General features: G+C 35.5%; 56 protein-coding genes, 2 tRNA genes, 2 rRNA genes, 1 other RNA gene, 2 pseudogenes and 1 riboswitch (2 of these 64 only partly in view). Of the genes and pseudogenes, 8 read left to right on the top strand and 55 right to left on the bottom strand.

Going from position 1 to position 57,671, the window contains the following annotated elements; translation table 11 throughout:
- Positions 1 to 65: the 3' portion of a helix-turn-helix domain-containing protein gene (locus K412_RS0116000; protein WP_024834033.1), read on the top strand. The gene continues 277 nt to the left of window position 1, outside the view; the window shows 65 of its 342 coding nt (coding positions 278-342); the start codon falls outside the window, past its left edge; its stop codon occupies positions 63 to 65.
- Between the two features lie 96 nt (positions 66 to 161).
- On the opposite strand, the gene K412_RS0115995 is transcribed toward K412_RS0116000, so the two are convergent.
- The 29 genes and pseudogenes from K412_RS0115995 to K412_RS0115850 form a co-directional block, all read right to left on the bottom strand.
- Positions 162 to 563 carry a hypothetical protein gene (locus tag K412_RS0115995; RefSeq protein WP_024834032.1) on the bottom strand — a complete coding sequence of 134 codons (402 nt, stop codon included), beginning with the start codon at positions 561 to 563 and terminating at the stop codon, positions 162 to 164.
- 422 nt (positions 564 to 985) lie between these two features.
- Positions 986 to 1,645, bottom strand: a complete 660-nt coding sequence (locus tag K412_RS0115990) for a hypothetical protein (protein WP_024834031.1) — start codon at positions 1,643 to 1,645, stop codon at positions 986 to 988.
- 28 nt (positions 1,646 to 1,673) lie between these two features.
- Positions 1,674 to 1,838 carry a hypothetical protein gene (locus K412_RS20960; RefSeq protein WP_157833836.1) on the bottom strand — a complete coding sequence of 55 codons (165 nt, stop codon included), beginning with the start codon at positions 1,836 to 1,838 and terminating at the stop codon, positions 1,674 to 1,676.
- Positions 1,839 to 1,999: 161 nt separating this feature from the next.
- Positions 2,000 to 2,695 carry a hypothetical protein gene (locus tag K412_RS0115980; protein ID WP_024834030.1) on the bottom strand — a complete coding sequence of 232 codons (696 nt, stop codon included), beginning with the start codon at positions 2,693 to 2,695 and terminating at the stop codon, positions 2,000 to 2,002.
- Between the two features lie 23 nt (positions 2,696 to 2,718).
- Positions 2,719 to 3,132, bottom strand: a complete 414-nt coding sequence (locus tag K412_RS0115975; protein WP_024834029.1) for a hypothetical protein — start codon at positions 3,130 to 3,132, stop codon at positions 2,719 to 2,721.
- Between the two features lie 21 nt (positions 3,133 to 3,153).
- Positions 3,154 to 3,426 carry a hypothetical protein gene (locus K412_RS0115970; RefSeq protein WP_024834028.1) on the bottom strand — a complete coding sequence of 91 codons (273 nt, stop codon included), beginning with the start codon at positions 3,424 to 3,426 and terminating at the stop codon, positions 3,154 to 3,156.
- Complete coding sequence (locus K412_RS0115965) at positions 3,419 to 3,661, bottom strand: DUF4314 domain-containing protein (protein ID WP_051461056.1); 243 nt, start codon at positions 3,659 to 3,661, stop codon at positions 3,419 to 3,421. Before K412_RS0115965 ends, K412_RS0115970 begins: the two co-directional genes overlap by 8 nt.
- 417 nt (positions 3,662 to 4,078) lie before the next feature.
- Positions 4,079 to 4,687: a hypothetical protein gene (locus K412_RS0115960; RefSeq protein ID WP_024834026.1), complete on the bottom strand. Its 609-nt coding sequence runs from the start codon at positions 4,685 to 4,687 to the stop codon at positions 4,079 to 4,081.
- On the bottom strand, positions 4,684 to 5,262 hold the full coding sequence (locus tag K412_RS0115955) for a hypothetical protein (protein ID WP_024834025.1): 579 nt from the start codon (positions 5,260 to 5,262) through the stop codon (positions 4,684 to 4,686). The genes K412_RS0115960 and K412_RS0115955 overlap by 4 nt, the downstream gene beginning before the upstream one ends.
- A gap of 772 nt (positions 5,263 to 6,034) precedes the next feature.
- Positions 6,035 to 6,103, bottom strand: a pseudogene (locus K412_RS23075) (SEC-C metal-binding domain-containing protein); the annotation flags it as partial.
- 136 nt (positions 6,104 to 6,239) lie between these two features.
- Positions 6,240 to 8,222 (bottom strand): AIPR family protein, encoded by a 1,983-nt coding sequence (locus K412_RS20955; protein ID WP_051461033.1) that lies wholly within the window; start codon positions 8,220 to 8,222, stop codon positions 6,240 to 6,242.
- A gap of 222 nt (positions 8,223 to 8,444) precedes the next feature.
- Positions 8,445 to 8,687, bottom strand: a complete 243-nt coding sequence (locus tag K412_RS0115940; RefSeq protein ID WP_024834023.1) for an AbrB/MazE/SpoVT family DNA-binding domain-containing protein — start codon at positions 8,685 to 8,687, stop codon at positions 8,445 to 8,447.
- A gap of 162 nt (positions 8,688 to 8,849) precedes the next feature.
- Positions 8,850 to 11,144, bottom strand: a complete 2,295-nt coding sequence (locus tag K412_RS0115935; RefSeq protein ID WP_024834022.1) for a DEAD/DEAH box helicase — start codon at positions 11,142 to 11,144, stop codon at positions 8,850 to 8,852.
- Positions 11,145 to 11,146: 2 nt separating this feature from the next.
- A pseudogene (locus K412_RS0115930) lies at positions 11,147 to 11,887 on the bottom strand (DNA methyltransferase); the annotation flags it as partial.
- 131 nt (positions 11,888 to 12,018) lie between these two features.
- Positions 12,019 to 13,163 (bottom strand): IS3 family transposase gene (locus tag K412_RS0115925; protein ID WP_278244529.1). Its coding sequence is split into 2 segments (ribosomal slippage): positions 12,019 to 12,899 and positions 12,899 to 13,163, totalling 1,146 coding nucleotides; the frame shifts between segments, so codons are not numbered across the junction.
- The gene (locus K412_RS21460) at positions 13,079 to 14,425 is read right to left on the bottom strand and encodes a site-specific DNA-methyltransferase (RefSeq protein ID WP_024834020.1); all 1,347 of its coding nucleotides are present in this window, start codon (positions 14,423 to 14,425) and stop codon (positions 13,079 to 13,081) included. Before K412_RS21460 ends, K412_RS0115925 begins: the two co-directional genes overlap by 85 nt.
- 21 nt (positions 14,426 to 14,446) lie before the next feature.
- Positions 14,447 to 14,650: a helix-turn-helix domain-containing protein gene (locus K412_RS0115910; protein WP_024834019.1), complete on the bottom strand. Its 204-nt coding sequence runs from the start codon at positions 14,648 to 14,650 to the stop codon at positions 14,447 to 14,449.
- Between the two features lie 163 nt (positions 14,651 to 14,813).
- Positions 14,814 to 15,818, bottom strand: coding sequence for a PDDEXK-like family protein (locus K412_RS0115905; protein ID WP_024834018.1), 1,005 nt, complete (start codon positions 15,816 to 15,818; stop codon positions 14,814 to 14,816).
- A gap of 60 nt (positions 15,819 to 15,878) precedes the next feature.
- A complete protein-coding gene (locus K412_RS0115900; RefSeq protein WP_024834017.1) occupies positions 15,879 to 16,601 on the bottom strand; it encodes a hypothetical protein in 723 nt (240 codons plus the stop codon).
- Between the two features lie 32 nt (positions 16,602 to 16,633).
- Positions 16,634 to 16,927 (bottom strand): hypothetical protein, encoded by a 294-nt coding sequence (locus tag K412_RS0115895; RefSeq protein WP_024834016.1) that lies wholly within the window; start codon positions 16,925 to 16,927, stop codon positions 16,634 to 16,636.
- A 30-nt stretch (positions 16,928 to 16,957) separates the two neighbouring features.
- On the bottom strand, positions 16,958 to 17,812 hold the full coding sequence (locus tag K412_RS21455; protein ID WP_024834015.1) for a hypothetical protein: 855 nt from the start codon (positions 17,810 to 17,812) through the stop codon (positions 16,958 to 16,960).
- On the bottom strand, positions 17,809 to 18,597 hold the full coding sequence (locus K412_RS0115885; protein WP_024834014.1) for a hypothetical protein: 789 nt from the start codon (positions 18,595 to 18,597) through the stop codon (positions 17,809 to 17,811). The genes K412_RS21455 and K412_RS0115885 overlap by 4 nt, the downstream gene beginning before the upstream one ends.
- On the bottom strand, positions 18,584 to 19,129 hold the full coding sequence (locus tag K412_RS0115880; RefSeq protein WP_024834013.1) for a hypothetical protein: 546 nt from the start codon (positions 19,127 to 19,129) through the stop codon (positions 18,584 to 18,586). The genes K412_RS0115885 and K412_RS0115880 overlap by 14 nt, the downstream gene beginning before the upstream one ends.
- 21 nt (positions 19,130 to 19,150) lie before the next feature.
- The gene (locus tag K412_RS0115875; RefSeq protein ID WP_024834012.1) at positions 19,151 to 20,002 is read right to left on the bottom strand and encodes a hypothetical protein; all 852 of its coding nucleotides are present in this window, start codon (positions 20,000 to 20,002) and stop codon (positions 19,151 to 19,153) included.
- A gap of 59 nt (positions 20,003 to 20,061) precedes the next feature.
- Positions 20,062 to 20,301 carry an AbrB/MazE/SpoVT family DNA-binding domain-containing protein gene (locus tag K412_RS0115870; protein ID WP_024834011.1) on the bottom strand — a complete coding sequence of 80 codons (240 nt, stop codon included), beginning with the start codon at positions 20,299 to 20,301 and terminating at the stop codon, positions 20,062 to 20,064.
- 1,050 nt (positions 20,302 to 21,351) lie between these two features.
- Complete coding sequence (locus tag K412_RS0115865) at positions 21,352 to 22,122, bottom strand: hypothetical protein (protein WP_157833835.1); 771 nt, start codon at positions 22,120 to 22,122, stop codon at positions 21,352 to 21,354.
- Positions 22,123 to 22,282: 160 nt separating this feature from the next.
- Positions 22,283 to 24,445: a hypothetical protein gene (locus K412_RS0115860; protein ID WP_024834009.1), complete on the bottom strand. Its 2,163-nt coding sequence runs from the start codon at positions 24,443 to 24,445 to the stop codon at positions 22,283 to 22,285.
- Between the two features lie 108 nt (positions 24,446 to 24,553).
- On the bottom strand, positions 24,554 to 25,147 hold the full coding sequence (locus tag K412_RS0115855) for a recombinase family protein (protein ID WP_024834008.1): 594 nt from the start codon (positions 25,145 to 25,147) through the stop codon (positions 24,554 to 24,556).
- A gap of 121 nt (positions 25,148 to 25,268) precedes the next feature.
- Positions 25,269 to 25,487, bottom strand: coding sequence for a hypothetical protein (locus tag K412_RS0115850; RefSeq protein WP_024834007.1), 219 nt, complete (start codon positions 25,485 to 25,487; stop codon positions 25,269 to 25,271).
- A 515-nt stretch (positions 25,488 to 26,002) separates the two neighbouring features.
- On the opposite strand from K412_RS0115850, the gene K412_RS0115845 reads away from it, so the two are divergent.
- The gene (locus K412_RS0115845) at positions 26,003 to 27,292 is read left to right on the top strand and encodes an IS110 family RNA-guided transposase (RefSeq protein ID WP_024832178.1); all 1,290 of its coding nucleotides are present in this window, start codon (positions 26,003 to 26,005) and stop codon (positions 27,290 to 27,292) included.
- A 461-nt stretch (positions 27,293 to 27,753) separates the two neighbouring features.
- Here K412_RS0115845 and K412_RS0115840 read toward each other — a convergent pair whose 3' ends face one another.
- From K412_RS0115840 to K412_RS0115805, 9 genes are all read right to left on the bottom strand, one after another.
- Entirely contained in the window at positions 27,754 to 28,296 is a 543-nt protein-coding gene (locus K412_RS0115840; protein ID WP_024834006.1) for a recombinase family protein, read from the bottom strand.
- A gap of 333 nt (positions 28,297 to 28,629) precedes the next feature.
- Complete coding sequence (locus K412_RS0115835) at positions 28,630 to 29,205, bottom strand: recombinase family protein (RefSeq protein ID WP_024834005.1); 576 nt, start codon at positions 29,203 to 29,205, stop codon at positions 28,630 to 28,632.
- A 193-nt stretch (positions 29,206 to 29,398) separates the two neighbouring features.
- Positions 29,399 to 29,593: a hypothetical protein gene (locus K412_RS0115830; RefSeq protein ID WP_024834004.1), complete on the bottom strand. Its 195-nt coding sequence runs from the start codon at positions 29,591 to 29,593 to the stop codon at positions 29,399 to 29,401.
- A gap of 195 nt (positions 29,594 to 29,788) precedes the next feature.
- Positions 29,789 to 30,724: a DNA adenine methylase gene (locus K412_RS0115825; RefSeq protein WP_024834003.1), complete on the bottom strand. Its 936-nt coding sequence runs from the start codon at positions 30,722 to 30,724 to the stop codon at positions 29,789 to 29,791.
- The gene (locus K412_RS0115820) at positions 30,721 to 32,346 is read right to left on the bottom strand and encodes a DUF927 domain-containing protein (RefSeq protein ID WP_024834002.1); all 1,626 of its coding nucleotides are present in this window, start codon (positions 32,344 to 32,346) and stop codon (positions 30,721 to 30,723) included. The genes K412_RS0115825 and K412_RS0115820 overlap by 4 nt, the downstream gene beginning before the upstream one ends.
- A 171-nt stretch (positions 32,347 to 32,517) precedes the next feature.
- Positions 32,518 to 33,366, bottom strand: coding sequence for a hypothetical protein (locus tag K412_RS0115815; RefSeq protein ID WP_024834001.1), 849 nt, complete (start codon positions 33,364 to 33,366; stop codon positions 32,518 to 32,520).
- Between the two features lie 323 nt (positions 33,367 to 33,689).
- Positions 33,690 to 34,043, bottom strand: an RNA gene (gene rnpB / locus K412_RS21475) — RNase P RNA component class A.
- 61 nt (positions 34,044 to 34,104) lie between these two features.
- Entirely contained in the window at positions 34,105 to 34,899 is a 795-nt protein-coding gene (locus K412_RS0115810; RefSeq protein ID WP_024834000.1) for a Nif3-like dinuclear metal center hexameric protein, read from the bottom strand.
- Between the two features lie 25 nt (positions 34,900 to 34,924).
- Complete coding sequence (locus tag K412_RS0115805) at positions 34,925 to 35,617, bottom strand: tRNA (adenine(22)-N(1))-methyltransferase (RefSeq protein ID WP_024833999.1); 693 nt, start codon at positions 35,615 to 35,617, stop codon at positions 34,925 to 34,927.
- Between the two features lie 131 nt (positions 35,618 to 35,748).
- On the opposite strand from K412_RS0115805, the gene K412_RS22585 reads away from it, so the two are divergent.
- Positions 35,749 to 35,922: a hypothetical protein gene (locus tag K412_RS22585; protein WP_173585618.1), complete on the top strand. Its 174-nt coding sequence runs from the start codon at positions 35,749 to 35,751 to the stop codon at positions 35,920 to 35,922.
- 36 nt (positions 35,923 to 35,958) lie between these two features.
- Here the strand turns inward: K412_RS22585 and K412_RS0115795 are convergent.
- The 5 genes from K412_RS0115795 to K412_RS0115775 form a co-directional block, all read right to left on the bottom strand.
- Positions 35,959 to 36,035 (bottom strand) — tRNA-Ile (locus K412_RS0115795).
- Positions 36,036 to 36,039: 4 nt separating this feature from the next.
- Positions 36,040 to 36,115: transfer RNA gene (locus K412_RS0115790), tRNA-Asn, on the bottom strand.
- Between the two features lie 244 nt (positions 36,116 to 36,359).
- Complete coding sequence (gene rpoD / locus K412_RS0115785) at positions 36,360 to 37,439, bottom strand: RNA polymerase sigma factor RpoD (RefSeq protein ID WP_014313173.1); 1,080 nt, start codon at positions 37,437 to 37,439, stop codon at positions 36,360 to 36,362.
- A gap of 25 nt (positions 37,440 to 37,464) precedes the next feature.
- Complete coding sequence (gene dnaG, locus K412_RS0115780; protein ID WP_024833998.1) at positions 37,465 to 39,285, bottom strand: DNA primase; 1,821 nt, start codon at positions 39,283 to 39,285, stop codon at positions 37,465 to 37,467.
- Positions 39,286 to 39,522: 237 nt separating this feature from the next.
- Complete coding sequence (locus K412_RS0115775) at positions 39,523 to 39,813, bottom strand: DUF6514 family protein (protein WP_024833997.1); 291 nt, start codon at positions 39,811 to 39,813, stop codon at positions 39,523 to 39,525.
- A gap of 283 nt (positions 39,814 to 40,096) precedes the next feature.
- Here K412_RS0115775 and K412_RS0115770 point away from each other — a divergent pair, with 283 nt between their 5' ends.
- Positions 40,097 to 40,381: a hypothetical protein gene (locus K412_RS0115770; RefSeq protein WP_024833996.1), complete on the top strand. Its 285-nt coding sequence runs from the start codon at positions 40,097 to 40,099 to the stop codon at positions 40,379 to 40,381.
- Between the two features lie 117 nt (positions 40,382 to 40,498).
- Here K412_RS0115770 and secF read toward each other — a convergent pair whose 3' ends face one another.
- From secF to queA, 9 genes are all read right to left on the bottom strand, one after another.
- The gene (secF, locus tag K412_RS0115765) at positions 40,499 to 41,479 is read right to left on the bottom strand and encodes a protein translocase subunit SecF (RefSeq protein WP_024833995.1); all 981 of its coding nucleotides are present in this window, start codon (positions 41,477 to 41,479) and stop codon (positions 40,499 to 40,501) included.
- Positions 41,472 to 42,800: a protein translocase subunit SecD gene (secD, locus tag K412_RS0115760; RefSeq protein ID WP_024833994.1), complete on the bottom strand. Its 1,329-nt coding sequence runs from the start codon at positions 42,798 to 42,800 to the stop codon at positions 41,472 to 41,474. The genes secF and secD overlap by 8 nt, the downstream gene beginning before the upstream one ends.
- A 197-nt stretch (positions 42,801 to 42,997) precedes the next feature.
- A complete protein-coding gene (locus K412_RS0115755; protein ID WP_024833993.1) occupies positions 42,998 to 43,498 on the bottom strand; it encodes a gamma carbonic anhydrase family protein in 501 nt (166 codons plus the stop codon).
- A gap of 11 nt (positions 43,499 to 43,509) precedes the next feature.
- Positions 43,510 to 44,853, bottom strand: a complete 1,344-nt coding sequence (scfB, locus tag K412_RS0115750; protein WP_024833992.1) for a thioether cross-link-forming SCIFF peptide maturase — start codon at positions 44,851 to 44,853, stop codon at positions 43,510 to 43,512.
- Between the two features lie 138 nt (positions 44,854 to 44,991).
- The gene (gene scfA / locus K412_RS21945) at positions 44,992 to 45,132 is read right to left on the bottom strand and encodes a six-cysteine ranthipeptide SCIFF (protein WP_004621760.1); all 141 of its coding nucleotides are present in this window, start codon (positions 45,130 to 45,132) and stop codon (positions 44,992 to 44,994) included.
- Between the two features lie 81 nt (positions 45,133 to 45,213).
- Positions 45,214 to 45,618, bottom strand: coding sequence for a TIGR04086 family membrane protein (locus K412_RS0115740; RefSeq protein WP_024833991.1), 405 nt, complete (start codon positions 45,616 to 45,618; stop codon positions 45,214 to 45,216).
- Between the two features lie 100 nt (positions 45,619 to 45,718).
- On the bottom strand, positions 45,719 to 46,000 hold the full coding sequence (gene yajC / locus K412_RS0115735; protein WP_024833990.1) for a preprotein translocase subunit YajC: 282 nt from the start codon (positions 45,998 to 46,000) through the stop codon (positions 45,719 to 45,721).
- 59 nt (positions 46,001 to 46,059) lie between these two features.
- Entirely contained in the window at positions 46,060 to 47,181 is a 1,122-nt protein-coding gene (tgt, locus tag K412_RS0115730; RefSeq protein WP_024833989.1) for a tRNA guanosine(34) transglycosylase Tgt, read from the bottom strand.
- A gap of 29 nt (positions 47,182 to 47,210) precedes the next feature.
- Entirely contained in the window at positions 47,211 to 48,233 is a 1,023-nt protein-coding gene (gene queA / locus K412_RS0115725; protein ID WP_024833988.1) for a tRNA preQ1(34) S-adenosylmethionine ribosyltransferase-isomerase QueA, read from the bottom strand.
- A gap of 264 nt (positions 48,234 to 48,497) precedes the next feature.
- Between queA and K412_RS0115720 the strand changes: the two genes are divergently transcribed.
- Entirely contained in the window at positions 48,498 to 49,862 is a 1,365-nt protein-coding gene (locus K412_RS0115720) for an aspartate kinase (RefSeq protein WP_024833987.1), read from the top strand.
- Positions 49,863 to 49,917: 55 nt separating this feature from the next.
- Here K412_RS0115720 and K412_RS0115715 read toward each other — a convergent pair whose 3' ends face one another.
- Positions 49,918 to 51,558, bottom strand: coding sequence for a SpoIID/LytB domain-containing protein (locus K412_RS0115715; protein ID WP_024833986.1), 1,641 nt, complete (start codon positions 51,556 to 51,558; stop codon positions 49,918 to 49,920).
- A 175-nt stretch (positions 51,559 to 51,733) separates the two neighbouring features.
- A riboswitch (Lysine riboswitch) is annotated at positions 51,734 to 51,915 on the top strand.
- A 99-nt stretch (positions 51,916 to 52,014) separates the two neighbouring features.
- Here K412_RS0115715 and dapA point away from each other — a divergent pair.
- The 3 genes from dapA to K412_RS0115700 are packed head-to-tail and all read left to right on the top strand — an operon-like array spanning position 52,015 to position 54,195.
- Positions 52,015 to 52,896 (top strand): 4-hydroxy-tetrahydrodipicolinate synthase, encoded by an 882-nt coding sequence (gene dapA / locus K412_RS0115710; RefSeq protein WP_024833985.1) that lies wholly within the window; start codon positions 52,015 to 52,017, stop codon positions 52,894 to 52,896.
- 33 nt (positions 52,897 to 52,929) lie between these two features.
- Entirely contained in the window at positions 52,930 to 53,694 is a 765-nt protein-coding gene (gene dapB, locus K412_RS0115705) for a 4-hydroxy-tetrahydrodipicolinate reductase (protein ID WP_024833984.1), read from the top strand.
- Between the two features lie 30 nt (positions 53,695 to 53,724).
- Positions 53,725 to 54,195 (top strand): ACT domain-containing protein, encoded by a 471-nt coding sequence (locus K412_RS0115700; protein WP_024833983.1) that lies wholly within the window; start codon positions 53,725 to 53,727, stop codon positions 54,193 to 54,195.
- Between the two features lie 123 nt (positions 54,196 to 54,318).
- Here the strand turns inward: K412_RS0115700 and rrf are convergent.
- Positions 54,319 to 54,435, bottom strand: a 5S ribosomal RNA gene (gene rrf / locus K412_RS0115695).
- 257 nt (positions 54,436 to 54,692) lie between these two features.
- Positions 54,693 to 57,671, bottom strand: a 23S ribosomal RNA gene (locus K412_RS0115690) (it continues 76 nt past the right edge of the window).

Raw genomic sequence — 57,671 nt, 5'->3', positions numbered from 1 at the left:
ATAAAAATGTCCGCCTGATTTCTAAATTTATTGAACTTCTGATTAGTGAACAAGAACCAAAATAGTATTATCCTCAAATTAACTGCCTCCTGTGAGTGTTAAACCACTCACAGAGCCAATCTTTTACCTATCTACCAATCGAGGTTGCTGGTTATACTATATTAAAGTTCTTTGTCAGGTTCAAACACTTCCACATTTCCGTATTTATCTACAAATAACCAGTATAAATTTAATTCATTACGTATCCATCGTTTTACCATTCTGCATTGATTGATATATTGAGTAAGATTTGGTACTGCAATTCCATAATGGGTATCTCTAGAATCCATTCTTTGAATTAGCTGACCTAAACATGTTCTAAAATCTAGGCCTATTGCTTTTGTCTTTCCCTTTGCTTCTATAATCCATTTTTCTTCAGTGTTTGAATTGACACATGCAAAGTCAGAAAACTTTTCATTTAGCTGCTTATACCCCAATTTAATGAAATATTTTTCAATAGAATCTTGTATAAACCCTTCATTGGGGAAATCTAAACCCCTTTTATATGATCTTATATTATCCATGCTCCCTCCTTTAACTATAAGAACTATTTTATTACAAGTCCTCCACATACTTATATCGGTATATAAACCATTTATTTCAATCCCATCATACTATTTTTTATTTTGAAATTAAAAATCCATATTAACTGCTATAGCTTTTTTAATCAACTGCTACCCCTATTTTTCATATATGTAGTTAGAAAAATAGCTTACATTCATTAACTTATCAACTTTAGCCTTCAAATAGTTCAACATGATGGTAACTTATCTCTGCTTAATAACTGCTTTTATCTTTTGAACACCTGCTAAATTACTAAAATAAATAATGCTGCTAATACAATGATATTAAAAGATTAATTCCTGTAAATTCCCTAATTAATATGGGTTTCCCCATAAGAAAAAGGCTCCGGTAAACAAAGAGCCTTTTTCAATGAATGCAAGCCTTATTTCTTTGTTGATCGGTTTTTTCCTGTTGATTTCTTGGCTGACTTAGAGTCCTTAGGTATTTCGCTTGATTCAGCTTCTTCCGATGCTCCACAATTTTCAACAGCTGTCTTACTTTCATCAATAACAGTTTCATCAACTTGAACATTTTCAGCCTGAGGCTCACTTGAGGTTACTTCTCCTTCAGGAACGTCATTTACCAACATATCATCAGGTATTTGTATCTTTGATATTGCCTCGGCAAACTCTTCTACCATTTCATCAATAGTTTGTACTGTTTCCGCTGGCTCTTGCTGGTGCATTCCATAAAATTCATTGAGTAACTCTACAATTTCATTTCCATCATCAATATCATTCATGTCCGCAATCATGCTTAATATGGTGTCCTTTTCCTCGTTGCTGATATTTGTAATCTTCATTGTGTCAAATAGTAAATTGTATGCTTTTAAAATAACTGCATTATACTTTATCATATCCTGTAGTAAATAAATATTACAGTCATTATAAGCCTTACTCTCAAGCATATCTGCCGCTGCATCCAACATTACCTTTTGCACCTTTACAACCGCCTTGAGCATAGAAATATTATCTGAATCCTCAGCATGAATGTGATATATTAGTTCTTTCATCAACGGTACAACTTTATTTGTCTGTATCATAGATACGACCTCCCTAACGCTTATTTTTTTACTTACCTGTAATTGCCTCACAACTCTTACAATAAATTGAGTCCGGTTCTCCTGTTACTTGATTTAACCCTTCACAATCGGGTGAACAGGGTATTGATTCGTCAAGTAAACAGCTGCTTGTACATTCGCCACATGCTTTACCGCACCATTGCGGATGGCTCAACCACACCTCCTCCTTTCTTCCTAACATTTTACAATTGCTGCTTATATCACCTCCATATCTCGATATCAACCTCACAATAGGATGCTTATTTTATTACAGTTGAATATCTATGACCTTAAAAATATAGCTGAATCACAAGTTTTCGCTTGTGGTTCAGCTATTTATATGTCATCAATTTTGTAAATCTTATGTTTCTTAACCGCTCCATTCCCTTTTGTATATGGCTTAACCCATACTACTTTGCCATCCCTTAAATGTCTTTGATGTCCACGAACTCCCCAACTATCTGTATGCTTTTGTCTTGGAAGTTTATCAGGATTGGTATGCCTGGCACCATCAGGAATCTTATATATTGTTCGTTGAAGCTTTATAAGCTTAGCTACATTATTTTGCTTATTATGCCATATGGCCTTTCGTCTCTGAGTATTAGTCATAGAAATTGGTTGTTGCCTGATTATGACTTCACTTTTGAAATGCTCCAAATAGGTCATCACTGAGGAGATTGTTGTACAGGTATCAGCTATAAGATCCAATTCATCAAAGCTAGTATCAAAAATTTTGAAAGCCGTAACCATCTCTTGATTAATCCAGCTCTCTAAGACCCTATAGTGCCCGCCTAAACGCTCTGTTTTAAGCTTACAAACAGTTTGCCCCTCAGTGTATGCTTCATAAACAGTTATAGTTTCATTAAGGAACTTAAAATAAATGGTCATGCCACCTTTAACTTCAACTATGCCCTCTGGAATGACCTGTTTATAGTTATTTACCAGTGCTTTATTTTTATCACGCCAGTCAAAGAGCCTGAACAGCTCATTTATGGAAAGCTCAATCCTATCAAGTTCCTTGAAATTTACCATATCTGACCGATACCTCCCTTCTTCTATGTTTTTGTGGGAAATGCGCTTAATAACCATTCATTAACCTTGAATACATATATAGAATTTAAAGTTGTCAAATATAATCTATTGTTTATGGCGTTAAACTCAATGTCTTGTAAGGTGGAAGTAGTAATACTTGAATGATTTCCGGTAAAACATGCCTGAATATTACATATAATTTCATTAAGTAACTGTACTGTATCTACATCATTTACAATGCTTTTAATAATGTAGATATCAATCTCTGCCTCACAATCAAGCTCTTCTTCAAAAGACTTGTTTTCAATACGTGATTCCTCACAAACTAGAGTTCCTTTACATAATAATTCTTCTTCAACTCTAATGATGTTGACAATTTCTTTTGAACCTTCTAGCTCCTCAAATAGAATATCTTCAGCGTCCTTATTGTCGTTCACTTAATGTTCACCTGCCTTTAGCTAATACTCCTGAGGTAGCAACACTGTTGTAATGCTTCTATCCCATTCAGTAATTACATAGAGCTTTATGCCGTTTATAATGTACGATGAAAAAATCCTTTCATTATGTTTCACAGCATAACTATTGGTATCTTTATCTTCCTGACATAGATTACCCCAGTCACCGGATTTGTGCCTGAATATTAATTGCAGCAAATCAAGTTTTGTTAGTGTCTGATCTTCTATCTTAGCAGCTACCCCCTGCGTATAAACAATTCTGCCTAAACTAAACATGATTCTCTACCTTTCTTATCTTATCTTCACCATAGACAACACCTAAAGTACTGCCATTATTCCAAGCTACAAAGATTGTCCCAATATCATCTATACCTGTCACTGTTCCTTGTAACCCCACAGGCATTTTCCTATAGGGATAAGGGTCATCCATTTTTATAAGTTCTACTCGAGTTCCTATAGGATATTCCCGTTTCAATTTATCAATAATTGCAGCTCGAGATTGTGAATCCATTCTTAACATATCAACTCCCATCCTGTTATCCCTCCTTCACCTAACGCTTTTTACCCGGTACTCTAAACATTCCATAAAAATACAGGAGGGCTGCTTAAATTAATAAGCAACCCTCATTTTTCACTATATGACTTTTCAATCTTTAATGCTTAGATTATTGATTTGCTATACTGCCCCAGTGACTTCAATTTTCTTCAAACGTCTCTGAAATCCACTATTTCCAACACTTTCACATCAAAATTATATCGGAATTTTTCAAAATTGACAACAAAAATTTCTATCAATAAACTTTACTCAAACCCAGCAATACTGTCATTTGTATAGGTTGTATTCTCAATAAATTGATTTACCTTAACATAATAAGAAACCAGCCACAAGGTGCAGCTGGAAACTGATTCACTTATAAACGTTCGTATTTTATTTAGAAAGTATCATACTTAAAAGCTGAGCCACTAATGATAAACCTTCTATTGTATGATCTTTAAAGAACGACCTGATAGAATTACCGTTTTTATCTGTTTCTAATAGAACTCTTAATTCCCCAAGGAGTCTCCCATTTTCAATTAATTCCTCCTGAGTCTTTTGTGCGTTTGCGCCTAATGAATTTAATAATAAGTCTAAAGTATGGTTTGCTGCATCTATTCTAGTCTTTAAAATATCTATCATTTCTTTTTGTTGCTTAACTAGTTCTTCTTGTAATGAAACGGATTTTGAAGAGTTTTCAGTCCTAATTATCTCTCTTTCCTCTCGCTCCTGATTCTTTTTATGAATGCTTGCAAGAGCTGAACTGAAATCCGGTGTTTTTATTTCCGGCATATATACATACTCATGATTCTTTGATGCTATATCTTGTAATTGATCCTGTAAACTTGGGCTATTTGCCTTTAACATCTCCGCAGCAGACTTAAGACTTGAATCATTCAGCATATCCTGTATTCTACACCCTCCAGCACTTGAATCCTTTAACATGTCCTGTATTCTACCTTCTCCAGTACCTAAACCCTTTAATATGTCCTCATTACTCATATAGCAGCCTCCTTATTTTCATTGTATGCTATTACCTTAGTGGTGAAGCTGTCAGTTGCTTCATCCCAGTACCCCAGCATTTCTGCAACTCTACCTTTTGCCCATTTACTGGTTTGTCTGCCATCAAACCATGAACAGTTTGCATCATTGTAACGTTCTTCATGAATAAACCCTGCATATAGTTGACTGTCAGGGAACAACTTGGAGTAGTCATGCAGTTTTTTAACATCTGCATAGAAATCATCAGCTACATCAGCTGATTTATATTTAAGCTCTATGATTGCCGACACTTTTTCTACACAATTCGACAAATGTTTGTCTGCTCTTTGTGCTGCAGGAATTAATTGAACTATAGCTATATCCGCTCTCTTTCCCGGTGTTAGAATAAACTCTGGATATATTCTTATTCTGTGCCGGTTCAGCCAGGCATCACTTAAATGTGTCCTCAGGTGATAGTACATGAGGCACTTTAAGGAATCCTCTTTCAAAAGATTATCGTTGTTATATTCTTTTGGTAAGACGTTGATCCAGAAGTCCTTCAACACCCTATCTATTTTAAACTGAATGTTTTCCATCTCAGAAACACCTTCATTATACTTTTAAACTTGTTATATCTATGACTTTTTCATTAATGACTGATATCTTAAGTCCCTCACCCTGAACCTTTAAAATGAATATTGGTTTCCCAATTACAACATCGAAGCAAACGTTATATTCTGTTGGAGATTGACTAAACATGTCATCAATGCTTAGAGAATCTTTATCATAAAGGGATAACACTGCAAATACCTGATTATCCTCAAAGAATAACTTTCCATCCTTACTGGTAAAATCAAGTTTGCTCGTTTGGGTATATATTGAAAATCCAGTCTGTATAAAATCATCAACAGATTTGTACTCAGCTTTTGGAGGAAACAGGTTTACATTCAATATGTAATTACCAAGAGCTTGACGTATAAACAGCTTACTTATTTTCCCTCTTGAACTTGTATCCCCATCTGCTCTCTCCCAACCGAAATGCCCACCCTCAACAATTCCAGCAAAATAATTGTGCCTTCCAATATCTATTTGCTCGTAGTTTGGGTTATGCTTCAATAGCTTTTGACGCTGAATATCATTAAACTCAATCGTTTTATAGTCCTTAGCCAACATAGTATTAACTGGCGGAATTATATCTTTAACAATGTATCCATCGACAACTTTTCTTACTTCAAACTTTTCATCTGCCGTGGTTTCAATATAGAACCTGCTGAATTTATCCAATTCAGATTTTTCATAAACTTCCGACCCGTAACCACTTATATTAAAGAGGTCTGTATTATCAGCCTCATTAAACTCCGGTAGTTCTTTCCCTATACAACAATGCTTATATTTCTTACCACTGCCGCATGGGCAAGGATCATTCCTTCCTATCTTACTCATTCCTAACCCCCATCATCCGTTATAATTTTAATATTAAGCCTTAATATCATAGACTAGATACTAAGGCTTTATAATAAAAATAATATCGTATTCCAGTAATATTCATTTACAGATAGCCTCTTCTTTTTCGCTACCCTGCTAACTCAACATCAACAGCTAAAAGTCTACCATCTTTTGGATTTACATTGACTTTATATGTAACACGTTTCCCTTTTAATTGGTTGAAGTTTAAACCCCTGTTTGAATTAGCATGAAAGAATATATTATTTGGCAACCTACTAATAAAACCACAGTCATTTCCAAACCGGTCTTTTATCGTATTTAATACATATCCAGTATATCTATAGTTTTCGTCTTCTTTTAATTCTGTATAATTAGTATTACTCCTGCTTCCAATATATTTTAACAAGAGTTTTGTAAAGTCTGCATTATCTTTAATACCGAATTGGCTTCTTTGATATTCATTTATCCATACTTTTCTGCAATCACTAAATATCTCTACTGCTTTTATAAAATTGATTTCTGTTTTATATTCAGACTTTAATGTTTCCTGAATTACACTACAATAATCATCAATAGCTTTAGTTGCATTAATATCGGGACATTGTCCAGCTACTACCTCTCTAAATATCATAGCCAAATGATGTTTGTATGCATAAAATAGCTTTTTGTCCAATTTATTCTTCAAATATAAATCTTCAAGGTTATAATATGTAAGTGCTGTAATGTAATATGGTAATTTTGAATGATTATCCAAGAACACCTTATTCTGGTACTCGGTAATGAGCCTAGATTCATGTCTATGTGCAACTTCTGGATTACATAAAAACATACCTACAAATCCTTGGATTATTGCTCGCATATTAGTTTTTTGGTTTTGCTTAATCATTGGATTATGTTGATATTGCCTTGCTCGGCGTTCATAATATAATTTGACATTGCTAATACTATAATCGTTAAAGAATTCTTCAAGATCCTTATGGAATTGTTTTGTTGTCTCAAAAGCCACATCGTAAACTATGTTTTGTCTGTTAGTGCCCCTAACTATTTGATTTGTTATATCAAGCTTTTTAGTTGCTATAAACTTTATTGTTAGTGCTACATTATCTATATTATAACCTTTTCGATTTGCGTCAAATAATACATGGCTTGTTTGACAACCATTTACTACCTGTGGGTTTTTTACAATAATTTTTCTGTTACTAGTTGTATATTCATCACAAACTATTGTTAATCCATTGTTTAACAAAACAAATTTATTCGGATCTGCAAAAATTGTAGATTCCATCTCATTATTTATTCCTGTATCTCCTTGATAATCTCTGACATTATCATCAAACAATGTTTTTCTTATGAGCCCATCATCAGATGTAAGAAGTTTTAAATATTCACTACCATTACATAATGCGATACATGAATTATCAACATCTTCTACAAAAGGTAGTGGCATAGTATCAATTGTGTTTAATGCTATCTCAAACTTATTTTCATTTGAATCGCATATCTTTTTTAGAAGTTCGCTATCAATAAAGTGAATTCCCAATAGCTCAAACGTATTCCTTTCCATAATATCATTTTCAAATTGCTTGGCTAAACCTAGTTGGTGAGGACTTTCATTCCACTTCCCCATGGTTACATAATATAACCTTATAGCCGGATTTTTTTCCCACATTATGATAATGTCATCACTAAGTATATAATCCTTTATTTCTAGCATACTTTTAATCTTTTCATTCATTGGCTGCAATTGAATATCATTAAGAAAGTCACGTACCCCCGCAATAAAATTATTAAACTCACCTTTGTCGAAGAAAGCTTTATACTTTGATTGTATAAATATGATTTCTATATTTGCCTTTCTAAACCTTTTTACTATGTCCTCAACATCATCAATATTCTTAACAAATAGCCCATTTACTTTAATTGCTAACCCATCAATCCCCATATCGTTATGTCCACCAACTGTAATGATATCTAGCATTTCTGCATCCCCAGTAAAAATGTCAGGTTGATGCGACATTAAAATATTGCTGTTTACAAACTTCTCAAAAGCTACTCCATCTGCTGATTCAATAATATTAAAGTTGTTTACGAATTTTTTTAAACCTTGCATTTATTATTGGCTCATAATTCATGCTGACCCCTCCACATTTTCAATGTTTCTATAAATGCCCACTGGTATTCTAGTTAAATTATACCACCTATTTTCCGTCAATTTTACTATATGCGAAAAATCTCTTTATTGCACTGCTGCCTTCTTTTTGTTTCATTCCGATATTGTATCGCAGGTAAACTATGTGTCCCTGTTTTTACTTTCTCTCTTAGTGTAAATCAATTACAAGGTATTGATGTCCTTTAGACAGCTTGCACAAATGTTTTTACCTAATTGTTCCTTAACATTATCTGACTCTTGGCAAAATACGCATCGTGGTACATACTTTTTCAGAATAATCTCATTAGCATTAACACCTATTTCTAAAGCGTCACCATGATCTACAGCAATTCCACGCCTTAGTTCAATTGGTAATACAACCCTGCCTAGCTCATCTACTTTTCTAACAATGCCTGTAGCTTTCATTTTAGAAACTATCCCTAAAATATACTTTGTTTAAATTGTATATTATTTTCCTAAATATGACAACTGTTTTTGCAGGAATTTATTTAATGATATAAAAAAGAGTCGAATATTAGTCAATAAAACTAACACTCGACTCTGAACTATTAACACTAGCACCGTTCCTTAGTTTGATACGCATATATTTACTGCTTCTTTAATAGTTGAACATGTCATTGGTGATATTTGTCCTTGTTTTAGCTGCCATACAGTATATCCATTTTGGTCTATTACTTGACCATGAACATTATATTTTTTCTCACTTATAAGCTTAATGACTAAATCCTTCCCATCACATGCCTTTTCAAGATAGAATAGCTTCCGAACACTGTCTGTATGAATTAAGTGGTCTCCTTTTGTATCAAGAGCGTAAACTGTGTTGTCTGTCCAAACTATAAAGTCAGGGTTAAAATTATCAGTACCTTTTCCATCTAATAATTTTATTTTCAATATGCCATTTTTAGGATTCCTCATCCATACTAAACCTGTTTTATCTAGCTCCTTTGCAAAATCTAATTCAAAGGCGTTGAAGTCGCTATACCGTGCATGAACAGAGTTTTTAAATTCTACGCTTTCATCACTAATGATGATTTCCCCCACCGGAACTGTATCAAGTGGATTTTGCATAATAATTGAATTCTGTCTATATATTTCAGCAATTTTTGCAGCTTCTTCTTTAACATAAGATGCCGCATTGCTGCTATATTCAACAAGTGCATCAAATTTAGGTGCAGATATATCACAGATAGTTATTGCATTTTTGGCTAACTTATCAAGCTCTCTTTTAAAAATCCATCTCACTGTAACCTTATTACTATGCGTTGTTACTGTTGTAACCTCCCGTCCATCTTCATTAGATCCAATGTCAGTAATAACTTTAATAGTGCTGCCTTCACCAACAGTATTTGTATCATCCTTTGAATAATCAATCATCTTATCAATGACATTCTTAATCTCTGCCATAGCCCTATCTGATACAATAGCGATATCAGGCACCTCAACTTCATGTCTTGCCACTTCAGTTGGTTTCACCTTATTTTTACCGCCGCCAATATGATAAGATATTGAAATTTCAGGAATATCTATAGATAATGTTCTCCTAACTTCATCTAATATTGATTTAAAAACGTCTTTTTCATCAGTTTTTATGTAAAAGCTAGCCATATTCAACTTATCATCAGGATAGTGAGTTACATTGGGCTGCCTTAAAACCCTACCAATGACCTGAGTCACCTGGGTACTTGAACCCATGTCCTTATCAATATAAGCAAAATAACAGGCAGGGTCATCCCAACCTTCTTGAAGTGATTGGTTAAATATTATGTGCCTATAGTTACCTTTTGTGAACTCTTCATAATCGTTGTCTCCACCACTAAACAAATTAAAGTTGTCTGGCTTAGGAAATCTCTTGTCAAACTTCAAATTACAGTATACTGCAATTTCTTCCGGAGGAACACCTTGTTCAACAAGGTGTTTCCATATCTTAATTGGTCTTGCTCGTCTTTCATTAAAAGGCACTAATGGATTATCAACCTCAGAAGTAGCAAGCAACATGTTTGTATCACTCACATATATAGCCTTTGGTAAAAACCTGCAATCATATTTTTTAGTTGCTTCTTCAGTTTCCCTCATGTCATCTAGCAGGTTATTTATTGCCAATTCCATAGGAGTTAAATAACCACCTAAAGATATATGCTTTTTAATAAGACCACTATCAACAACTTCTTTATTACTTACAGCAACAACCAGATCCTTATCCTTAAAACCCTTTTCATTCTTTAATCGAGCAATATACCACTCTAATGCTTTTGGCACCTTAGTTGTGGCGCTTGCTGCAATTAAGGCTGTAGGAGATAAATCAAGTAAAATCTGTGTTTGCTGGTCAGATAAATTATGTCCTTCATCATAAACTATTATTAAGTCTCTTTTTACACCTGTGAATGATTTTCTCTTTTTTAGCATATCCCATAACGAGCTGTCGGCATTATCAAAACCCGTTTGAAAAACTCGCCTGTCGCCTTCCTCTTTATCCTTCTGATTTATCTTTCCTACAGTAGCTATTAGTATTAGGCCCCTCTTATCATCCTGCAAGTCTCTTTCCTTACAATCCAGTAGTGGCTTAACATCGTAATTAGGAATATTCTCCGCATACTTTCCGCTAGAAAGGTTCTCCAAAGTTTGACTAACAACAACTTTGCCTTTTGATAACCAAAGCACTACAGGCTGTGTGCTCAAATACGCACGTATCTGTTCAATACAGTCTGCAAGAATAAGTGTTTTCCCGGAACCCGTTATTGATGATAGGTTTTGATAAAAAGGTATTATTTCATCTTTCGTCCTCATTAAAGGTTCTTTTAAATAATCAGCAAGTCTAGTCGCAATCATCTCTGATGCATTTATCTGAAATTTTATAAGCTCCACTGTTAGTCCTCCTCATTATTATATCTATCACTATTTTCATTGAGGCCAAGATGCATAAGTACTTTATCAGGTATTTGATAAAATCTTACTTTAGGTGTCTGGTAAACTTGGTATCTAGCATACACATGGAATGGTGTATTGACACCCTCTTTCTTTGCCTCCGCTAATAGGTCCATATAGGTACCTTGGTTTAATTCACCAACTGAATCTTTACCGTTCCAAATAATGAAGAAGCCTTCATTCAGAATGTTTTTACCAACTAAATACTTGTAATCTTTGTTTATCCTTTCAATAACACTAGTAGCCTTCCTCTTATCATCTTCCCAGTGCGATGTTGTAATGACATCTATAAGTTCCTCGCGTTTCATTTCAAGAATAGCTTTAGCGTCAACTTTTTTATCCAAGACCCAATATGCAAAACCGCCAGGTAGCCCATCTTCTAGTTTCTCGACTGCTCCATCTTTATTGACTCTTTCACCTGTGATGGCCCTTTTAACACGTTCTCTTGTCAAAGTCCGAGCATATTTATCTTCTTCTTCGCCTTTTTCAATGAGAATAAAGGTTCTTTCGGCTCCCAGTTCGTCGTTCAATTCAAGTACAGCATGCCCAGTTGTTCCTGATCCAGCAAATGGGTCTAGTACAATACCGCTTGGAGGACACCATAGTTGTATAATTTTTTTAATCAATTTTAGAGGCTTAACAGTTTCAAAATTATGTCCTTTCCCTAATATTGAGTCTAATTCGGTAAGTCCTGTCTGGCTATGTCCTGACTCTTCGTGATCCCATGATTGTGACTCAAGGACAAATGGTTTGACCTTGCCTCAATAAAATAGACAGCAAGAATCACTATTTATCTCATTAATTCTTACAATATCTATGATATTTCCTTCAGCACGAATGGGGGAATATATCCATTTGCTGAATGAGTCCTTTTACGGTTATAAAACAGTTCTATGTATTCAAAAACAGCCTTTTTAGCCTCAGCTCTGGTCTCAAAATTATAATCATTTAGCCATTCCATTTTAAGTTTGCCCCAAAAAGATTCCATAGGGGCATTATCATAACAATTGCCCTTTCTGCTCATACTGCATACAAATCCATATCTTTTTAGCAGATTTTGATAGTCATTACTGGCGTATTGAATTCCCCGGTCAGAATGAATTATTAATCCTTCTTTAGCACCGGTTCTTCCAATTGCTTGATTCAGAGCAGCAGATACCAACTCCGTTCTCATATGGTTCGCCATAGCCCATCCTACAAGCCTACGTCCATAGAGGTCCATTACACCAGCAAGATAAAGCCAACCTTCTTTTGTAGGAATATACGTAATATCTGATACCCACTTCTGGTTAGGTCTACTGGCAGTAAATTCTCTATTAAGAATGTTATCTGCCACAGGAAGACTATGATTTGAGTACGTAGTCGCTTTATATTTCTTTGACACTTTGGAACGTATACCATTTGCCTTCATTAACCTTGCAACACGGCCTTTACTGGCTTTCTGATTTTCCGGAAGATTCTTTGTTATCTGAGGAGCACCATAAATTCCATGACTCTTTTTATGGATTTCTTTAATAGTTTCAAGGAGCTCTCTATTTGACTTGCTCCGATTACTTTCGCTACGTGAAAAATATGCATAATAACCGCTTCTTGATACTTGAAGGGCCTGACACATCTTTGCAATCCGAAATATGAAGCGGTGTTTATAGATAAAATTAAACTTGTTTATTTCTGATTTTTCGCAAAATAGGCCGCGGCTTTTTTTAATATTTCATTTTCCTCTTTAAGGTTAGCTAATTCCCTGCGTAATTTTCTTATTTCATCATCGTCAGGCTTAAGGTTACCACTGCCTGGAAAGGCACTTGAACCATCCTTTTCATAAGCGATTAACCAGTCTCTTACTGTTGAGTAGTGCACTCCAATTTCTTTTGCCATTAAGCTTGCTGTTGTTTCACCTGCCAATATTTTTTCAACGGTCTGTTCCTTGAATGCTTTATCAAACTTTTTTCTCTCAGCCATTTGAATCCCTCCATGTTTTTATTATATAGGGATTCCTTGTGTCCATCAAACTGGATTAAGGTCAGTTCATCATAATCCTCATCAGCCCAGTAAGTCATTGCTACTTTGCCTTGTTTTACAAACTTTAAATGATTTTTGATTCGAGGCCTACCAAAACCAACCCCACGAGAATTATCATCGAGAAAAATTAGCTTTGGCCAAGACGAGTTTTCCTTAATGTATAAAGCCTTCTTATTAGCTTCCGCTACAACAGGGTCTTTAGATGGGTCATAGTCATGTAATCTTACTGATGAGCCCTTTAGCACCAACGCCTGTCCGCGCCCATCACCTATATTTTTTAGAACATATGGTGAGCCCCAACCTTCTAAAGCCAATTGCATTTCTGTTTTGCTCATACCAGTCCAATGTTTGGTTGCTTCAGGAACATTTCCATTAAAACTATATTCTCCTTCAGGATAATGTATATATCCACTAAAAGGAGATTGAATGCCATAAACTGTATTTTTTCTAAATTGTTTTGCTGTAGGGTCTTTTCCTGCCCATCTTCCTAGATTATCGTTATCAGGGTTCGTGAAACGTTCATTCATCTTTTCATCACGTGGCAGCAATGCTGTTTTGGCTATGTTCTTGTCTTTCGCATAAACTAGCACATATTCAGTCGCCGTTGACACATGTTTGCTATCATTCTTTGGGGAGTATGATTTCTGCCAATTGATTATGCCTATTCTGTTTTCTTCTCCAAAAACTTCATTTAATAACATGCCAAGATGGAAAAATTCACGCTCATCAATACAAATTGCTAAGACTCCATTAGGTTTTAGCATTGCTTTCATCATTTGAATTCTAGGCAACATAAATTTCATCCATTTTGTATGCCTAGAACCATCTTCCAGGGTTACAAGTTCTCCTAAATCCGGGTCATTCGGATCTGTATCCCATTTATCATTATATCTAAAGTCTTTTCCGGTATTATAGGGCGGATCTGTAACGATTAAATCTATTTGTCCTTTATATTTATAAAGTGTTACCATCGCTTGAAGATTTTCACCATCTATAATAATGTTGTTTCCTTCAGCACTATTGTCATTGAAGCTAAGCTTTTTATCAATCTTAACAATACGTGGCATTACCTTACGTTCAATTACTTGCGCTGTGCGTTTTCCATTAAACGATAATGTAATACCACCGTTTAACATTTTCTTTACAAATTCTAAAAGTTCTTCTTTGCTCATCATCTCTAAGCTGTTTAAATTATTATCCATCGTATAAGCGCCCCATTCTATCTAATCTTTAACATAATCCACGATATCGCCAATGTTGCAGTCCAATTCCTTGCAGATTTTTTCAAGCACTTCCATGCTTACCCTTTTATTTCTCGTTAACTTTGAAAGAGTGGATGGTCCGATACCTGTTTGGTCTCTTAAAGCCACCTTGTTCATGTTCTTATCAATTAATAATTTCCATAATTTATTATAGCTTAATGCCATTAAGCTCCCTCCTGATTATAAGGTTTAGACTAACCTTAATGCCTTAATGCTATCATATACGAACCGTAAATTCAATTATATAATACATATTTTAATACCATAAGTATTACTTCTAATACTTACTGTACTAAATATGTGTTACCTCTATGCAATTTTCCAACTCTCAGATTTTGCTCCCAATTAACTGCTGCCTTCTTTTTGTTTCATCACGAGCATCCGATATTGTATCGCAGGTAAACAATGTATCTAGCATACACCAAACTCTGCCATTCCGATAAATGTTACCTGTTTTTACTTCCTTGCTTGGTGCAAAGCCCTTTCCCAACTTGTATAGAAAGTGAGGTGTTTCCATCCATGATGCATATGGTATCTCTGGAATTCTACTACTCAAATCTGTTAAAACTTTATATCCTTCTATATGATGAATTGACTGTAATTTGCCGTGATACCTGAAAGCAATATAATTAGGAGGAGTTTTAGGCCACCCATTTTGTCCCATTGGGTGAAAGTATCTTTCCTTCTTTTCAACTACATCTATCCAAGTAAGATCCGAACCTTCAATTTTACTACTGCCCAAGGATACAACAAATACTAGGTTTGAATCTTTATTCTGCATGGTCATCAATCCCCCTAAGTATGTTTGTAGTTCTATTAAAAGGTGCTTTTCAGCATGGTTACTTCTTCTGTAAGCTGCTTCTGAATACTTATAAACGTCTTTCCATGAAACCGGAATTATATCTATACCTTTTATATTTTTCACCTGTAGGTTATGCTCTGCATAGGATTTACTACACTCTGACATTGCAATGAGTTTCTTTACTTTGGCTGAACTATCAAAAAAGTTCTGTCTGCTGGCATACTTTTCAAGCTGCTCTTTACCCGGAAGTACCCAACCTCGCTTTGCTTCAATTATTATATAAAAATAAGGCTCACAGATAATCTCAATATCAGTAAACCCACCATCATCAGAGTTATATTCCTGCAAACGTATTTCTACATTCTCAGAATCGTATTTGGTAACTTGTATTGTTTGGTTAATGAATTCCTTTAAGAGCTCAGGGCACTTAGATAATGCCCATGCAACGCTGTAGCAGATATCGTTCTCTTTATCACCCAACAACTGAAATACACTATTTATTTGCTTATTATGTAATAATAGATCAGGCATGCATCAAACTCCTTAATATAAAACATAGCACCTTGTACTTACTCTGCTATCAATTATATGTCAATTATCATCTTGTATCAAATCATTAAAATGGATAACCTTGTCAAAATTCATTATTAAACCTATCTGCTCTGCTCTATCTTTAAATCTGTCATTAATAAATAACAGCTTTGTATATTCACATATAGGTGAATGCTCTTTACGTTTTACAACTATAACTCCTGCTACCTTTTTGTTAAATTGAATGTCCTCAAAGAAACCATTATTTGCTCTATGCCACCTTTGTTCTCTGTTTATACCGTAAATAAATTCTTCAGTTCCAAACACAGCTTCACCAATATCTATATTGTGATGGCTGGCATTACCCATTTCCATAGCAATAAGATTTATATTTTTATTATCTGTATCCCACTCAAATGCTCCAGCCGCATTATTTAAGCTATTTCTTATTTGGGTACTGCTTTCTCCAGTAACATCTATGAACTCATTATCACCAGAACCCCCTAATGTTAGATGCTCAAATACCGTTTTATTGGGTTTCCAAAAGGTAATCTCAGCTTTGATGTGATCCGGTGATGGGTACCAATATTTTTCATTATCAATACTATCTACTGCGATAGTGGATATGTAGTCAACCAATGGATTAACATCAGAAGAGTTAAAGTCCTCCGACAAACTGCACCAGAAGAATTTATTTACTTTAATGTCTTGAGCGAGTTTCTTTATCTGCATAATATCCTTTGATCTTCTATTTTCCCGCTCTGTTTCTGACAGATTCTTCATTTGTATCCAAAATGTAATGCCTTCTTTCTGTATTACGAAGTCGGGAGGTCTATTGAGAGTTTTGCCTTCCAACTCATTTGTTCATACAGAATTGGAGTAGTGGAAAGGTTATGTTGTATAAGCTCATTACAAAAGTTATGCTCAGCAAATGTATCCCATATTTTCTTTCCACCTTCCATAAGCCGTTTATTTAATTTTGAAAGCCCCCTATCTTCTAAAACAAGCAATCTTTGGGCGAGAAGCTTTATTTCATCATCCGAAGCATCCCACTTTGTACCTTCAAATATCATTGTAGCAATATTGATCCAATTGGTTTCTTCATGCATATCTATTGCTCCTATCTATATCACTAGAGTCTACTTTCCTTTCATGCCCTCATGTATCTTTTGTATTGACTTTTTAGCTTCTTCAATTTTCCTGTTCCTCTCAATGAGTTCTTTCCTTTCATCAAGAATGAGTTCAATCCCTAGTTTCAAAGGTTCAAAGTTATCTAAGCACTCTTTTTCGCTTAACTCATGAATACCTTTACTTAAAACCGAGTATATTATCCTGTTTTCCACCAGGAATGCCGGTAAATGCTCTTTGATAATATTTATCTTTTGGTCTACCGTACTTTTTTGATAAGTATCTTCCTGCCAGTTATCTGCTTCAGCTGCTTTAATATGCGCTTCTTCTATAAGACTTTCAAATATCCTTCTCAAATAAACAAAGGATCCAATACCTATACCACTTGAAGCTAGACTTATTGCCTTATTAAATTCATCAATGTAATTAGGAGATAATATTTTTTCATACTGCCTTATACTTGATTTATTTAAATCATAAAGTGAAGGATATTGGCCGACTTTTGAGAGTTTATCATTATAAATTTGTATATAGAAATCAACCAATTGGCCGCACTCCCTAGTACAGGAGAAACTAACTCTATAGTATCTAGTTTTGTTTAATGTTTCAAATTCTGAATCCACTTTTGAGAAGCTTGATAAACTTCCTGTACTACTTTTAGCATTTATATAATTTGCATATGCTACTGTAGATTTGACCAGACTTTTAAACGTTCCTATATTCTTACAGCCTGAACAGTACATATCTAGTGTTCCGGTATAAAAAATTATGTTGCATACTTCATTCAAATCCACTTCATTTACTTGATACGTCCTATACAATGGTACTTGAAGATAAAATTCCTCAGGACTTGGTATTAAATTCATTTGTAACCCTCCATATCAAAAAAGTCTTTCATCCATGCATCTGCGCCCTCTCTGCCTTTAAATATATACTCGTATTTGTTCTTTTTGTCCCAGAATAGGTGCTTGTCAAAATAGTTGTAATAAACCAACTCAGTAATTACATAAAGCATCCATACGGCATTTTTAATAATGCCAAGGTTAAGATCTAGTGGCTCTGTCATTTCATCATAAACAGTAATAATATTATATTCTGAATGAAGATGGCTAATATGAACAAAGTTATTACTTAATAGCCCTTGAAATTCTCCCAATGGCGGTAATACTTTTTTCCCGTATTTAATGGTACTGTTTATATCTATTCTTCCGCCCTTAAACTCATTGAAAGCATTTGGTTCAAGCAAGATATATGATATTAAGCTGAATGTCTCAATTATTGACCTTAGCAACATACCTGGCTGGAGAATATAGCCATTTCTCAATAGTTCTACGCTTGCAGTGATTGTTTGCATTGCATTCATCAATAGCTTTCCGCATTCAACTCCGACATCATCTGAATTCTTAGCTGCCCTTACAAACCCATCACCTATGTAATAAATAGATCTACTGTATAACTCACTAATTTTCTTCATTTGAGCCCCGCACAGTTTATCAAATGATTTTGCCACATTCACCGAGTCACGCGAGTATCTATTTATAAGCATATCATTGGTGTAAACCCTGAACTGTTTGCTTTCATGGTCAATTACTGCACCTAAAAAATTCTCCTTCTTAACTCTACCGCTTTTAATTGGGTCATCTATACTCAATAAAACTCACGCCCCCCTGTTTTCCCATTTCATCCTTTGCATTCATTAAAATCTGTATCATTAACAGCTCGTATTCTTTATCTAGCTTTATGGTATCTAAACTCATAACCCCAGTATCAAATAGCTTAGCCCTATAACCTAAAGCCTTTATAAACCTTGATCCTTCTGGGACTATAAAATGACACTGGATATCACTTATAATGCTAATATCGTAATATTTTCTTAGTCTTTGAAGTACCCCTTCTTTATCAAGTCGGAGTAAATAAAACTTGGAGAAAGCTTCAAATATTTTCTTTACTGCCCCAACATGGAAGTCTTTACCTTTCTGACCCATAAACCCCGATCTAGTTATTTCACCAATATGCAGTATACCTTTCTCATAACTAACAGCTACCAGGTCCGGCTCCATATCGTTAAATATGCATTGAAGCTGCTTATTTGATAATGACAAAGTCTCAGCACAATATGTATCACAAAAAATCCGTTTCATTTCCGGTTCAATAATATATTTCAGTTGATTAGTATTTGCCATCTTTTACTCCCTAAAAGTATACTATCTGTCTATTTTATAATAGCCAAAGATATTTTCCTTACTTACAGATTTATTGTCTTTCAATCTGATTATTGGGTTATCCAACCTTGCTGACCACTCATTATGGTATATCTGTACAAGAAAATATACGATAAACTTGTATATTAAATATATTTTGGATTTAGTCGTTTTAAAGCGTGTATATTCATCAAATGTAATATCTCCTACATCCATAATAAACCCAAGTGCATAAGTTGTAGATATCTTCTCCCACTCACTGATTATATCCCGACGTTTCAGCTCATCACATATGTCAATAACGATCTCAGGACAATATTTTATATGCTCAACATTGCTATCTTCCCAAAATAAATGATTAAACAAAAACCCATTTATACAATTATCTATGTATTTTCCTTGAGTCCTTAACCTTTTCCTAGCTCTGTACGAAGATGAACAATTAAAGTTGTTCCAATCTACTAACTCACCATTATAATAAACATTTAAACCTTGCTTTTCCTTCTTAAAAGTTATGCTCTTGCTTGCTAAGAACTTACTTATGTCCGTAGGTTTCACCAAAGTATCTATAAGACAATAGATATCTGATTCATTTGGTGGATTTATTCTTGTAGTTAAATGAGACACAACACATGAATCAAATTTAATAACCTCGAATAACTCGTTATTCCCTGTAAACTCTATTCCTAGTGACCTAAAAAATCTATGAATATTAATATCACTTTCAGCTGTATTTCTATATGGTCTTGATTGCTTTAAAAAGTTATGTATTGCTTTCTCACTGCAACCACATATATTTGATATTGATTCAATAATATCTTCGAAAGAAGTTGTGTATAACACTTTTTTATCCAATGAGTTCATCCCTTTAAAACAGTAATTATGTCATATCTCTTTTTTCGACATTATAAACCTTATCCCTTTAGTTCTCCCATGCACCTGCTACATACATTTTTCCCTTTGTAGTAGTTTACATCTTTAACCTCATTACAGAAGATACAATATGGTTCATACTTTCTTAATAAGATGGAATTACCATCTACAAATACTTCCAATGAATCCCCTATGTCTATGTTAAGTCTGCTCCTTAACTCTTTTGGCAACACATAACGGCCAAGACTATCCAATTTACGTACAACTCCAACTGCCTTCATGTAATCCCTCACTTCTATATGTTTTCAGCTGGTTGTATTCTATCACCGCTGTAATAATTTGTCAATATATGTTAAGATTTGCTGTATATGTATGCCACCTAAGTACATTTTGCACAATAAAAAATGGAAGCACCATTTGATGCTCCCACCAGTATTTCAATAACATATCGTATGAATTAGTACTCGATATTAGTTATCTAGTGTAGACCTGCATTACCCTCTTTCCCCCTTATACCCCTTGGACAATTTCTATTTTACCACATTTTAGGATTTTTGTCAATATAGGGGGTATGGAAATTTTATTCTGCATGCTCCATGGAAGTGAGGTTAACGACACTCCCTTATATTCATCTGTTTATGCCTTTTTTAACTAGTATCGCATATTTTCATTACTGTTACTAAAATCAAAAAATAGTTACTGGGTACTATGTTTTTTATAGGTTCTTAAACGATTGCATGTTTACCATATATACCTAGACTGCTCCCATATCTCAACCATAATGTTACCAGAATATTTATAATATAATAAAAACAATGCCCAATTAAGTGTTATTTTTATCATAATTTCATAAACGCTTATGTGTTCCTAATGTCCGGATTTCAAGTTTAGCCCCATGTCTTAGTTTTCTGAATCATATTTAATTTTTGATGCTAGCGTGCTGATAATAATACTATTTATAAAGCCTAGAATTCTATTGTCATAAGCTCTATATGAATATATAGTATAAATATTGTCTTTACGATTTTATTGTTGTAAATAGGACATCATAAACACTATAGCGTATTTACTAATTACCGCCATTGATTATATATTTGTACAAGCAGAACGCTAGAATTTCATTATAGACCCTTATTCCCTTGTCAACCTACTCCAGTATTTTTTCAACTAGCTTTCATCATTTTTATACAGCTGCAGTTTCTTCAACTAGCCGAATTTAAAAATCCTGATTAGCAGCTTCTCACTGCCCTATAGCTTTTATTTGAATGAGTGAATGTCTTATTACTATAATATACTCTTTACTGTACAATTTTAAATTGAGCGTATTACACTTATGTTTTAGCTTGCATAATTTCATCTATCGCATTTCTAATTGTTTTGGAGTTATAAACATATTTCTCTAATATACCTGCTGCTTCGTCGGCTTTATATCTAGACAGGGCTTTAATTAACTGTCGTATTTCATCATTGATGGAAAATGCTCTCTCTAATTCATTAAGTGCTCTCCTTGATATCCCAAATACGTCCAGCACTTTCCTGTACAAAGTATCGTCACAGTTCCCCATTGTGAGTAGCCTTATGTATAAAAACATAAATATGTCATGTTTATATTTATAACGAATACACTCCATACTTTTAAGGTGATGTCTCAAATCAAAACCAGCTTCCTCAAAAGGCTCTAGTGCCTTTTCGTCAGAAATAGTATCAAAAATATCATAATAATCGCCGTCATCATCTACAAAAGCATCTTTTATAATGTCTTTTTCACGCCTAAAAGTATCTTTTTTATATCTCTTGCAGCAAAACAATATACTTGTATAGACATATGATTCTAGAGAAACAATACTGCCATGTATGCCTACTATATCGTGTTCATAGTCATTCGCTTTGCCTAGATATTCTAATAAATTCGAGTATATATCTTCTATGTCCATGGAATTCACGCTTATCATATTTTTAGTATAAGATCGTATAACACGATAAACTTTGTTTTTATTTTCTAATACATATTTAATCGTGCTTTTCTCCCATTTCAATAATGACAACGGATTTTCTTCCTCCTCAAGTAGTCTGCTATAGGTCATTTCCATCAGCTCCATCATGTATACCTCCAGTCACAATCATATACAAAACAATACATATCTGATTGTTTTTGTGATTATTTGTTAAATTGAATAGAAATAGAATAGAGAAAGCTCCCGCATTAGTGATATATCACCAGTTGAGAGCTTTATAATGATTTATTATTGTAAGCTAAATTTATTAATATTTGCCTCCGAAAATGGCTTTATAGATTATATCTCCTACTCCGCCAAATATATCTATGAGTGCTGTAACCACTTGTACTATATCTACAATCACGAGTAGGAACCCTAATGCCATTATTATCATACAACTTTGCAAAGTTTTACTAAAAGTCATATAAAGCTTGTCAGCTACTTCCATTTGAGGTAATTCCGATGAGTCCTGTACTGCCTCCCACTTATTTAATGTCAGTGTAGACATTAGCCGTGGCCCGGTTACTATATTCACATCAAATGCCCAAGATGCTATTAATACTAATGCGTATGCCATCAGAATAAATCCAAGTATTACAAATGCTGTTCTGACACTATTTACCCTGTTTTCATTATCTTCTAAGTCATATTGCTTCTGTATTTTACTAATAATTTCTGTATTTATTATTATGTGTCCTTCTCTTATCATTTCAAAACTGTAGTTCTCCATCAAGAACTGCCTTAAAGCATTTGCATCTATTTTATAACTGTATCTGTTACTTCCTAACCATGCCACCCACCATCCTAGGTTGTCAAATTCGGTTTCTTCTCCTTCAATCCAAGATTTATATAGCCCATTAGAGAATGGGTTAATATCTACACACATTCCGTATAATACCATTTTACCGTTTTCTCCTGCATCTTTATCGTCTGTGGCTATGAGATTACACCCTAATTTCATTACTGGATGTATGTTTTCAGAATAATTTGCCTTTAGTGCCCTATCCGTTTCTTCATCTGTCACCAAACCAGTTTCACTATCTGCGTTATCTTCAGTCTCAGTTATATCGCTTGTACCTAATTTTGAGGCAACACCATCATATCCATCCATAACATCACTACCGGATAATATAGACATTAAATCTGTTGGGTATATTTTAGCAATATCTGTAGCTGGAAAGCCATCTTTATCTAAAATGCTTGCAAATACATTTTCCATGTTACCTGATAATTTTTCAACCCTCAACCTTCTTCCTAGTGCTACCCATTTTTCATCATTTACTATTCCAGGCATATACGTATACTCTAAATAATCTCTTAATACTATTTTGCTTCCACTCAGCATAAACGAGGAGAATCCTTTATCACCCTGAAAACCGGCTCCTTCAATTTTTATTAACTGGTCTCCATTTTGTATAAGAGGATATCCATTTATATCTGTCATTTCCCCAGTTATTAAATTAATGTAGTAATCAGTAGTTTTATTTGTTGCTGTATATTTAGTTTTATCATTCGAGTCCAAAGCAATTGAATCTATTACATTTATTGGATACCTCATTTTATATACTGACTTATTATGTACTAAGTACTCGTCTACGGCTGCTCCATCTATGCCTAATAATTTATCTATTGCTACGGGATTAAACTCCTCAAGCCTAACAGCTATTTCGGGTATTTCATTAACACCTTTAATCCTAAAATCTTTTCCTAACGTATTATCTTTTGATAATGTTTGGATATTGTCTATTACATATTTATCAATTATTATGTGTTTATTTTCAATTTCACCAAGACTGGTAGCAGAAATAATTGGTTCAGAAATTAACTTATTACCTTTATATTTAAAATATTGGTTCAAAGCGTTAAATGCTGCATCTATTTTATTAGTATCACCACTGCTTTTTGCTGCTTTTGCGTTACCTATTAGCATTACAATATCGTCTAATGCTACGTTTCCACTTACTTCTAATTCCATCACTTTATAATTAAGTTCCTCTTGTAATTTGGCTTTATGCTCTCCTCCGATAATATTAAACGGCTCTACCGTTTCTGATACATTCCCCGATATGTTGTTTATGTTATTAAATGTTTCATCTAACTTCATATATTCTGATAATAAAGTATTAAATGTAATTCCGTGCTGATTTGTAGCTGTTCCTCTCATATGCCAAGATATATACTTTTTAAACTGTTCTAAATTATCTGTTGCTTCTTGTATAGCTTTTACTCTTTTTTCTATATCTTTGATTACTAAATCTCCAGATGCAGAATCTAGTAAACCTGCATCGACTAATGCTTTAACCTTTTCAATGTTTAATACCGCTCTTGATGCAAGGTCTGTATTTATTTGTAATTTCAATTCATTGTCGCATCCTGTCAACCCAATAATGCATATTAATAGTATTATCATCATCGTTACTCTTCTCATTTCATCTCCTCCATCCAGTGTATTCTTTACGAATATCATCGTAATCACTTAATTTTCATAAACGCTTACATTAAATCGTAGTTTCCTTATAACACCCTATGAGAGTTTCTATAAGCCATAATCAATTATTTCACTATCCCTATACTCTTTTACTCTGCGATAAAAGGTATTTGGCTTTAGGCCCAGCATTTTCATAGCCTCTTTGGTTGATATCTTACCAACTTCACCGTCTTTCTTTATCCACCCTGCATACACCATTTCAAAAAGCTTTTCGTCCGGTCTTATTTTTTTCTTGCCAGTGTATTTTCCATTATCTTTGGCGTACTGTATTCCTCTGAGTTGACTGTTTTTAAGAAACTCCTGCTCAATAGCAGATTCAGTAGTGAACATCTTCATAATCTGCTTGCCCAAATCTTTGGTCGTGTCCATCCCTCCGTTGATACTGATAAACTCAATACCGTCTTTATTCAATTTTGCCATCATTGACATAAGCTCTGGTGTACTACGTGTTAAGCGGTATAATGACTCTACTACCAATGTATCACCCTGTTTTAATTCAACTAACAGCTTCTCCAGTTCTGTTTGCCGCTTTGATCCAATTTGCATATCTATGTAAATCTTGTCTACACCTATGCTTTGCAACACTACCTTTTGCCTATCAATTACTTCATCAGTCGTTCCTCGAATGTATCCGACTCTCATTCTATTGCGCCCCTTTCTCTTTTTTATCTTATAAATTATTAAGGACAGGCAACCCCTTTATATAAAAAGCAGATTGACTGTCCAATTAAACTTAACCTTCAAGCCTTTTTGTATCAACAGTTTAATCACTGTCTGAATCTCTATCATCATCTTCAAGGTCTGTTTCAGCATCTTCGCTTTCTACCGCAAATAACTGAGTATCATCCATTACTGGTACTTTGGGAATAGGGATCTTATTATCGTTCCTGCACTCTTCCAGTATTCTCTCAATTTCTTCTGCATCTCCGAATACATCAAGTAAATGCCTTCTTGCAAAATCCTCATAGTCAATATTCCCCACACCGACTCACCTCCTCGCTTATATTGCCTTCATTTTTTTAACTAGTCAGATCAATGATGTTTTGGTACTTATTTGTCAAAACCTTAAATAAATTCGATTGAAATATCCCACCACCTTGTACAATTATTTTGTATTAAATCAGTGACCAAAGCCACTGTTCGACCCATTAAAAGTCATAGTTAACATAACACTTCAAATTTTATTCTTTTCCAAACATCAAGCACATCATCCGGCTTCACATCTTAGCCATTATGCCAGCGTTTGTTGGCCTGAACTTTGACAATCATGTATAATATCTTCCGGACTTGGAAGGTGTGTGTTTCACCTCCTGGGACGGACCTTGGCGGGCCGATTACCCGTATGAAAGAGTATTTTTCCATTCCGGTAAGTCTACATGATTTGGCTGGTTGAGGCCAGCTTTTTAGCTGGTTCCTCGTGTCACATGCAAGGTTGTTTGCTTACATGAGAAGGAATGGAGGCTTTTAAGTCCATTAATTTTTTAAGGAGGCATTTTGATGAATTTCAGACCTATTGCAGGAATCGATGTAGGTAAATTCTTCAGTGAGATGGCAATTCTTTCTCCATCCAATGAAGTGATTGCCCGCATGAAGATCCACCATGATTCCAGTTCTGACGTTGAAAGAGTCGTTGAATTACTGAAAAAAACGGAAAAGGACTTTGATTCTAGGCCTTTCGTCGTCATGGAATCCACCGGGCACTATCACAAAATCCTTTTCCATTCACTTTGTAAAGCTGGATTGGAGGTCTCCATCATAAACCCCATCCAGACTGATTCTATCAAAAATATTGGAATCAGAAAAGTGAAAAATGATAAAGCTGATGCCCGGAAAATTGCCCTGCTATACAGATTTCAGGAGCTTAAAACTACTAATATCCCCGATGAGGATATTGAATGCCTGCGAAGTCTTTGCCGACAGTACTACAAGCTCTCTGACGAACTTACTGCCTACAAAAACAGGCTTACGGGTATTGTTGACCAACTCATGTTAAACTTCAAGGATGTATTCCCCAACATCTTTTCAAAGGCTGCTCTTGCAGTATTGGAGAAATATCCTACGCCTGCGCATATTCTTAAAGCGAACAGGAACAAGTTGATTGCACTGATCCAGAAGAATTCTCGCAGAAGCCTTAAGTGGTCAACTGCAAAGTATAATCTTTTGGTCTCCAAAGCCAGAGAGTTTGCGCCTTTGACTGTTCATAATTCCTCGAACATTGCTATGCTGGGTGTCTACATATCCATGATCAGAACTCTGGAAGATAACTTGGCGAAGGTCCTAAAAACCATTCATCTATTGATCGCTGAAGATATGGCAAAGGATATGCCCATGCTAGCATTAACTCTTGAACTTTTTCAGAGCCTGCCAGGTATTGGCCTTCTTACTGCTGCCACCATTCTAGCAGAAATCGGCGATTTTTCCGCTTTCTCTAAGCCGGGAAAACTGGTTGCTTACTTTGGCATTGACCCCTCTGTGATGCAATCCGGAGAATTTACCGGCACACGGAATAAAATGTCCAAGAGAGGTTCCAGGCTACTTCGCAGGGTTCTTTTTACAACTGCTCTTGCCAATATCCGAACTAAGCGGAATAAAGAGGCTTGCAACCCTGTATTACTTGAATTCTACAAGCAAAAATGCCAGAGTAAACCTAAGAAGGTAGCTTTGGGAGCAGTTATGCGTAAGATCATCATTTACATCTTTGCTGTTCTAAGGGACAGAAAACCGTACCAGTTACGCAGTCCTCAGGAACATGCTCAGATATTAGCAGCAAAGCATATAGCAGCTTAGCAGTACCTGCACTTGATGTTTAGTTTTCAAGGATCAGTATTTCATTTTAGACCAGCTATTTTATGTCTACTTCGCAAAGGTGGTCTTGTTGTTATGCATTTTTTCTATGTCAGGAGTTTTCAAAAATTCATAAAGCTTTTTCTTAAAAACTCTTGACTTTAATTAGCTGGTCTTTCATAAACTATTAATTGAAAATTTCAATAGACTCACCATTTTAATTCCTCTTTACTTAACCTTTTGAAATACCCCTCTGGCTTGCTGTGACTCTTTTTGACACCCTTTTATCACCCTACCAATATAAAACCCTATTGAAAACTTCAACCATTATTATTTAACTCAATTGACATAATGCAGGTTTATTTCATAAAAAAAGAATGCTCGAATTATTGATTAACAAGCATTCACATTTTTTATATGGTTATATTTATTTATTTTTAGAGCTAAAAATATCCACACTAATACTATTCTTGCTTTTCAAAGTCACCTAAACTGATATTGCTGGCAACACCCGCTATAACCTTATTATCTAAAGGAATTTCTTGTATCTCCTTCTTTACAGCAGCTTTGTACTTCTTTTCAATCTGCTCCAACCCATTTTGAATTCTTTGCATGGATTTTGTTTTGGGTACTGGAATATTTTTTCTCTTATAAGAATCAATAATTCCCTTTGCACCACGTAACAGATCAACCATCCCCCTACCAAATGAACTAGCAGTAGCAATAAACTCATTATACGCCATCAGTCCTATACCTCTAGTATCTAGCATTTCAATCAGGTCTATTAGATCATTAATATCATTAGTGATATGTACTATTGACTCAACCACCAGAGTACAACCACTTTCTATATTATTTATTCTGCTATTTCGATAAGTCCAATCATTTTTATCTTTATGCACTATGTCAGAAATTATATACTCTGTATCAGTATATGTCATCAATACTTCAGCTTGCCTGTTTAGCTCCTGTTGAGTAAACCCTCTTGTATAGCCTATAAACCTCATTTAATCAACTCCTTCCTAAAACCTCATAAAGTATCTTTGCTGCTTGTAAAGACTTTTCTCAATTGCTCTATTGTAGTTCAGATAAGCATGCCAAGACTTATGGCATGTCGCGCAAAGATAAACTAAATCACTTGGGAGCTCCCTTCCAATTCTCTCATACGTGAGGTGATGTATATTCAAATTGTATATACATCCGCAAAGCAAGCAAACTTTCGGAAAAAGCTGTTCAAACTGCCATCTTACACATTGCCAATGCCTGCTTTCCAAATATTGCTCGTATGTCCAAATCATTTCATTAGTACCTGGTATGAAAAGTGGTTGGAACATTTATAATCACCGTCCTAATCTTCTTTCTCTCACAGCTCTTACTAATGTTGATTTGCTTATCTGAGTCATTTTTTCAACATCAGAATATGAATACTTCTCCAATAAACCTACCGCCATATCAATCTGTGTAGTAGTATATTTTTTAGGTCTACCTTCATGAAAGCCATCCTTTTCCTTTGCTATTGCCTTCCCTTCTTGAGTTCGTTCAACAATCATATCTCGCTCAAACTCGGCAAAAGAAAAGAATATATTTCTTATCAATTTACTTGCTGGAGTATTATCCATCATTCCAATGTTTAATATATTAACCTTTATGCCCCTTTTAATAAGCTCGGTTACCAGCTCACTTCCTTGAGTCAAGCTTCTTGCAAATCTGTCTAATTTAGTTACTACTAACATATCTCCGGGCTCCAATATTTTGATTAACTCATTAAATTTAGGTCTATCAACCTTTGTTCCGGTATAAGCATCTTCATAAATAATGCTACATCCAGCTTCTTTTAAGCTTTTTTCTTGTTCCTCCAGACTGTTCCCTTTTGTTGCCTGCCCCCTTGTAGATACTCGTGCATATCCATATATCATTTTTTCTCACTCCCTTCTTCTGACACCTTTTGACTATTGGTTTTGACACCACCCAAAACCCCATTAACTCATAACAGAATTTTTATAACCATAACTTCAAAGTTTTGACCATTATATAGCCTGCTTATAAAAAAGAAAAAGCTCCAACATTTCTGCTGGGGCAAATGACAAATTTCTCTATGTAATTAGCTTATTATTTCTCAGATATTATCAACTCTTTATCTTCTTCTAAAACAATTGAAAGACTAATATCTGTCTCGTTTACTAGTACATAAGCTTTAACAACCCTGAATTTACATTTATTATCAAGATTTGTGTCTACAGCTAAATATACCATATCATTTTTACAATTATGATATACACTTATAGCTTCCTCAAGGCTATCCAAGAATGTATATCAATGCCATAAAAAGTAACTTCTTTATTTATTGTTCCTTTCTTAAATGTTAATTCATTGATGTACATTCCATGACTGTGAATGATAATATAAAATTAACAGTCTTTTCAGTACAACATTTGACAAATCAATTCCCTTTTATTCATACCATCATTCAAAATGTTGGGTAATCGGGTAATCAGGTAACTAAAAATTATACCAAATGAATTCTACATCTACCGGCTTTGTAGTACCAGCACTAGTTATTGCTGAGGATTTATGAACTTCAGCAAACATTTCACATTTCCAATGCCCATTATCTACAAGATTGTCATATATGCTCTTGTTATTCCGCTTATATCCGGAAATTATAATAGGGCATTTAGCATCTTTAACAGCCTTTATAAACTCTAACTGTATTTCATCCGGCATTTCTATTTCATAGTCACTTTTCCTTTCTGTCTTTTTCTTGCCTCTAGTTCTCATTTCATATGGAGGATCTAAGTAAAAGAAAACATCTTTACAGTCCCTATACTTATTAATGAGCATTATTGTATTGACGTTGTATACTTCAGTTCCTTCTAGCTTTTCTGCAATGTCACGAAGATAATTTAGTTGTTGCTCATATCTGAAGCCTTCATCACCATTTTTTATACCCCGCCAGCGTTTCATAAGTCCATTGTAGCTTTGCTTTAACAAGACTAAGGCATGAACAGCCATTTCAACAGCATTTTCTTCATGAATGATTGACTTCCACATGTTATTTGCCTTTTCAAACAGTTCCGGTGTAAACTCAGTCATTTTTAACATCTCAGGAATTAGCTTATTAAATTCTTCATCGTATCTTGCCCATTCATTTTGAGCTTTATTGAAACACTCTTGACTATATTTCGTTTGGAACATGCATCTAATAAATTCATTTGCGCTATCTTTCCGGCTTAATGCTTGTAACACTAAAAAGATTTTAGGATTAAGGTCATTGCATATCCTATGATTATGGTTAGGTTTATTGAGTGATAAAGCAGCACTTCCAGCAAACCCTTCAATGAATATTCGAATTTCTTTATACTTAATCCTATCTGCCAGCCTCCTAGATAACCGATTCTTTCCTCCAAAATAACTGAACAAGGATAAGTTTCTCATGCCAGTTTTGCCCCCTCAAATGTGACGTTCTTATAAATGCTGATAACCTTTTTATAAGGTTTTACTTCATTTTCCACCTTTTTCACGTTCATTGTATTATCCCATTCAGGCCTACCTTGACTGTCAAAACCACATCCACCTACCCCAAACTTGACAGCACCAATTTTCATTAGCTCAATCTTCAGTTCTTTTGGGTTGGCGTATTTCATGGCTGCTGCCTGCTCATTGAAATTATGTACAGGAATATTATATTTGTCAGGCTGCTCATATGCCCTACAGTTTTCCCTTGCGTATTTACATAACTCCTCATAAGCGTCCTCAACTGATATCCTATCACCAATTGAATCCTTAAATTTCTCAGCATTTATCTTAATAATTTCAATCATTGCATCTTCCATTTCCTCAATGTCGAACTGCAAGTCCATTGAGTTCTTCGCAACTTTCGCTGCCAACATAATAGTTGCCAATTTCTCAGCAATTCCTTTGTAAATACCATCTGCTCCTACTCTATCCTGCAATTTCCTTTTCTCCTCATTGTATAGCTCTCTAAGTCCCTCAAACTCATTGTTATGCAGTCCTTCTTTAAATAAATAATTGACGAATTCCATACCTATATGTCCGTAGTTCTTATCAATAACCCTGTTAATTTCATCCGCTGTTTCCACATTATCAATTAGGTCGCCTGGGTAAACTGAGATTTCTACTAGTCTCCGTAGCAACCCTTTCTTCGTTTCATCACATTTTGCATAAAGGCTTGTCTCAGAAGAACTAAGTACTATGGTATGCCATGAGACTTGGTTATCAACCTCAAACATTCTGTTTAATCGACCCTTTGATGTACCATTTTCGATATCATAGACTATTGATGTATAGTCCTTGCGCTCACCCTTAGATGTATCATCAATTATGAATAACACTCCTTCATTTCCATTTAGCATGCTTACAAGTGCATTATCGGTATTATACCATGATGTTGATATGTTCTTATCCTCCTTGTTACTCCAAAAGGAAGCACATAACATCATGATTGTAGTCTTTCCTTGAGACGTTTTTCCTTCAATGTTTATAATAACTGTTTTTAAGTTCAACGCTCCTGCTATCACCGATGCTAAGGAAGATGCAAGTATGATTTGAGTATATGTTTTGTCATTCATTACATTATTGCAGATATCAATACAATTTTGTAGGTTACCAGCCTTTTTTAAATGGTACTCATTGTCAGCAAGTGGATATTCCTTGTATAAACCTACAATGCTAGAACCATTAAAATATACCTGACCAATTTCACCAGTTCCTTCAATCTCATAACATTGCCATCCATATCCTTCAGAGTACTCATACTTAACAGGAATTTCCTTATATTTTTCTTCAACACTAACACGAAGTGCATCTGTTACACTACCATCCCAATCATTCCCTAAATTCCTCAGCATTGTCACTTTGTTAAGTTCGTTTCTGCTAACTCTCACCGGATCCGATATTCGCCCATCGTCTTTTGCAAATACAAACCTGTAATACTCCTTTTCCGTTGTGATATTGGATACAATGTCTACCCCCACTGTACCACCCTCTACCTTAATTTGATAGGTTCTATCCAAATTTGCTTTTTTGATTTTCTTCATAGCATAAACACCCTTTCATTAATTAATTTGTTTATGCTTTTTCTTATTGAAATGTATATTGTAAAGTGGTTAGTTCTCATTTTTAATAAAAATTTTTTCATCTTATAACAGAAATAAGCCTCACTCTGTTTTTTTAAACAGAGTGAGGCTCCCTTTATTTAAACAATTAATTTACTTTCTATAAAATGCTGGAGAAACAATTTTCCTTTGTAATTTCATATATTCATCACTTGTTATTTGTTTGATAAACTCATTAAACTGCTCTGCTGTACTTATTCGAAGAACTGCATTACAGTTTGAGCAATCTTCGTCAGCACAATCACAATAAAGCAAGCTACTATAGCTTTCCCATAGTTCAACTTTATTAGGTCTGTTAACATCATTTTGTTCTTTTTCCCATTTACTATGTACCTTTCTATGTGCACTAACAGTCATTGGTTCTAGATAACCTAACCTATTATCAAATGTATGTGCTCTATGATGAATCTTTTCAATCTTTATGTTACTGTTATTTAATTCATAAAGCACGCTATTCCTTTCTTTATGTTTATAATCATTTGCCACAGTTGTAAGTATTAACTGTTGTAAAGTTAGAGCCCTTCTTCCATTGTTGCCTGCACCTAAAATACCACCTACTCTTATACAAGAGGGCAATAAATTATATACCCTTGTATCTGAAATGTCTTCTACTAAAATTCGCCCTGTTTCCGTACCTGGTTTAAAAGGTTTCTTATAATCCTTATCAGTGCTCCAATTTTTGTGTTCTCTAATTGCATTTATAATATTACGATTATTATCAATAATAACATAAGCCCACACAGGTTTATTTTCAAAGATATCTGTTTTAACGTTTTGGTATTTGAAACTCATGAATGCAATATCTTTTTTATTTTCATAAAAATAAATTCTATTATTCTTTTCGTTATTTAAATAATATTTCGGTTCATCATATTTATAGTATGGCTTTAGAAGTTCATCTTTTACTGCATCATCAATAATTAAATATTTATATAGCTTCAAGTTATCACCCTCTGTACCTTGTTCTTTTTTTATACTGTATTAAATATGCTGGAATTATTATTTCCCAAGAGCATCCATATAGATTATATAATTATTTTGATACTACTAAAACACTTATTTTCTGTTTGTGCAATTTTTGTGCAAATCTTTAGCGACTTTTCCCAATATTACTCAACGAATAGCAACAGTTATACCATTTTATTCCATACTTATTATTAATTTGCATTATTATCAACCTCAATATGTCGTATTGTCTTGTATTGTTTATACCATATATTGCGTTTTTGAACATAATAATAGCCCTGATTTCTCAGAGCTAAAATTTAATGAGTAAGCCTATAAGCCGGGTTCTGTATTTGATGATCATCTATCTAGGCCATACATTTCTGCATGGCTCAAGCCACCTCCCCGGGACTGACGGGCAGTCATTGCGTCCCTCCACGGTGTTGCTCCAGGTGGGGTTTACATAGCCGACAAGTCGCCAAGTCGCTGGTGAGCTCTTACCTCGCCTTTCCACCCTTACCATATAAGGCAAACCTAATATGGCGGTATATCTCTGTTGCACTTTCCTTAAAGTCACCTTCACCGGGAGTTACCCGGCACCATTGCCCTATGGAGCCCGGACTTTCCTCATCTACGCCTTTTCAGGCAGTATCTGCGATCATCTGGCTTACTCATAAATTGAGAACGTTAAAATTCTCTTAGGACTATTAATTATAGATGCTGAAGTAATATAAGTCAAGCAAAAGTAAATGGGTCAATTTCCACTTTACTACAAATTATATCAAGTTCCTTAAATCTCTTGTTTAATGTATCCTTTAATTTATGGAGAATGATTCTTTCTGTTGCAAAATGCCCCGCATCAACGATACAAAGGCCCATTTGAGCTGCATCCAGCGCAGTATGGTATTTTATATCACCTGTTACTAAAACATCTACCTTGCGGCTTTTTAAGTTCTCTAAATCGCCATCAAAACTTCCGCAAAACACTCCAATATTTTTTACCTTTTCAGGTTTTTTACCTATTATCCTGAGATTCTCTATACCTAAGTTTTTCTTAATGTCTTTGACAAAATCATCAAAACTTTTATAATCCAGTAACTCGCCTATCTTTCCCATTCCTAAATCACAATTTGAGCCTTTCGGAATGTATGGTTTCAAATTATGACAATTTATCAGGTGTAATGTCTCCGCCAAAGTGTCATTAACCCCACCTGGAGCAGTATCAAGATTTGTATGTGCACTGACAACTGTTACATTACTTTTTATCAGCTTTACAATCTGTTCTCCCTTGAAGTTTTCCATATCTATAGCTTTTAGCTTTGAAAAAATAAAAGGGTGATGGGAAAGAATCATTTGAGCACCATTTTCAACAGCTTCAGAAATCACGTCAGATGTTACATCCATACAAAGAAGTATTTTTGATACATTGCTGTTCCTGCTGCCCACCATCAGTCCTACACTATCCCACTCCTCAGCATATTGCCAAGGCGCAATTTCATTTAAGTAATTAATTATATCTCCAACATTCATTTTTCTTCACCTTACAGTTATATATTTAAAGTTTTTCTATCAAATTTATATAATCTTTTTTTTGTCTTATATATTGACTTTTAAGAACATCATTTTCTTTCATATCTTCTAATTGTTCAAGTACCCTGTCAATTTGCTTTACCTTCATTTTGCAATATGATGCAAGCAAAGGATCTTTCTTTTCAATAAGGCTTTGTCCCACATGAAGTTCAAAATCAGTGTATTGCTTTTTCTTTCCATTAAATTTGGTACAAATCACACAGTACATTTTAGGGCCTTCCGCAACAATTTCTTCATCATATATTTCAAAAGCGTTGTCATACAGCCATTTTCGTATAACATGAAGATCATTCATAGGCTGTAATACCAGCGCATTAGCATTAACCGCTTTTTGCTTGTTGGCCTCTAAAAGCTCCGTCAGAAGCGTTCCGCCCATTCCGGCAATGATTATTGTGTCCGCTTCGTCAATTTCTATAGTATCCAATCCATTGCCAAGTCTTGTTTCGATCTTTTCAGATAATTTATACAAAGAAATATTATTACTAGCTATCTTCACAGGACCTATTTTAATATCTGACGCAATTGCCTTTTTACAAACACCATTTCGAACCAAATAAATAGGAATATATGCATGATCAGTTCCTATGTCAGCCAATACATTACATTTAGGAACTTTATCCGCAATTAACTTGAGCCTTCCCTTTAAATTTAAAATCAAAACATCCTCCAAAAATTGTAACTAATATCTTCATTTTCTGTATTACCAGATTAAATTATACACATACTAAAGATAAATAATCAATGTTTGATTTAAAAGCAATGCATAAAATATGAAATGAGGTATCTGCTGTGAACTTTTTTAGGAATAAGAACGTGGTAAACGATATTGAAGCTCCTATAGCAAGTACTATTTTAGGAAGAGACATTTTAGGAGTTAATCCCAATAACCCTGCATTAAATAAAACAAGTATTGATTTACAGGACGAAAAGTTAAGTACAGACTATACTAGCAGAATTAAATAAAATAAAAAGAACACGTATAGACGTGTTCTTTTTATTTGGTGGGCCTTCAGGGACTCGAACCCCGGACCAACCGGTTATGAGCCGGTTGCTCTAACCAACTGAGCTAAAGGCCCGAATTGGCTCCTCAAGTAGGACTTGAACCTACGACCCTGCGGTTAACAGCCGCATGCTCTACCGACTGAGCTATTGAGGAATATCTCTATGCCACTCATTTGAGGGCTTTGCTCTTGCGAGCACATACACTATTATACTTACGAACTATAAACTGGTCAACACCAAAATAATCATATATAGACTATTTAAATAGTTTATTGTCACTTTTCTAACTTATAGTAAACCAATCGAATAATAGCTTTTATTTTTAACTTTCTAAATAATGCCATTATAGTGCAAAAAACCCCCTATCCTGAATTTATATCGGATAGCGGGTCCCTGGTTTAGTCTAAATAATCCTTTAACTTTTTACTTCTACTTGGATGTCTTAATTTTCTCAAGGCCTTTGCCTCTATTTGACGAATACGCTCTCTGGTTACGTTAAACTCCTTGCCAACTTCTTCAAGAGTTCTTGCCCTTCCATCATCCAAACCAAATCTTAGTCTCAATACCTTCTCTTCACGTGCAGTTAAAGTATCAAGCACATCAATAAGCTGTTCTTTAAGCAAAGTAAATGCAGCAGCTTCAGCAGGTGCAGGAGCATCATCATCTGGAATAAAGTCACCCAAATGGCTGTCTTCCTCTTCTCCTATAGGAGTCTCTAAGGATACCGGCTCTTGAGAAATTTTCATAATTTCACGAACCTTGTCCACAGACATACCAATTTCTTTTGCAATTTCATCAGGTTGTGGTTCTCTACCCAATTCCTGAAGCAATTGCCTTGATACCCTGATTAATTTATTGATAGTTTCAACCATATGAACAGGAATACGTATAGTCCTTGCCTGGTCGGCAATTGCCCTTGTGATAGCTTGTCTAATCCACCATGTGGCATAGGTACTAAATTTGAAACCTCTTCTATAATCAAACTTCTCTACTGCCTTAATCAATCCAAGATTACCTTCCTGAATCAAGTCGAGGAACTGCATTCCTCTACCAACATACCGTTTAGCTATACTAACAACAAGCCTTAAGTTAGCCTCTGCTAATCTTCTTTTTGCTTCTATATCACCATTTTCCATTCTATGAGCAAGATCAATTTCTTCATCTGCTGATAAAAGGGGGACTTTACCTATTTCTTTAAGGTACATACGCACAGGGTCATCTATACTTATACCCTCTGGAATACTAATATCAAGTTCCTCGTCTGTAAGCTGAATTTCTTCCATTTCAGCTTCCATATCGCCAACAACATCAACTCCCATTGTCTCAAGGGTTTCGTATATCTTTTCAATGTGCTCAGGCTCAAGCTCGATTTCCTCAAAAGCATCCATAATCTCTTTGTAGGTTAGCATTCCCTTTTGCTTGCCTCTATCTATTAGTTCTTTTAGTAATGCCTTTCTACTTTCCTGACTATGTTTCACTTATTTCCCCTCCTTTCGAGCTCAATTACAAACCTTTTTTTTTCATTATAGCTATATTCGATACAATACTGCTTAATTCCCGATTTAATAATTCAACATCTCCTTCTGTCAGATCACTTCTCTTTTTAAGCTCAATTATTTCATTTTTTCTTTCTTCCAAGCCAAACAGGTCTATCTTTCTAATTATATCCAAAGCCGCTTTTTTATTATCCTCAAATATGCTTTGTGACTGCACTATATTTGCAAAACTTTCTGCCGTCCCGGGAGAAAGTTTATTTAATATTTCACCCGTTAATATCCCTGCCTTACTTTCAATTCTCTCCGCTGCAAAATCGAATGCACTTTTTATTTCATCCGATTCAAATCTGTCCCAACCAATAATATCTTTAATGTTAAAATATACACTATTATCGAGACATATAGTTGCCAACAGCATTAATTGCAGTCTAACCAACCGTTCTTCCTGATTTTTTACAGCTGTACTCTTTCGTATTTGATTTCGGCTAAAATTACTATTAGTTGGTATTTGTTTTTTAAAACTTACTCTTGTATCCTTTTGCTGCTTTATCATTTCTGATAAAATGGATTGTGTACTTACACCCAACTCGTCAGATAATTTTTTTACATAAAGTTCTTTTTCTACATTATTGTCAATTTTATCCAATATAAGTACTGCTTTATCAAGAAATCTAACTTTTCCTTCATTTGTAGAAGTATCTATTTCTTTCTTTAATGAACCAAGCTTAAAATCAATCAAACCTTTTGATCTATCAACAAGTCGTTTAAACTCTGTAACTCCATGGGCCTTAATAAACTCATCAGGGTCTTTGCCTGATGGGATTGTCAAAACCCTAACATTACAGCCAATTTCGTTTAATAAATCAAGGCTTCTGAATGCAGCCGCCTGGCCAGCTGAATCAGAATCAAAGGAAAGAACTATTTCTTCTGTGTACTTCTTCAAAAGTCTGCCTTGATTTTCTGTTAATGCTGTTCCTAATGGAGCAACTGAATTTATTATTCCACTTTGGTGTAATGATATAACATCCATGTAACCTTCAGTTAAAATCAGTTGTTTAGAACAAGCACTTTTAGCAAAATTCAAGGCATACAAGTGTTTACCTTTCTGATAAACTTCTGTTTCAGGAGAATTCATGTATTTTGGCTGAGACGAATCAAGAATTCTCCCTCCAAAGGCAATTACATTTCCTCTAATATCAAATATGGGAAACATAATCCTGCCTCTAAATCTATCGTAAATTTTCCCACTTTCTTCCTTATATATAACAAGCCCACTTTTAAAAATTGATGAATCACTAAAACCTTTATCCTTTAAGTGTCTATAAAGTGTATCATATCTGTCCTCCGCATAACCTATACCAAACTTGGCTACAGTTTGTTTCTGTATCTTCCTGCTCATTAAGTACGAATTTGGAAGAGTATTCTTTTCATTATTAAGGTTATCTCTGAAAAACCTGGCTGCTTCAAGGTTTATGTCCAAGATCTCCTTTTTTAATACGGCTTTTTCGTCATTACGAACACCTTCTGTCATATCTGGAATCTGAATTTTAGCTCTATCAGCAAGAAGCCTTAAGGCTTCCGGAAATTCCAGATTTTCAATGGACATAATAAAGTGTATTACGTTTCCGCCCTTACCGCATCCAAAACAATGAAATATCTGTTTTACAGGTTCAACAGAAAATGATGCTGTCTTTTCATTATGAAAAGGACATTTACCAAAAAAATTCTTTCCTTTCTTCTCCAGCTTGACATATTCTGATATAACATCGACAATGTCATTACTTACCCTTATTTCTTCAATAAGGTCGTCTGGAAATAAATTTGCCATTATCCTCAATATTCCTATCTACTTATTTTACTCATATGCAAATATTATAGACATATCTGCTGCAATTTATTTTGAACCTAGCCAAAATCACTTAATATGTGTTCGACATTATTATTAATAATCCTTCTTTTTTAATAATATTTTTAATAACAAACTCAATGGTTAAAGCCTTAAATCACACAAAAAAAGCATGTTCTGTTAGAACATACTTTATAATCCAAATAAATTAAATGTTATTTATGCAATACAGTCATATATAACATCATAAACGCTTACCGGAGTAACTGAATTCGAGTATAGCAAGTAAATGAGGTTATTTATGCCTCTTTTGGATGGAAGGACATCTGGAATAAATGCCTTTTCAAATCCTCCCTTATCATTTTCCATAATTACCTGTATACCATATGTAGCAGTGGAATTATTCTTTTCGCTTGCGATAAGATAGTACTTGAGATATAACTCCTTTTCTTTCCCTTCGGAGACAACAACTTTTTTTGAATAAATAAGATTTGTTTCATAATCTCTCATTCCCGCTCTCCTCCTTCGCATCTTCTTATGGTAATTATAATATATTGGTATATTTTAAACTACACAAAAGTTTTATTCTAATTCGACCAACTTTACATAAAAATGTTACATAGCTCGCATGTTTTGTCGAATAATGGATTGTTATCAATTATTAACATTGATGTTCTAAAATTTAAGTGTTACTATTTTATTTGTACGTAAAGCATTTTACCTTATAAACCAAGTATATGAATGTTCTTATAAAACTTTATCATCAGAGGTCAAATTTTTAGGGGGGTAATATATGAATAGTAATCCGAAAGATAAAAAATCCAAGCTTAGTATGTTAAGTTCAGCTATATGTAATATGGCTGATTTACCCAAAAAGATGATTAAATATGCCACTCCGGCTACACTTTTCTTAATTATAATAGGCACGGTATTTTTTATAATTAACAGAATGAGTAATAGCTATAGCATTATTTTTGATAGTACAGCAACATCTTTTATAACTAACAGCTTTTATGTTTTGTGTGAGTTCCTTATAGCAGCATTTGTAATTGATATTGTTATCAAAAAAAAGGCTTAAATTTCACCTCATATTATAATAACCGCTTTGCGGGTCCCTTTGCTAGGTCCGCTTTTTTTATAATAACGGTATAAAAAAAAAGACTGCCAGACATTGTATGTCCAACAGTCTTTTTTATTAAGCTTTTGCAGGTTTTCCTGAAACCTTTTTCTTTTTCTGACTTTCCTTCCACATTACGTATAATGGACTTGCAATAAAGATAGATGAATAACATCCAGCTGCAATACCAACAATCAATGGGAAGCTGAATTGTTCCATTGAATTTATTCCATTTATTTTAGCGAATACATATACAGTTGTTATTGCTATTAATGATGTAACAACTGTGTTGATTGATCTGTTCAAAGTCTGAATTATACTATCGTTTACTAATTCAGGAAGAGGTACTTTCCTAAGTAATCTGTTGTTTTCTCTAATACGGTCATAGATTATAACTGTATCATTCATTGAGTATCCTACAACAGTAAGTATCGCAGCAATAAATGATTCATTCAACGGTATCTGGAAAATAACATATACAGAAAGCATTATCAATAAGTCATGCAATACACCAACAATTGCAAATACACCGGCTGATAATCCTGACATAGCTTTGAATCTGTACCAAACATATAACACTATTAATACAAAAGCTATAGCAACAGCTTTCAAACCATTATTCATAATTTCCTTACCTATGAATGGTTCAACACTTTCTTCACTTACAACAGGATCTTTCGCAGTAAGTTTAAATTCTTTTACAACTGCTTCTTCAACCTTAGTCAATTCATCGTTTGAAAGTGTATTTTCACTTCCTATACTGATTGTTATTATGTCAAACCCTTTAGTGTTAGTGCCGCTTACATCATAAGAAGTTGATTTCTGAACCTTTGCAGGTTTGTTTATTGTCTTCTCAACAAAATCTTCTATTTTAGTCTGCAACTCCTGAGTGTTTGCCTCAGTAAACATTTTATCATTTGCTCTCATTTCTATTATTGTTCCGCCTTCAAACTCAATATCAAGATTGAATCCTTCAACTAGATACATAACAACACCTGATAAAATGATTATAGCTGAGAGTATAAAAAAGTAGTATCTCTTAGCATACAAATTAACCATTTGCTTTTCCTCCTCTCATGCTTACGCCATATAACCAATGGTGTTTTGCAACTTCTATATCCTGTATCGACTTCAGCATTATTCTGGAAGCGGTTACAGCGGTTATGAAGCTTAATACAACACCTATTCCCAGAGTATATGCAAAACTCTGTATAGGACCTGTACCAAATTTCCACAAAACTACAGCAGATATAAGAGTAGTTATATTTGAGTCAAGCACAGCTGAGAATGCTCTCTTAAATCCTACATCAATTGCAGCATGAAGAGTTTTTCCGTTTTTAATTTCGTCCTTGATTCTTTCAAATATTATAACGTTGGCATCAACGGCCATACCTACTGTCAGTATGAGACCAGCTATACCCGGCAAAGTAACAATTATATGAGTCCAAGACAATGCAAGTAATTCCAATACTGTGTGGAGAACTAAAGCTATACTTGCTATTAATCCAGGCAATCTATAGTAGAATATCATAAATAAACAAATCAATATAAGTGCAACTATAAATGCATTTATACTTACATTAAGCGCGTTAGACCCAAGGGTAGGACTTATATTATTTACCTGCCTAGCCTCTAACTTAAATGGTAATGAACCTGACTTTATGAGTCCTGCTAAATTTTTTGCCTCATCCCTCTGTTCATCACCTGCAGTACCACCTAAAGTAATTCTTGCAGAAGTACCTGTAATTTGTGTTTGAACGTTCGGGGCACTAATCAATTCATTATCCATAAAAATTGCTATAGGTTTACCAATAAGTCTTCCTGTTGCTTCTGAAAACTTCTTACCACCTTCTGATGTCAGTGTCAATGCAACACAATATCCACCATTTTCTGCATCAATTTCAGCAGATGCATCCTTTACATCTGAACCTTCAAGAATAATCTTGTCGGTTGGAAGATAATTTCCATTTGTATCTTTTTTACTTTCGTCAACCTCTTGGAAGGTTAATAATGCGGTTTTACCAATTTCTTCTATTGACTTCTGTGGATCGAATGCTTCACCTTTTTTGTGAGGTATCTGTACAAGGATATATCCCTTTTCCTTATCTACAGTGATAACTCTATCAAAGATATTTTTAGAATCCAATCTCTTACCTATGATAATTCTTGCAGCATCCAAATCTTCAGCTTTTGCCTTGCTGTTATCCTTGGTTACTGCATAAAGTCTAGCATCCACGCCTCCCTGAATATCAATACCTGTTCTAATATTCTTAACACCAGGTATTTCAAAGCCTAGGATAGAACCATAAGCTGCTATCCAGGTTAAAATTCCGATGATAAGCAATATCGAGAAAAATTTAACCGCGTTGCTTCCTCTCATTTGTAGTATTCCCCCTTAAATTATAATCCACTTACGCCATTATATAACTTACAAAAAAGCTAGTCAATAAATAAGTCTGAATATTAAACATAAATTTACAAATTAAGCAATTATGTCTTGTCCACTTTTTGTAAGAAATATTAAATTTAAAATGAATATCCTGTGATTTTAGGATATTCACTTTTGCTGAAAAATATTTATTTGTAGTATTTTAATAAATTGATATACTCATTTGCATTACATTTTATTTCAGCAATTTCCTGCTCGGACAATGTCCTTTTTACTTCTGCTGGACTGCCTGCCACAAGACAGCCATCAGGTATCTTAGTCCTTGGTGTAACTACACTTCCGGCTGCCACAAGACAATTATTTCCAATTTCTGCGCTGTCAAGTACAATAGCTCCCATTCCAACAAGTGTATTATTACCTATTCGACAGCTGTGTAAAATTGCTCCGTGACCAATTGTTACATGTGAGCCCAGCCTCACTTCAACGCCTTTCTTGCAATGTAATATACAGCCTTCCTGTATATTTGTATTATCACCGACAACTATACTATCGATGTCTCCTCTCAAAACTGCATTGTACCAGATAGTTGTATTTTCTCCCAAAACTACGTCTCCAATAACTGTACTGTTCGGTGCAACAAACGCAGTTTCGTGGATTTTAGGTGTGATGTTGTTAAAATCCTTTATCACAATGAATCCCTCTATTCTTGAGTTTTTATCCAGATTGCACATTCAACTCTCTTTTTCTCAAGCTCGCAACCAATTTTGTATGGAATATTAATATCATTATTAAACTGGTACGCATTAGCAGCACATCCGCCACTGCAATAAAATTTTGCCCAACATTCAGCGCAGTCCTTTTTGGTGTATACATTTGACTTTTGAAAATCCTTCTGAAAATCACTATTAAATACACCTTCATGAACATTGCCCATTTTAAACTTTTCATCTCCCACAAACTGATGACAAGGATATAAATCCCCTTCCGGCGTAACTGCCAGATATTCATGACCTGAACCACATCCACCAAGTCTCTTGATGACACAGGGTCCCTGCTGCAAATCAATCATAAAATGGAAGAAATTAAAGCCGCGCTTTTCGCTATCTCTTTTTACATATTCTCTTGCTAGATTTTCATACTCTTCAAAAAGTTTTGGAAGATCCTGTTCACGGATGTCATAACCTGAATCCTTTGCTGCAACAACAGGCTCTATAGAAATCTGCTTGAAGCCCTGATCTGCCAGATGAAGTACATCTTTAGAAAAATCAAGATTTGCTCTGGTAAAAGTACCTCTTACATAATAGTTATCTTGATTTCTTGATTCAGCCATATCCTGGATTTTAGGAAGTATTCTGTCATACGTTCCTGAGCCATCGACTCTTGGCCTCATGTTATCATTGGTTTCCTTGCGTCCGTCAATACTGAGAACTACATTATGCATATTCTTATTAATATAATCTTTTATTTCATCATTTAGTAATACAGCATTTGTAGTAATAGTAAATCGGAAATTCTTGCCAGATTCTTTTTCTCTGATTCTGGCATAATCAACAATACCTTTTACCACGTCGAAGTTCATCAGCGGCTCACCGCCGAAAAAGTCCACTTCCAGATTACGTCTGCCTGTAGATTTTTCTATCAAGAAATCTATTGCCTTCTTACCTGTTTCAAGATCCATCATTGTTCTATGCCCGCCAAAACTTCCTGTGGAGGCAAAACAATATTTGCACCTTAGGTTACAATCATGACAAATATGTAGACATAAAGCCTTTACTACCGGCTTTCTTTCCCACTTATTTAAAGCTTCAGCATATGAATCCTCACTAAAAAGCAAACCTTGGGATTCTAGTTCGGCTATTTCCTCATAGGCATCTTCAATAACCTGTCCTGAGTATTTTTCGGATAGTAATTCAATTATCTGCTCTCTGGTTTCATTCTTATATAAACCTACTACATCATAAGCAGCATCATCAAATACATGGACAGCACCGCTGTTTACGTCCAAGACTATATTTGTATCGTACATAGTATACTTGTGAATCATTTATGTGACCTCCTAAAGCTAAAAATCCTGGATATAACACCGGATTAGAACATTTAAAAAAGTGAAAAGTGCAAATTCACCTTTCACTAATTTATAAATCCATACATATCATTATTAATCAATATGCATATCTAACTATTACTTGTTTTCGCAGCTTTGATTAGCAACTGTGCATGATGTCTTACAAGCTGACTGGCATGAAGTCTGACATTCACCACATCCACCTTTTGCAAGGCTATTTTTAAGAGTAGCATTGTTAATAGTCTTTATATGTTTCATTATGTAGTCCCCCCCATCAATTTTCTTAGCCGATTATAGCATATCTATTTAGTTTTGAAAAGCCATTTTTTAGAAAACCCATTATCTTAAATTAATTCCAAAAATGCCACCCAAACAACCCACAATGGCACCAATAACCACAGATAATATCACCTGAACATCAACTTTAAAATTAAGGAAAACAATACTGCTGGCAATGTAAAGTAAAACCACATAAAGGATTCCAACAAAACAGCCGTTCATCCAACCTTTACTCTTAACATTTTTTGTAGAGTATGCTGATGCCACCAGTACACTCAATACTGTTGTAATAAGAACTGCAATATAGGTGTGTTTTTCAGGAAAATCCGTATATGTTAAAAATAATGCAAACCCTAAAAAACACGGAAGCGTTATAAGAAAAGCCATTATTAAGCCTTTTACTACCCTCAGCAGGTTTATATGCTCATCCAGGCTTTTTTTAAATCCAGGTGTCTGTATGCCCATAGTGTACCTCCAAAATATAATATAAAATGTTCTTTGTATATCATATTTTTGAGGTAGTCCACTTAGAACAGTTGGCTAGAATTAATTATAATTTTACTTACTAGCCTTCAACAGGCTTTACAACATCTTTAATTGCCCAACGCTTTACAAGTATCTTGTTTTTGTCAACACCGGATTCTATATATATTTCGTCGTCTTTTATGTTTATGATTTTACCTACTATACCTCCGATAGTTGTAACACTCCATCCCACCTGAAGTGAATTAAGCATTTGCTGGGTCTTCTTATCCTTTTTTTTCTGCGGGAGAATAATCATTACATACATAAGTCCCAGAATTAAAGCCATAGGTAACACTAATTGAACTAACGCTGCTACTGCCATTAATTAAAACCTCCTGTAATTAATTTATTTAACACAGTAAAACTGTATTATCCATATTATTATTTAGTATAGCCATATTTCAGATAAAATTCATCTCTGAAGCTGGCAAGCCTATCATCCATTATAGCTTGTCTTACTTGTTTCATCAAGTTTATTAAGAAATATAAGTTGTGCCAGGTTGTAAGCCTCAAGCCCAAAACCTCTCCGCATTTGAGAAGGTGTCTGATGTAAGCTCTTGAATAGTTTCGGCAAACATAACAATCACATTCCGGATCCAGCTTTGAAAAATCTCTAGAGTATTTTGCATCACGGATAATAACTCTGCCATTACTTGTAAGTACTGTACCGTTTCTTCCGATTCTTGTTGGAAGGACACAGTCAAACATATCAATACCCCTTATAGCTCCTTCTATAAGATAATCCGGGGTACCAACTCCCATTAGGTATCTGGGCTTATCAGCAGGCATAAGAGGCGCTGTGTAATCCAATACTTCATACATAATCTCTGCAGGCTCACCAACGCTTAAGCCTCCTATTGCATAACCAGGAAAATCTAATTCCTTTAGTTGGTTAGCACTTTCTATCCTCAAATCTTTGTACATACCTCCCTGGATTATGCCGAAAAGTGACTGTTTTTCAGTATTGGTATGAGCGTCCTTACATCTCTTTGCCCATCTTGTGGTACGCTCCATTGACTTCTTAACATAATCGTATTCAGCAGGATAGGGTGCACATTCATCAAATGCCATTATTATATCTGCACCAAGATCATTTTCTATTCCCATTACCGATTCAGGTGTAAATACATGTTTTGAACCGTCCAGATGAGACCTGAAGGTTACACCTTCTTCTGTAATCTTTCTTAGTCCGCTTAGGCTGAACACTTGAAAACCTCCACTATCAGTGAGAATTGGTCTGTCCCAATTCATAAACCCATGAAGGCCTCCTGCCTGCTTTACAATATCCTGACCAGGCCTTAGATAACAGTGATATGTGTTGCTTAATATTATTCTGGCATCTATCTCCTTTAGTTCCTCAGGTGACATGCCTTTTACGGTAGCAAGGGTACCAACAGGCATAAAAACAGGTGTATCAAAGGAACCGTGAGGTGTATGCACCCTACCTAATCTTGCACCTGTCTGCTTGCAAGTTTTTATTAATTCATAAGTAACTGCTGCCATAGTAATTACCTTTCTATTAATTAGTTAAATTATTTAATAAACATTGCATCTCCGAAGCTGAAAAATCTGTATTTTTCTTCCACAGCTACATTGTATGCATGTATCACATTATCCCTACCAGCTAAAGAGCTAACCAGCATGATAAGTGTTGATTCAGGCAAATGAAAGTTTGTAATAAGCCAGTCTACTACTTTAAACTTATAGCCCGGATATATGAAAATATCTGTCCAGCCATCACAAGGTTCAATCTTTCCGCTTTTACCCACAGTTTCAAGTACCCTGCAGCTAGTAGTACCAACAGCTACAACTTTTTTGCCTTTCTGTCGTGTATCGTTTATTATATCACATGTTTCCTTACTTATAGAATAATATTCTGAGTGCATTTTATGTTGAGTTATATCGTCAACTTTTACAGGTCTGAATGTACCTAGGCCCACATGAAGCATAACATAGGCTATTCTTACACCCTTCCGTTCTAAGGATTCTAAAAGTTCTTTGGTAAAATGAAGTCCGGCAGTTGGTGCAGCAGCAGAGCCATTAATCTTGGCATATACCGTTTGATATCTTTCCGGGTTTTCAAGTTTTTCAGTAATATACGGTGGCAAGGGCATTATACCTACCCTATCCAGTATTTCTTCGAATACACCCTCATATATGAATCTGACTAGTCTGTTTCCTTCATCAAGTACTTCCAAAATTTCCGCTTTAAGTTCACCGTTTCCAAAAACAAATCGACTCCCCGGCTTTGCCTTCTTTCCAGGTTTTAAAATAACTTCCCATTTGTCTCCTTCAACTCTTTTTAGCAAAACAAATTCTATCTTTCCGCCTGTACCCTCTTTTTCACCTAAAAGTCTTGCAGGTATAACTCTGGTATTATTAAGAACAAGACAATCACCTTCATCCAGATAATCTACTATGTCCTTGAATAATTTATGTTCAATCTCACCGGTTTCCTTATCCAGTACCATAAGTCTGGACATATCCCTTTTTTCTATGGGATGCTGTGCGATAAGTTCTTCCGGAAGGTAATAATCGAAATCGTGCAAGTTCACCTATAATAACCTCCAATTATTCTTCTATTTATTATGTCTGTTTAATATAAATAACAATCATAAGACTTACTGCATAAAATAAACCAATAAATATCATACATTATAATTGTTTATATTACAAATATTATTGCCATACATAATCTTTTTTTGTATAATTTATGAGATAATCGTAAGAAGTCCCATATGCTCTTATATTTACTTAGGGACAACAAGTCCCCGTGTGTTGAGAGTAAATTTTTAACATAAATGGATGGAGGATTCGAAATGAAAGTAGCAAAATTTGGAGGAACCTCTTTAGCTAATGCAGAACAGATTAAAAAAGTATGCAGTATCATACTTGCTGATAGCGAGAGAAAAGTTATTGTTGTATCTGCCCCTGGTAAAAGGGATAGCTCAGATACCAAGGTTACTGATTTACTTATTGCTTGCGCACAAAAGCACCTGGAGACAGGTAAAGCAGAAGCTGAACTTGATGCTGTTGTTAAAAGGTTCAAAGATATAGCAAATGAACTTGGGCTTGATGACGAAATAGTCAAAATGATTAGGTCTGATTTGGAAGAAAGACTTAAGCTTGACACTTCTCACACCGGTATGTTCATGGATGCTATGAAAGCTGCCGGAGAAGATAACAGTGCTAAATTGGTAGCTGCGTATTTAAACAGTATAGGTAATAAGGCAGAATATGTATCACCTAAAAGAGCCGGACTACTCATGAGTGATGAGTTTGGAAATGCACAGGTTTTACCTGAATCCTATGAAAACCTTAAAATGATTAACAGTATAGAAGGAATTGTTATTTTCCCGGGTTTCTTTGGTTACACTAAAGATGGAAAAGTTGCAACTTTCCCACGTGGAGGTTCAGATATAACCGGTTCTATTTTGGCTGCCGCATTAAAGGCTGATCTATACGAAAATTTTACAGATGTTGATGCTGTATATGCAGCTCACCCAGGATTAGTTCACAATCCGGTTGCAGTACCTGAATTGACATACCGTGAAATGAGAGAATTATCATATGCCGGTTTCTCAGTATTACATGAAGATACTCTAGTTCCTGTTTATATGGCCGGTGTTCCGGTTTGCATAAAAAATACAAATAATCCTACTGCTCCAGGAACAAAAATATCCCTCGTCAGAGATTACTCCCCCAACCATGTTGTGGGAATAGCAAGTGATTCAGGTTTTTGCTGTATCTATGTAAGCAAATTTATGATGAACCGAGAAGTAGGTTTTGGAAGAAAACTCCTTCAAATTCTTGAAGATGAAGGTATTTCATATGAACACACTCCATCAGGTATTGACAACATATCCGTAATACTAAAACAAAACCAACTCAAAGAAGGTATGGAGCAGAAAATAGTTGACCGTATTAAAAATGAATTAAAAGTTGATGATGTTTCAGTTGACCATAATCTTGCTATGATTATAATCGTTGGTGAAGGTATGAAAAATACTGTTGGAACTGCTGCAAGAGCTACAACTGCTTTAGCAAAAGCATCCATTAGTCTGGAAATGATTAATCAAGGTTCATCTGAAATAACAATGATGTTTGCTGTAAGGGAAAATGAAGCACACAAAGCCGTTATTTCTCTCTATAATGAATTTTTTCTAAACACTAAATACAAATAATGAATTATAAAAATAAAAAGGGACTCATTATTATGAATCCCTTTTTATTTTTCACTTATTTTTTAATCTCAACTTTAGTTCCGGTATAATAGTGAGTCAAAATTTGCTCATATGTAAAACCGGCTTTTGCCATACCCATAGCACCCTCTTGACTCATGCCTACCGCATGTCCCCATCCTTTACCTGTGAAAACATATTCAGTAGGACTTGCAGAAACAGTGGATTCTTTACCGCCTGCCCCAATAATAGTTACTTTCTGATTTGGATTAGTATAAGTTTTTTCTCCATTTTTGGTTATTACCTTTAACTGATTCAGGGAAACATTTTCTATCTTATTATTAACTTGAACATTTATACTGGCATCAGAAGAAATGTTATACATTTGACTTGGAAGACTAAGAAAAGTCCTGCATTTGTCCTTTGGAATAATAACACCTTCAGGCTTCAATGTTCCAGTAACAACTAACTCAATTGGTCTTCTGGCCTCCGAGTACTTGGTAATTTCAATTCCCGTTACGGTTCCCAGCCCATAACTTTTTAGTTTTGTACTTATTTCATCCGCCGTAAACTTCATTGTCCAATTGTAGTTATAGGAATTACCTGACTCATATTTGTCCTCAACACTTTTGAGGTATGGTACGCTGTTCCCCCAAACATTTACTGCATCCTCAGTTCTGCCACCTGTAGACGCTGAAAATACTGTTTCAGCAAGAGCTCCGTTATATGTTACAACCATATCACGAGTTTCATTAACGGCTTTGTTTGTATTGGCATTTTCAGAGCTATAGCCCTTATATACCTGGCAGTCGGTTGTTGCACACAAATTAAAACCGTATTTTGAATGCTTGTTAATTGATTTATAAGAATATGTTCTAGCTGCTACAGCCTGAGCCTTTAATGCTTCAATATGTGAATATGCCGGCATTTCATTAGGAACTACGCCATATAAATATTCTTCGAAAGGCAGTACATTAATAATTGTCATATCACTACCAGATAATCTACTAAGCTCAACCTGTCCTCGGTACAAAGTTGTTCCAATTTTTATAGTATTTGGATTGGCTGATGATATTGATCTTCCTCTTAAAAGACTATTTGAAGATGCATACATGAACAAAACTTTACCATTTTGATCAGTACCATAAATTCTTGAACTACTTTCAGCAATTACAGTATATGTATTTCCTCCTAATTTGGATTTAACAGTATTAACAGCTGTTTGGGCTGTAGATTTGCTAACATAAAAACCTGTCCATATCTGCCAACCTGAATCAGTATAAACAGGATATGCAGTTATACCTTTCGTACTATAGCTCTGAATCAATGAAACTGTATCATTATACGATTTATATGTACCATTAATCTGAATATGGTAAGGACCGCTTGTTGGATTTCCATTTAAATCAACTGGTGTGAACTTTGCTCCACTTTGTATGAAGTAGCTGTCCTTTCTTAATGTAATTGTCTGACCAGAATCCTCTTGATATATATTATTGTATTTTCCTGTTTTTGAATCATACGCACAGAATAATACTCCCTTGTCACTACTGATATTAATCTGACTCTGAGCTGTTGACCCATAATACAGACCTATTTTTACGGTCGTTGCCTCAGCCGCTGATGAATTCAAATTGTTGAAACCGGTCAGCATTGTAAATAGTATTACAATGCATAAAAATAAGCACATCTTTTTCATTTGTACTAGACTCCCCCACTTTTCTTTTTTTCCTAACTTCGACAAGTTCAAAAGCACATCCTCCCTTGTTTACTGAATTGTAACAATAATGAAATATAGCGCATATAATATAATAATCAGATGTAAAAAAATTGACACTTGATATAACAGGATGTTATTATAGATAAAAGAATATATGCTAGATAGAGGTGCGTTTTTTAATAGTATGGACAATAAAGATTCTGGGGTCTGATGATTTGTTCTGAAAGGAAAAGACGCCGAAGGCAATACTGTACCCTGAACATGTAATGCCTGGTTTCAAGGTCAATAGCCTTGTGACTGTCATCATTTGAGTAATGGTGGAGCGCTATCTGTTTTTAATTATATTTTACTATAATTGGTTAAACAGACGTCGGCGGAACTGCCGACGTTTTTTAATTATATTATTGATTATTGTTTTATGAAAGGGTGGTAACAATGAAAAAGCCAATTTTTACTGGTTCAGGTGTAGCAATTATTACCCCATTTACAAATGACGGTACTGACTACAATAAATTATCGGAACTAATTGAATATCAGATTAAAGAAGGTACTGACGCAATTATTATTTGCGGTACAACAGGTGAAGCATCTACCATGTATGACGATGAACATAAGGCTGCAATCAAATTTACAGTTGAAAAGGTCAACGGAAGAATACCGGTTATTGCCGGAACAGGAAGCAACCACACTGTTCATGCTGTAGCACTTAGTAAATATGCCGAGGAGGTTGGTGCAGATGCTATCCTCACAGTTACCCCATATTATAATAAAACCACTCAAAAGGGTTTATATGAACATTTTAAGACGGTTGCAAACAGCATAAAAATTCCTGTAGTACTTTATAATGTTCCCTCAAGAACTAATCTTAATATAGCTCCTGAAACTATACAGGCTCTCTCAAAGATTGATAATATTGTAGCTATAAAAGAATGTAATCTTTCTCAGGTAGGAGACATCATTAATCTGTGCGGGGATGATATAACAGTTTATTCTGGAGAGGATGGAGCCATAGTGCCATTTTTGTCTATGGGTGCTAAAGGTGTTATATCAGTTTTAGCCAATATTGCACCAAAGGATACACATGATATTGTTGCAAAGTATCTTTCAGGTGATGTTGAAGGCAGTAGAAAACTACAATTAAAAGCTAATGACCTTATTAAGGCATTATTCTGTGAAGTAAGTCCTATACCAATTAAAGCTGCCATGAATCTTATGGGAATGAATGTGGGAGGATGCAGACTGCCATTGGTTGAAATGTCAGATAAAAATCTGGAGATACTTAAAACAGAACTTATAAAGTATGGTTTATTAGCATAACAAAAAAATATTAAATAGGATGTGGAAAAACTAATGATTAATATACTATTAAGTGGGTGCAATGGAAAAATGGGTCAGGTTATTACCAGACTTTCTGATAATTTTCCTGAATTAAAGATTTCGGCAGGGTTTGATATCAATAATAATATAAATAACCCATACCCTGTTTTTACATCATTAGCAGACTGTAATGTAGATGTTGATGTAATAATAGATTTTTCAAACCCTAAAGCATTTACACCTTTGGTAGAGTTTGCTCAGGAAAAACATTTACCTCTGGTATTGGCTACTACAGGTTTATCAACTGAGCAAGTTACAACACTAAAAACTTCTGTCGCTAGCAGAATACCGGTTTTTTTCTCTGCTAATATGTCACTTGGAGTAAATTTACTTATTGATTTGGTTAAGAAGGCAGCCAAAGTCCTTGAAGGGCAGTTTGATATAGAGATAGTTGAAAAACATCATAATCAAAAAATAGATGCTCCAAGTGGAACGGCCCTTGCTATAGCAGATGCTATTAATGATTCACTTGATGAAAAATGTGAATATATGTACGACAGACATTCAAGAAGAAAAAAGCGCAGTAAGAAGGAGATTGGTATACATGCAGTGCGCGGAGGCACAATTGTAGGTGATCACTCTGTTATTTTTGCAGGAAACGATGAACTTATAGAGATTAATCACACTGCTTTATCAAAAGAGATATTTGCAGTAGGTGCATTAAAGGCCTCCATATTTCTTGCATCCAAAAAGCCGGGACTGTATTCAATGTCGGAGCTTATTTCTGAAAGCAATTAATTAATTGTTAAAAATTAGGGAGGAATTATTATGTCCATTTTACCAGTTACAAGTATAAGTACAGTATACAATGTAGCATTAGTGGCAGTAGATAATCTTCCAAATGATATGGTTCTCATTGCGGGAATTTTTAATAAAATTGCAGAAGAAAAAATAAATATTGATATGATTAGTCAAAGTCCTCCATATAAAGGGAAAATCAATATTTATTTTAGCATACCTACTGAAAATATAATAAAGGTAATTGCTATTTTAAACTCATTTAAAATAAGGGTTCCCAACCTGCGAATTGAAATAGACTCAGATAGTACCAAAATTAGTGTTTTTGGAGAAGGAATGAAAGATAAACCCGGAGTAGCCGCAAAAGTATTTTCATTAATGGCTGAAAATGAAATCGAATTGAAATTAATTACAACCTCAGAAGTTGATATATCTTATCTAATATACGAAAAGGATGCTGATAAAGCAATTAGAGCAATAAAAAAAGAATTTAATCTGTGAAGTTTTTTAACTTAGAACCCTCCTGTTTTATAACATGGAGGGTTCTTGTATATGCAAAAAGTCGCGTGCATGTACATGCACATAAACAAAGCCTCAAGCAATGAACTTGAGGCTTTCATATAAATCTGGCAGAGACCTACTTTCCCGGGCCGTCTCCAGCCAAGTATTATCGGCACTGAGATGCTTAACTGCCGTGTTCGGTATGGGAACGGGTGTGACCATCTCGTCATTTCCACCAGAAAATTCACAGATTTTAATATGCGTCGCACTACTTCGTTACCTTCCTAGCTCCGGTACTCATTTATCCACATAAACTCCGTTCCTCGCTTCGTCGGTGCCTTGTATTGCTTGCATCTGAAAATCTGATTCTGACTTATTAATTTTTGCTCAGGTACTTTGTACCTTCAGAACTGATTAATGTTACTCTTCTAAGAAGATGTGAAGCTCTCTCATTGTCTAGTTTTAAGACCTTCTACTTTTTTGATACCTGTTTCTTTTGGGTCAAACCCTCGACCTATTAGTATCAGTCAGCTTAACACATTACTATGCTTACACTCCTGACCTATCAACCATGTAGTCTACATGGGGTCTTACCTATTGCTAGTGGGATATCTCATCTTGAGGTAGGTTTCACGCTTAGATGCCTTCAGCGTTTATCCCTGCCGAACTTGGCTACCCAGCTGTGCCATTGGTATGACAACTGGTGCACTAGAGGTTCGTCCATCCCGGTCCTCTCGTACTAAGGACAGATCCTCTCAAATATCCTGCGCCCGCGACAGATAGGGACCGAACTGTCTCACGACGTTCTGAACCCAGCTCGCGTACCGCTTTAATTGGCGAACAGCCAAACCCTTGGAACCTGCTACAGCTCCAGGATGCGATGAGCCGACATCGAGGTGCCAAACCTCCCCGTCGATGTGGACTCTTGGGGGAGATAAGCCTGTTATCCCCAGGGTAGCTTTTATCCGTTGAGCGATGGCAATTCCACTTTCATACCACCGGATCACTAAGCCCTACTTTCGTACCTGCTCGAGGTGTCTCTCTCGCAGTCAGGCTACCTTATGCCTTTGCACTCGCTGTGCGATTTCCAACCGCACTGAGGTAACCTTTGGACGCCTCCGTTACTCTTTGGGAGGCGACCGCCCCAGTCAAACTGCCCACCTGACAGTGTCCCTAGACCAGCTTATGGTCTCAGGTTAGAGTTCCAGTACTTTTAGAGTGGTATCCCAACGTCGACTCCATGATGGCTGGCGCCACCACTTCTCAGTCTCCCACCTATCCTGTACAAAAAATACCGAAACCCAATATCAAGCTACAGTGAAGCTCCATGGGGTCTTTCCGTCTAGTCGCGGGTAACTTGCATCTTCACAAGTACTACAATTTCGCCGGGTACGTTGTTGAGACAGTGCCCAAGTCATTACGCCATTCGTGCGGGTCAGAACTTACCTGACAAGGAATTTCGCTACCTTAGGACCGTTATAGTTACGGCCGCCGTTTACTGGGGCTTAAGTTCATGCCTTCGGGTTTCCCCTAAGCAATTCCCGTAACCTTCCAGCACCGGGCAGGCGTCAGCCCCTATACTTCATCTTTCGATTTAGCAGAGACCTGTGTTTTTGATAAACAGTTGCTTGGGCCTATTCTCTGCGGCCTCAATCTCTTGAGGCACCCCTTTTCGCTAACTTACGGGGTCAATTTGCCGAGTTCCTTAACAACGCTTCTCCCGCTCGTCTTAGGATTCTCTCCTCACCTACCTGTGTCGGTTTGCGGTACTGGTACCTTTAATCTGGATAGTGGTTTTTCTCGTCAGTGTGGAATCTGTCACTTCGGTACTTGTTTTCCCTCCGCATCACGTCTTCGAAACATCCGGCGGATTTGCCTACCGGACTATCTACCCCGCTTGCACGATCTTTTCCAGCTGATCGCTTGACTTATCCTCCTGCGTCACCACCTCTCTCATAACGATTAACGGTAGTACAGGAATTTCAACCTGTTGTCCATCACCTACGCCTTTAGGCCTCAGCTTAGGTCCAGACTTACCCTGGGCGGACGAACCTTCCCCAGGAAACCTTAGGCTTTCGACGGTAAAGATTCTCACTTTACTCTCGCTACTTATTCCGGCATTCTCACTACTGTCTCGTCCACAAGTCCTTTCGATCTTGCTTCAACCTACTACAGTAAGCTCCCCTACCACCCTCGTACATCCAATACTACTGCTAACGGTACAAGTTTAGCTGTATGTAATTTGACGAAATGTTTTGATTTATTTTTCATTTGTTACATTTCGTGAAATTACCTCTTCGCTTCTTATTTCATTTAGCAATACTATTGGATGTACGCTGATCCATAGCTTCGGTACACAGTTTAGCCCCGGTAATTTTCGGCGCAGGCTCACTCGACTAGTGAGCTATTACGCACTCTTTGAATGAGTGGCTGCTTCTAAGCCAACATCCTAGTTGTCTTAGCAAACCCACATCCTTTTCCACTTAACTGTGATTTTGGGACCTTAGCTGATGGTCTGGGCTGTTTCCCTTTTGACCATGGGACTTATCTCTCATAGTCTGACTCCCAAGTAACATCATTACGGCATTCGGAGTTTGATAGGGTTCGGTAACCCGGTAAGGCCCCTAGCCCATTCAGTGCTCTACCTCCGTTTGATTTTCCCTTGAGGCTAGCCCTAAAGCTATTTCGGGGAGAACCAGCTATCTCCGAGTTCGATTGGAATTTCTCCGCCACCCACAGCTCATCCCAGACCTTTTCAACGGTCATGTGGTTCGGTCCTCCACGAGATTTTACTCCCGCTTCAACCTGTCCATGGGTAGGTCACCCGGTTTCGGGTCTATAGCATGCAACTTCTCGCGCTTTTAACACTCGGTTTCCCTTCGGCTCCGTACCTTCTAGTACTTAACCTTGCTGCATACAATAACTCGCCGGACCGTTCTACAAAAAGTACGCTGTCGAGCTTTAACGCTCTTCAACTGCTTGTAAACATAGGGTTTCAGGTTCTCTTTCACTCCCCTCCCGGGGTTCTTTTCACCTTTCCCTCACGGTACTGCTTCACTATCGGTCACCAGTTAGTATTTAGCCTTGGATGGTGGTCCACCCTGCTTCCCACGAGGTTTCACGTGCCTCGTGGTACTCTGGATTCTAGCCTGCCTCTCAACATTTCGCTTACGGGACTTTTACCCTCTATGGTCTCAGCTTTCCAGCTGCTCATTCTGCTATGTCTCAAGGATCATTATGCTAGTCCTCAACCCCAAAAGATATTGCTATCTTTTGGTTTGGGCTCTTCCGCTTTCGCTCGCCACTACTTACGGAATCTCTTTTGATTTCTTTTCCTGTTGGTACTTAGATGTTTCAGTTCCCAACGTCTGCCCTCGTAACACTATGGATTCATGTTACGATGACCGAGTGCTTAACTCGGCCGGGTTTCCCCATTCGGATATCTACGGGTCAATGGCTATTTGCGCCTCTCCGTA

This window comes from Ruminiclostridium josui JCM 17888 (assembly GCF_000526495.1).
In the GTDB taxonomy this organism is placed as follows: Bacteria; Bacillota; Clostridia; order Acetivibrionales; family DSM-1351; genus Ruminiclostridium; species Ruminiclostridium josui.
The sequence above is the reverse complement of the archived record's forward strand: the minus strand, read 5'-3'. Positions and strand labels throughout refer to the sequence as shown.

Coding starts and splice junctions, on each gene's coding strand:
- K412_RS0115990 (WP_024834031.1), bottom strand. CDS start 1,645: ATGATACAGACAAATAAAGTTGTACCGTTGATGAAAGAACTAATATAT.
- tgt (WP_024833989.1), bottom strand. CDS start 47,181: ATGGCAGCAGTTACTTATGAATTAATAAAAACTTGCAAGCAGACAGGT.
- dnaG (WP_024833998.1), bottom strand. CDS start 39,285: ATGGCAAATTTATTTCCAGACGACCTTATTGAAGAAATAAGGGTAAGT.
- K412_RS0115960 (WP_024834026.1), bottom strand. CDS start 4,687: ATGAGTAATGAGGACATATTAAAGGGTTTAGGTACTGGAGAAGGTAGA.
- K412_RS0115880 (WP_024834013.1), bottom strand. CDS start 19,129: ATGGCAAATACTAATCAACTGAAATATATTATTGAACCGGAAATGAAA.
- K412_RS0115910 (WP_024834019.1), bottom strand. CDS start 14,650: ATGGCATTAAGCTATAATAAATTATGGAAATTATTAATTGATAAGAAC.
- scfB (WP_024833992.1), bottom strand. CDS start 44,853: ATGATTCACAAGTATACTATGTACGATACAAATATAGTCTTGGACGTA.
- secD (WP_024833994.1), bottom strand. CDS start 42,800: ATGAGAGGAAGCAACGCGGTTAAATTTTTCTCGATATTGCTTATCATC.
- K412_RS0115860 (WP_024834009.1), bottom strand. CDS start 24,445: ATGAGAAGAGTAACGATGATGATAATACTATTAATATGCATTATTGGG.
- K412_RS0115775 (WP_024833997.1), bottom strand. CDS start 39,813: ATGAGAGATTATGAAACAAATCTTATTTATTCAAAAAAAGTTGTTGTC.
- K412_RS0115715 (WP_024833986.1), bottom strand. CDS start 51,558: ATGAAAAAGATGTGCTTATTTTTATGCATTGTAATACTATTTACAATG.
- secF (WP_024833995.1), bottom strand. CDS start 41,479: ATGGTTAATTTGTATGCTAAGAGATACTACTTTTTTATACTCTCAGCT.
- K412_RS0115700 (WP_024833983.1), top strand. CDS start 53,725: ATGTCCATTTTACCAGTTACAAGTATAAGTACAGTATACAATGTAGCA.
- K412_RS0115895 (WP_024834016.1), bottom strand. CDS start 16,927: ATGCATGAAGAAACCAATTGGATCAATATTGCTACAATGATATTTGAA.
- dapA (WP_024833985.1), top strand. CDS start 52,015: ATGAAAAAGCCAATTTTTACTGGTTCAGGTGTAGCAATTATTACCCCA.
- K412_RS0115840 (WP_024834006.1), bottom strand. CDS start 28,296: ATGAGGTTTATAGGCTATACAAGAGGGTTTACTCAACAGGAGCTAAAC.
- K412_RS20955 (WP_051461033.1), bottom strand. CDS start 8,222: ATGCAAGGTTTAAAAAAATTCGTAAACAACTTTAATATTATTGAATCA.
- K412_RS0115720 (WP_024833987.1), top strand. CDS start 48,498: ATGAAAGTAGCAAAATTTGGAGGAACCTCTTTAGCTAATGCAGAACAG.
- K412_RS0115845 (WP_024832178.1), top strand. CDS start 26,003: ATGAATTTCAGACCTATTGCAGGAATCGATGTAGGTAAATTCTTCAGT.
- K412_RS0115980 (WP_024834030.1), bottom strand. CDS start 2,695: ATGGTAAATTTCAAGGAACTTGATAGGATTGAGCTTTCCATAAATGAG.
- K412_RS0115825 (WP_024834003.1), bottom strand. CDS start 30,724: ATGAGAAACTTATCCTTGTTCAGTTATTTTGGAGGAAAGAATCGGTTA.
- K412_RS0115835 (WP_024834005.1), bottom strand. CDS start 29,205: ATGATATATGGATATGCACGAGTATCTACAAGGGGGCAGGCAACAAAA.
- K412_RS0115970 (WP_024834028.1), bottom strand. CDS start 3,426: ATGTTTAGTTTAGGCAGAATTGTTTATACGCAGGGGGTAGCTGCTAAG.
- K412_RS0115820 (WP_024834002.1), bottom strand. CDS start 32,346: ATGAAGAAAATCAAAAAAGCAAATTTGGATAGAACCTATCAAATTAAG.
- K412_RS0115740 (WP_024833991.1), bottom strand. CDS start 45,618: ATGGGCATACAGACACCTGGATTTAAAAAAAGCCTGGATGAGCATATA.
- K412_RS0115855 (WP_024834008.1), bottom strand. CDS start 25,147: ATGAGAGTCGGATACATTCGAGGAACGACTGATGAAGTAATTGATAGG.
- scfA (WP_004621760.1), bottom strand. CDS start 45,132: ATGAAACATATAAAGACTATTAACAATGCTACTCTTAAAAATAGCCTT.
- K412_RS0115900 (WP_024834017.1), bottom strand. CDS start 16,601: ATGAAGAATCTGTCAGAAACAGAGCGGGAAAATAGAAGATCAAAGGAT.
- K412_RS0115865 (WP_157833835.1), bottom strand. CDS start 22,122: ATGATGGAGCTGATGGAAATGACCTATAGCAGACTACTTGAGGAGGAA.
- K412_RS21455 (WP_024834015.1), bottom strand. CDS start 17,812: ATGAATTTAATACCAAGTCCTGAGGAATTTTATCTTCAAGTACCATTG.
- K412_RS0115965 (WP_051461056.1), bottom strand. CDS start 3,661: ATGGATTCACAATCTCGAGCTGCAATTATTGATAAATTGAAACGGGAA.
- K412_RS0115810 (WP_024834000.1), bottom strand. CDS start 34,899: ATGAATGTTGGAGATATAATTAATTACTTAAATGAAATTGCGCCTTGG.
- K412_RS0115905 (WP_024834018.1), bottom strand. CDS start 15,818: ATGCCTGATCTATTATTACATAATAAGCAAATAAATAGTGTATTTCAG.
- K412_RS0115870 (WP_024834011.1), bottom strand. CDS start 20,301: ATGAAGGCAGTTGGAGTTGTACGTAAATTGGATAGTCTTGGCCGTTAT.
- K412_RS0115770 (WP_024833996.1), top strand. CDS start 40,097: ATGAATAGTAATCCGAAAGATAAAAAATCCAAGCTTAGTATGTTAAGT.
- yajC (WP_024833990.1), bottom strand. CDS start 46,000: ATGGCAGTAGCAGCGTTAGTTCAATTAGTGTTACCTATGGCTTTAATT.
- dapB (WP_024833984.1), top strand. CDS start 52,930: ATGATTAATATACTATTAAGTGGGTGCAATGGAAAAATGGGTCAGGTT.
- K412_RS0115995 (WP_024834032.1), bottom strand. CDS start 563: ATGGATAATATAAGATCATATAAAAGGGGTTTAGATTTCCCCAATGAA.
- K412_RS21460 (WP_024834020.1), bottom strand. CDS start 14,425: ATGGATAATAATTTAAACAGCTTAGAGATGATGAGCAAAGAAGAACTT.
- K412_RS0115955 (WP_024834025.1), bottom strand. CDS start 5,262: ATGGAAAACATTCAGTTTAAAATAGATAGGGTGTTGAAGGACTTCTGG.
- K412_RS0115940 (WP_024834023.1), bottom strand. CDS start 8,687: ATGAAAGCTACAGGCATTGTTAGAAAAGTAGATGAGCTAGGCAGGGTT.